Origin of the sequence: Rahnella inusitata (assembly GCF_965118895.1) — a bacterium.
Classification (GTDB): Bacteria; Pseudomonadota; Gammaproteobacteria; order Enterobacterales; family Enterobacteriaceae; genus Rahnella; species Rahnella inusitata_A.
Genome location: NZ_CBCPJJ010000020.1, coordinates 1 through 41,528 on the forward strand (window position 1 = coordinate 1; position 41,528 = coordinate 41,528).

General features: G+C 51.6%; 47 protein-coding genes, 4 tRNA genes, 2 pseudogenes and 1 other annotated feature. Of the genes and pseudogenes, 23 read left to right on the forward strand and 30 right to left on the reverse strand.

Annotated features, from left to right (window positions below):
* From recA to luxS, 12 genes and pseudogenes are all read left to right on the forward strand, one after another.
* Positions 1–400: pseudogene (recA, locus tag ACMHLI_RS16590) on the forward strand (recombinase RecA); the annotation flags it as partial.
* 240 nt (positions 401–640) lie between these two features.
* Positions 641–1,207 carry a recombination regulator RecX gene (gene recX / locus ACMHLI_RS16595; protein WP_413530456.1) on the forward strand — a complete coding sequence of 189 codons (567 nt, stop codon included), beginning with the start codon at positions 641–643 and terminating at the stop codon, positions 1,205–1,207.
* A 138-nt stretch (positions 1,208–1,345) separates the two neighbouring features.
* On the forward strand, positions 1,346–3,973 hold the full coding sequence (gene alaS / locus ACMHLI_RS16600) for an alanine--tRNA ligase (RefSeq protein ID WP_413530422.1): 2,628 nt from the start codon (positions 1,346–1,348) through the stop codon (positions 3,971–3,973).
* A 255-nt stretch (positions 3,974–4,228) separates the two neighbouring features.
* Entirely contained in the window at positions 4,229–4,414 is a 186-nt protein-coding gene (csrA, locus tag ACMHLI_RS16605) for a carbon storage regulator CsrA (RefSeq protein WP_013574027.1), read from the forward strand.
* Positions 4,415–4,739: 325 nt separating this feature from the next.
* Positions 4,740–4,832 (forward strand) — tRNA-Ser (locus ACMHLI_RS16610).
* 8 nt (positions 4,833–4,840) lie between these two features.
* Positions 4,841–4,917: transfer RNA gene (locus ACMHLI_RS16615), tRNA-Arg, on the forward strand.
* A 110-nt stretch (positions 4,918–5,027) separates the two neighbouring features.
* Positions 5,028–5,104: transfer RNA gene (locus ACMHLI_RS16620), tRNA-Arg, on the forward strand.
* 180 nt (positions 5,105–5,284) lie between these two features.
* A tRNA-Arg gene (locus ACMHLI_RS16625) sits at positions 5,285–5,361 on the forward strand.
* A 316-nt stretch (positions 5,362–5,677) separates the two neighbouring features.
* Positions 5,678–6,244 carry a fructose-1-phosphate/6-phosphogluconate phosphatase gene (gene yqaB / locus ACMHLI_RS16630; protein WP_413530423.1) on the forward strand — a complete coding sequence of 189 codons (567 nt, stop codon included), beginning with the start codon at positions 5,678–5,680 and terminating at the stop codon, positions 6,242–6,244.
* Positions 6,241–6,669 carry a YqaA family protein gene (locus ACMHLI_RS16635; protein WP_413530424.1) on the forward strand — a complete coding sequence of 143 codons (429 nt, stop codon included), beginning with the start codon at positions 6,241–6,243 and terminating at the stop codon, positions 6,667–6,669. The genes yqaB and ACMHLI_RS16635 overlap by 4 nt, the downstream gene beginning before the upstream one ends.
* A gap of 85 nt (positions 6,670–6,754) precedes the next feature.
* Positions 6,755–8,326 carry a glutamate--cysteine ligase gene (gene gshA / locus ACMHLI_RS16640; protein WP_413530425.1) on the forward strand — a complete coding sequence of 524 codons (1,572 nt, stop codon included), beginning with the start codon at positions 6,755–6,757 and terminating at the stop codon, positions 8,324–8,326.
* Between the two features lie 157 nt (positions 8,327–8,483).
* Positions 8,484–8,999: an S-ribosylhomocysteine lyase gene (gene luxS, locus ACMHLI_RS16645; RefSeq protein WP_413530426.1), complete on the forward strand. Its 516-nt coding sequence runs from the start codon at positions 8,484–8,486 to the stop codon at positions 8,997–8,999.
* 65 nt (positions 9,000–9,064) lie between these two features.
* Here the strand turns inward: luxS and ACMHLI_RS16650 are convergent, their stop codons facing one another.
* A complete protein-coding gene (locus ACMHLI_RS16650; protein WP_413530427.1) occupies positions 9,065–10,354 on the reverse strand; it encodes an HlyC/CorC family transporter in 1,290 nt (429 codons plus the stop codon).
* 13 nt (positions 10,355–10,367) lie between these two features.
* Positions 10,368–11,162, reverse strand: a complete 795-nt coding sequence (locus tag ACMHLI_RS16655; RefSeq protein WP_112169368.1) for an inner membrane protein YpjD — start codon at positions 11,160–11,162, stop codon at positions 10,368–10,370.
* Positions 11,163–11,326: 164 nt separating this feature from the next.
* On the opposite strand from ACMHLI_RS16655, the gene ffh reads away from it, so the two are divergent.
* The 5 genes from ffh (at position 11,327) to rplS (ending at position 14,929) form a co-directional block, all read left to right on the forward strand.
* Complete coding sequence (gene ffh, locus ACMHLI_RS16660; protein ID WP_413530428.1) at positions 11,327–12,688, forward strand: signal recognition particle protein; 1,362 nt, start codon at positions 11,327–11,329, stop codon at positions 12,686–12,688.
* Positions 12,689–12,877: 189 nt separating this feature from the next.
* Positions 12,878–13,126, forward strand: a complete 249-nt coding sequence (rpsP, locus tag ACMHLI_RS16665) for a 30S ribosomal protein S16 (protein ID WP_104924471.1) — start codon at positions 12,878–12,880, stop codon at positions 13,124–13,126.
* A gap of 18 nt (positions 13,127–13,144) precedes the next feature.
* Positions 13,145–13,693, forward strand: coding sequence for a ribosome maturation factor RimM (gene rimM, locus ACMHLI_RS16670; protein ID WP_413530429.1), 549 nt, complete (start codon positions 13,145–13,147; stop codon positions 13,691–13,693).
* A gap of 67 nt (positions 13,694–13,760) precedes the next feature.
* On the forward strand, positions 13,761–14,504 hold the full coding sequence (gene trmD / locus ACMHLI_RS16675) for a tRNA (guanosine(37)-N1)-methyltransferase TrmD (protein WP_056772780.1): 744 nt from the start codon (positions 13,761–13,763) through the stop codon (positions 14,502–14,504).
* Between the two features lie 77 nt (positions 14,505–14,581).
* Complete coding sequence (gene rplS / locus ACMHLI_RS16680) at positions 14,582–14,929, forward strand: 50S ribosomal protein L19 (RefSeq protein ID WP_056772777.1); 348 nt, start codon at positions 14,582–14,584, stop codon at positions 14,927–14,929.
* A 92-nt stretch (positions 14,930–15,021) separates the two neighbouring features.
* On the opposite strand, the gene ACMHLI_RS16685 is transcribed toward rplS, so the two are convergent.
* The 24 genes and pseudogenes from ACMHLI_RS16685 to ACMHLI_RS16800 all read right to left on the reverse strand — a co-directional run bounded on the left by ACMHLI_RS16685 (position 15,022) and on the right by ACMHLI_RS16800 (position 30,616).
* Positions 15,022–15,201, reverse strand: coding sequence for an ogr/Delta-like zinc finger family protein (locus tag ACMHLI_RS16685; RefSeq protein ID WP_112169374.1), 180 nt, complete (start codon positions 15,199–15,201; stop codon positions 15,022–15,024).
* Between the two features lie 66 nt (positions 15,202–15,267).
* On the reverse strand, positions 15,268–16,425 hold the full coding sequence (locus tag ACMHLI_RS16690) for a contractile injection system protein, VgrG/Pvc8 family (protein WP_413530430.1): 1,158 nt from the start codon (positions 16,423–16,425) through the stop codon (positions 15,268–15,270).
* Between the two features lie 2 nt (positions 16,426–16,427).
* Positions 16,428–16,898 (reverse strand): phage tail protein, encoded by a 471-nt coding sequence (locus tag ACMHLI_RS16695; RefSeq protein ID WP_413530431.1) that lies wholly within the window; start codon positions 16,896–16,898, stop codon positions 16,428–16,430.
* Positions 16,895–18,589, reverse strand: a complete 1,695-nt coding sequence (locus ACMHLI_RS16700) for a phage tail tape measure protein (protein WP_413530432.1) — start codon at positions 18,587–18,589, stop codon at positions 16,895–16,897. Before ACMHLI_RS16700 ends, ACMHLI_RS16695 begins: the two co-directional genes overlap by 4 nt.
* Positions 18,582–18,704 carry a GpE family phage tail protein gene (locus tag ACMHLI_RS16705; RefSeq protein ID WP_200930282.1) on the reverse strand — a complete coding sequence of 41 codons (123 nt, stop codon included), beginning with the start codon at positions 18,702–18,704 and terminating at the stop codon, positions 18,582–18,584. Before ACMHLI_RS16705 ends, ACMHLI_RS16700 begins: the two co-directional genes overlap by 8 nt.
* A 32-nt stretch (positions 18,705–18,736) precedes the next feature.
* The gene (locus ACMHLI_RS16710; protein WP_413530433.1) at positions 18,737–19,024 is read right to left on the reverse strand and encodes a phage tail assembly protein; all 288 of its coding nucleotides are present in this window, start codon (positions 19,022–19,024) and stop codon (positions 18,737–18,739) included.
* Between the two features lie 59 nt (positions 19,025–19,083).
* Positions 19,084–19,593: a phage major tail tube protein gene (locus tag ACMHLI_RS16715; protein WP_413530434.1), complete on the reverse strand. Its 510-nt coding sequence runs from the start codon at positions 19,591–19,593 to the stop codon at positions 19,084–19,086.
* 14 nt (positions 19,594–19,607) lie between these two features.
* Positions 19,608–20,777, reverse strand: a complete 1,170-nt coding sequence (locus ACMHLI_RS16720) for a phage tail sheath protein (protein ID WP_413530435.1) — start codon at positions 20,775–20,777, stop codon at positions 19,608–19,610.
* A 140-nt stretch (positions 20,778–20,917) separates the two neighbouring features.
* Positions 20,918–21,463, reverse strand: coding sequence for a tail fiber assembly protein (locus ACMHLI_RS16725; protein ID WP_413530436.1), 546 nt, complete (start codon positions 21,461–21,463; stop codon positions 20,918–20,920).
* Between the two features lie 1,037 nt (positions 21,464–22,500).
* Positions 22,501–23,169: pseudogene (locus ACMHLI_RS16730) on the reverse strand (phage tail protein); the annotation flags it as partial.
* An 11-nt stretch (positions 23,170–23,180) separates the two neighbouring features.
* Positions 23,181–23,708 carry a phage tail protein I gene (locus ACMHLI_RS16735; RefSeq protein WP_413530437.1) on the reverse strand — a complete coding sequence of 176 codons (528 nt, stop codon included), beginning with the start codon at positions 23,706–23,708 and terminating at the stop codon, positions 23,181–23,183.
* The gene (locus tag ACMHLI_RS16740; RefSeq protein WP_413530438.1) at positions 23,701–24,609 is read right to left on the reverse strand and encodes a baseplate assembly protein; all 909 of its coding nucleotides are present in this window, start codon (positions 24,607–24,609) and stop codon (positions 23,701–23,703) included. The genes ACMHLI_RS16735 and ACMHLI_RS16740 overlap by 8 nt, the downstream gene beginning before the upstream one ends.
* Before the next feature lie 4 nt (positions 24,610–24,613).
* Positions 24,614–24,964 carry a GPW/gp25 family protein gene (locus ACMHLI_RS16745; RefSeq protein ID WP_413530439.1) on the reverse strand — a complete coding sequence of 117 codons (351 nt, stop codon included), beginning with the start codon at positions 24,962–24,964 and terminating at the stop codon, positions 24,614–24,616.
* Positions 24,961–25,602 carry a phage baseplate assembly protein V gene (locus tag ACMHLI_RS16750; RefSeq protein ID WP_413530440.1) on the reverse strand — a complete coding sequence of 214 codons (642 nt, stop codon included), beginning with the start codon at positions 25,600–25,602 and terminating at the stop codon, positions 24,961–24,963. The genes ACMHLI_RS16745 and ACMHLI_RS16750 overlap by 4 nt, the downstream gene beginning before the upstream one ends.
* Positions 25,603–25,683: 81 nt before the next feature.
* Positions 25,684–26,151 carry a phage tail protein gene (locus ACMHLI_RS16755; protein WP_413530441.1) on the reverse strand — a complete coding sequence of 156 codons (468 nt, stop codon included), beginning with the start codon at positions 26,149–26,151 and terminating at the stop codon, positions 25,684–25,686.
* The gene (lysC, locus tag ACMHLI_RS16760; RefSeq protein WP_413530457.1) at positions 26,114–26,362 is read right to left on the reverse strand and encodes an Rz1-like lysis system protein LysC; all 249 of its coding nucleotides are present in this window, start codon (positions 26,360–26,362) and stop codon (positions 26,114–26,116) included. The genes ACMHLI_RS16755 and lysC overlap by 38 nt, the downstream gene beginning before the upstream one ends.
* The gene (locus ACMHLI_RS16765) at positions 26,247–26,672 is read right to left on the reverse strand and encodes a transcriptional regulator (protein WP_413530442.1); all 426 of its coding nucleotides are present in this window, start codon (positions 26,670–26,672) and stop codon (positions 26,247–26,249) included. Before ACMHLI_RS16765 ends, lysC begins: the two co-directional genes overlap by 116 nt.
* Entirely contained in the window at positions 26,673–27,182 is a 510-nt protein-coding gene (locus tag ACMHLI_RS16770; RefSeq protein ID WP_413530443.1) for a lysozyme, read from the reverse strand.
* Complete coding sequence (locus ACMHLI_RS16775) at positions 27,163–27,384, reverse strand: HP1 family phage holin (RefSeq protein WP_413530444.1); 222 nt, start codon at positions 27,382–27,384, stop codon at positions 27,163–27,165. Before ACMHLI_RS16775 ends, ACMHLI_RS16770 begins: the two co-directional genes overlap by 20 nt.
* Positions 27,375–27,578 (reverse strand): tail protein X, encoded by a 204-nt coding sequence (locus ACMHLI_RS16780; RefSeq protein WP_413530445.1) that lies wholly within the window; start codon positions 27,576–27,578, stop codon positions 27,375–27,377. Before ACMHLI_RS16780 ends, ACMHLI_RS16775 begins: the two co-directional genes overlap by 10 nt.
* A gap of 207 nt (positions 27,579–27,785) precedes the next feature.
* A complete protein-coding gene (locus ACMHLI_RS16785) occupies positions 27,786–27,980 on the reverse strand; it encodes a hypothetical protein (RefSeq protein WP_413530446.1) in 195 nt (64 codons plus the stop codon).
* A 112-nt stretch (positions 27,981–28,092) separates the two neighbouring features.
* Positions 28,093–29,922 (reverse strand): replication endonuclease, encoded by a 1,830-nt coding sequence (locus tag ACMHLI_RS16790; protein WP_413530447.1) that lies wholly within the window; start codon positions 29,920–29,922, stop codon positions 28,093–28,095.
* Between the two features lie 198 nt (positions 29,923–30,120).
* Positions 30,121–30,342 carry a TraR/DksA C4-type zinc finger protein gene (locus ACMHLI_RS16795; RefSeq protein ID WP_413530448.1) on the reverse strand — a complete coding sequence of 74 codons (222 nt, stop codon included), beginning with the start codon at positions 30,340–30,342 and terminating at the stop codon, positions 30,121–30,123.
* Positions 30,326–30,616 carry a hypothetical protein gene (locus tag ACMHLI_RS16800; RefSeq protein ID WP_413530449.1) on the reverse strand — a complete coding sequence of 97 codons (291 nt, stop codon included), beginning with the start codon at positions 30,614–30,616 and terminating at the stop codon, positions 30,326–30,328. The genes ACMHLI_RS16795 and ACMHLI_RS16800 overlap by 17 nt, the downstream gene beginning before the upstream one ends.
* A 169-nt stretch (positions 30,617–30,785) precedes the next feature.
* Here ACMHLI_RS16800 and ACMHLI_RS16805 point away from each other — a divergent pair, with 169 nt between their 5' ends.
* From ACMHLI_RS16805 to tyrA, 3 genes are all read left to right on the forward strand, one after another.
* On the forward strand, positions 30,786–31,376 hold the full coding sequence (locus tag ACMHLI_RS16805) for a phage repressor protein CI (RefSeq protein ID WP_413530450.1): 591 nt from the start codon (positions 30,786–30,788) through the stop codon (positions 31,374–31,376).
* Between the two features lie 310 nt (positions 31,377–31,686).
* Entirely contained in the window at positions 31,687–32,763 is a 1,077-nt protein-coding gene (locus ACMHLI_RS16810) for a 3-deoxy-7-phosphoheptulonate synthase (RefSeq protein ID WP_112169417.1), read from the forward strand.
* Between the two features lie 6 nt (positions 32,764–32,769).
* Positions 32,770–33,891 carry a bifunctional chorismate mutase/prephenate dehydrogenase gene (gene tyrA, locus ACMHLI_RS16815; protein ID WP_413530451.1) on the forward strand — a complete coding sequence of 374 codons (1,122 nt, stop codon included), beginning with the start codon at positions 32,770–32,772 and terminating at the stop codon, positions 33,889–33,891.
* Between the two features lie 63 nt (positions 33,892–33,954).
* On the opposite strand, the gene pheA is transcribed toward tyrA, so the two are convergent.
* The 4 genes from pheA to bamD form a co-directional block, all read right to left on the reverse strand.
* Complete coding sequence (gene pheA, locus ACMHLI_RS16820; protein WP_112169421.1) at positions 33,955–35,109, reverse strand: bifunctional chorismate mutase/prephenate dehydratase; 1,155 nt, start codon at positions 35,107–35,109, stop codon at positions 33,955–33,957.
* A 53-nt stretch (positions 35,110–35,162) separates the two neighbouring features.
* Positions 35,163–35,287, reverse strand: a sequence feature (Phe leader region).
* Entirely contained in the window at positions 35,239–35,286 is a 48-nt protein-coding gene (locus ACMHLI_RS16825; RefSeq protein WP_369794779.1) for a hypothetical protein, read from the reverse strand. It overlaps the preceding feature by 48 nt.
* A 134-nt stretch (positions 35,288–35,421) precedes the next feature.
* Entirely contained in the window at positions 35,422–35,766 is a 345-nt protein-coding gene (raiA, locus tag ACMHLI_RS16830) for a ribosome-associated translation inhibitor RaiA (protein ID WP_112169423.1), read from the reverse strand.
* A 334-nt stretch (positions 35,767–36,100) separates the two neighbouring features.
* A complete protein-coding gene (gene bamD, locus ACMHLI_RS16835; protein WP_413530452.1) occupies positions 36,101–36,835 on the reverse strand; it encodes an outer membrane protein assembly factor BamD in 735 nt (244 codons plus the stop codon).
* 130 nt (positions 36,836–36,965) lie between these two features.
* Between bamD and rluD the strand changes: the two genes are divergently transcribed.
* From rluD to clpB, 3 genes are all read left to right on the forward strand, one after another.
* Entirely contained in the window at positions 36,966–37,943 is a 978-nt protein-coding gene (gene rluD, locus ACMHLI_RS16840; RefSeq protein WP_413530453.1) for a 23S rRNA pseudouridine(1911/1915/1917) synthase RluD, read from the forward strand.
* The gene (yfiH, locus tag ACMHLI_RS16845) at positions 37,943–38,680 is read left to right on the forward strand and encodes a purine nucleoside phosphorylase YfiH (RefSeq protein ID WP_413530454.1); all 738 of its coding nucleotides are present in this window, start codon (positions 37,943–37,945) and stop codon (positions 38,678–38,680) included. Before rluD ends, yfiH begins: the two co-directional genes overlap by 1 nt.
* A gap of 130 nt (positions 38,681–38,810) precedes the next feature.
* Positions 38,811–41,384, forward strand: coding sequence for an ATP-dependent chaperone ClpB (gene clpB, locus ACMHLI_RS16850; RefSeq protein ID WP_413530455.1), 2,574 nt, complete (start codon positions 38,811–38,813; stop codon positions 41,382–41,384).
* Positions 41,385–41,528 lie beyond the last annotated feature (144 nt).

Consider the following 41,528-nt stretch of genomic DNA (forward strand, 5'->3'; position numbering starts at 1 on the left):
GCGTCTGGATATTCGCCGCATCGGCGCTATCAAAGAAGGCGACGTGGTGATCGGTAGTGAAACGCGCGTGAAAGTTGTGAAGAACAAAATCGCCGCACCTTTCAAACAGGCTGAATTCCAGATCTTATACGGTGAAGGCATCAACATTAACGGTGAGCTGATCGATTTGGGCGTTAAGCACAAACTGGTCGAGAAAGCCGGCGCATGGTACAGCTACAACGGTGAGAAGATTGGTCAGGGTAAATCTAACTCCTGCAATTATCTGAAAGAAAACCCGAAAATTGCTGCTGAGCTGGATAAGAAACTGCGTGATATGTTGTTGAGTGGTACTGGTGAACTGGCCGCTGCCACCACCGCAGAACTTGCAGACGACGATATGGAAACCAGCGAAGAGTTTTAATTTCGCCGGTATCTGAAAGCAGGGCTCTTGCTCTTCACTTTCAAAATAAAATGTTGTCGAAAAAATGCCAGCCTGGTTTCCAGGCTGGCATTTTTCGCATCAGGGGAGTCACTCATGTCCGATGAAAAAGCACCCAATGGAAATACCATTGATCTGCAAAAGCTGCTCGAACAGGTAGAACAGGAAAGCGCCGCATCCTCGCTATTTTCCCCTCAGGAGAAAGATGCGGACGCGGCGAAGATCAATTCGCTGATGAACCGTGCGATGCGTCTGCTTTCACAGCGCGACCACGGCGAGATGGAGCTGCGTAAGAAGTTGCGTACACCACCGGTGCCTTTCGTTAAACCGGCGAACAAGAAAAGTAGCTGGTCATCTCGCAAGCGACCGGCGCAGAATGAGTTCGCGGAGGAAGATATTCTCAGAGCTAAGCCCGAACCGCGTCCGGTGCCGGAAGAGATCCCTGAAGAACATGTGCAGGCAGTGATCGACTATTGCTATCAGCATCATTGGCTGGATGACGCCAAATTTGCTGACCGCTATATTTCCGGGCGCAGTAACAAAGGCTATGGCGCTCAGCGTATCCGTTCGGAATTAATGCAAAAAGGTGTCGATAAAGAAATCATTACGACGGCACTGGAAAACACCGAGGTAGACTGGTGTATTCTGGCGCGCGAACTGGCAGTCAGAAAATTTGGTGAGGATTTGCCTACTGACTGGAAAGAAAAATCAAAAGTTCTGCGTTATTTGCTCTATCGCGGCTTCTTTCAGGAAGAAATACAGTCTATTTATCGCGATTTTGACGATTGACCGCATACGGTATTTTACTTCCCCGCGCAGAAATTTTATCTTATCCGCACTTTTTCGTTCGTGAGCTGTACAGATCGCTGCTCTATGCAGCGTTATCCGGCTCAAGAGCCGTTCTTCCAGCATGATTCCGGGATATTTATGAGCAAGAGCACCGCTGAGATCCGTCAAGCGTTTCTCGATTTCTTCCAGAGCAAGGGACACAACGTTGTTTCAAGCAGTTCGCTTGTTCCGACAAACGATCCGACACTGTTGTTTACCAATGCCGGGATGAACCAATTCAAAGACGTTTTCCTCGGTCTGGATAAACGCGATTACAGCCGTGCCACTACGTCTCAGCGTTGCGTACGCGCGGGCGGTAAGCACAACGATCTCGAAAACGTCGGTTATACCGCACGTCACCACACCTTTTTCGAAATGCTGGGCAACTTCAGCTTCGGCGATTACTTCAAGCATGATGCAATCAACTACGCCTGGGAATTACTGACCGGCGAAAACTGGTTCAATCTGCCGAAAGAAAAGCTGTGGGTCACTGTCTATGAGACTGATGACGAAGCATTTGAAATCTGGGAAAAAGAAGTCGGTGTTCCAAAAGAACGCATTATTCGCATCGGCGATAATAAAGGCGGTGCGTTCGCTTCTGATAACTTCTGGCAGATGGGTGACACCGGTCCTTGCGGCCCTTGCACCGAAATCTTCTTTGATCATGGCGACCACATCTGGGGCGGCCCTCCGGGTTCTGCAGAAGAAGATGGCGACCGCTACATCGAAATCTGGAATATCGTGTTCATGCAGTTTAACCGTCAGTCTGACGGCACCATGCTGCCACTGCCGAAACCGTCCGTAGATACCGGAATGGGGCTTGAGCGTATCACCGCTGTTATGCAACATGTGAACTCAAACTACGACATCGACCTGTTCCAGAAACTGATCGCCGCTGTGGCTGAAGTCACTGGCGCGACCGATTTGACCAGCAAATCTCTGCGCGTTATTGCCGACCATATCCGTTCTTGCGCATTCCTGATCGCTGACGGCGTGATCCCTTCAAATGAAAACCGTGGCTATGTGCTGCGTCGTATCATTCGCCGCGCGATCCGTCACGGCAACATGCTGGGCGCGAAAGACACCTTCTTCTATAAACTGGTTGCTCCGTTGATTGAGGTGATGGGCCCGGCGGCAGAAGAACTGAAACAGCAGCAGGCGATGGTTGAGCAACTGCTGAAAACCGAAGAAGAGCAGTTTGCCCGTACTCTGGAGCGTGGTCTGGCCTTGCTTGACGACGAGTTGTCCTCACTGACCGGCGACACCCTGGATGGCGAAATTGCTTTCCGTCTGTATGACACCTTCGGTTTCCCGCTGGATTTAACCGCTGACGTGTGCCGTGAGCGCAATCTGAAAGTGGACGAAGTCGGTTTCGAAAAGGCGATGGAAGTTCAGCGTCGTCGTGCTCGTGAGTCCAGCGGCTTCAGCGCAGACTACAACAGCATGGTTCGTGTGGACGGCGTCACTCAGTTCTCTGGCTACGAACATATGCAGCGCCATTCCAAAGTGGTCGCGTTGTTCATCGACGGTCAGTCAGTCAATGAAATTCAGGCAGGCGATAACGCTATTGTAGTGCTGGATGATACGCCATTCTATGGCGAATCCGGTGGACAGGTGGGTGATAAAGGCATCCTGAAAACTGCATCTGGCGTCTTCAATGTCTCCGATACCCAGAAGTACGGTAAAGCTATCGGACATCAGGGCTCGCTGAACGTGGGTAAACTGAGCGTCGGTGATAGCGTTGAAGCACAAGTGGATGCAGCACGCCGGGACCGTATTCGTCTCAACCACTCTGCGACTCACTTACTCCACGCGGCATTACGTCAGGTGCTGGGCAAGCACGTCGCGCAGAAAGGTTCTTTGGTTAACGACAATTATCTGCGTTTCGACTTCTCACATTTTGAAGCGATGAAACCCGAAGAGATTCGTCAGGTCGAAGATCTGGTGAACGCACAAATTCGTCGTAACCTGCCTATTCAGACCACCATCATGGATCTGGATGAAGCGAAGGAAAAAGGTGCGATGGCGCTGTTCGGTGAAAAATACGAAGACAGCGTCCGTGTGCTGAGCATGGGTGATTTCTCTACCGAACTGTGTGGCGGTACGCACGCCAGCCGTACCGGCGATATCGGCCTGTTCCGTATTCAAAGCGAATCCGGCACCGCTGCGGGTATCCGTCGTATCGAAGGGATTACCGGTGAAAACGCCATCAATGCACTGCATCAGCAAAGCGATTTGCTGCAAGATGTCGCGCATCTGGTGAAAGGTGATGTGAACAGTATCACCGATAAAATCCGCTCCCTGATAGAACGTTCACGCGTGCTGGAAAAAGAACTTCAGCAAGTGAAAGGCCAGCAAGCTGCGCAGGAAAGTGCGTCCTTGTCGGGTCAGACCAAAGAAGTGAAAGGCGTTAAGTTGTTAGTTCGTCAGCTGGATAACGTAGAGCCTAAAATTCTGCGTACGATGGTTGATGATCTAAAAAACCAGTTAGGGTCAGTGATCATTGTACTGGCGACCATCGCTGACGATAAAGTCAGCCTGATTGCCGGTGTGACCAAAGATCTGACTGATCGTGTCAAAGCAGGGGATCTGATTGCTTCTGTTGCCCAGCAGGTGGGCGGCAAAGGCGGTGGTCGTCCTGACATGGCACAGGCAGGGGGAAGCGATGTTCAGGCTTTACCGGCGGCTCTGGCTACCGTAGAGGCCTGGGTTGAATCCAAGCTGTAAGAAGAAATAAATCGCAAACCTGGAAGGCGCCATAATGTATTGTGCAATATGGCGTTTTCAGTCTTAATGGTGGGGTAGGCTTCGCGACAGGGTCGCGACAACGATGATTTCAGCTAAACTAAAAGTACTCATGGCTGAAGTTGCAGGCCGCTTACATTTAATGTAGGGGTCATGGCTTACGTTTTACCCGCTTATGATCGATAATGGCCGGGAAACTGAGAGACCCGACTCTTTTAATTATTCAAGGAGCAAAGAATGCTGATTCTAACTCGCCGAGTTGGTGAAACCCTCATGATTGGCGATGAGGTTACTGTTACCGTTTTAGGTGTTAAAGGTAATCAGGTACGTATTGGTGTGAACGCGCCAAAAGAGGTTTCCGTCCACCGTGAAGAGATCTATCAGCGTATCCAGGCTGAAAAATCTCAACAGACGAGTTACTGATTTACGAGGCGTCTCGCTGAAGGCGAGGCGCTAAACCTCTTTTCTACATATTACCGATTTCCCTCCCAGTATTTCTCTGTGTTTTTTCTGCTTTCTTTTCTTTTGAGCCCGGCGCGGTCATCCCCTTTGCACAAAAAATAACGTGAGTTTTCTGCGTTTTTCCCGCTTTATTGCCTTCAAACTGTGCAGGTTGCGCGTGAAATGTCCAATCGAGTGATTGTTAGGAAAAAAGGGTTTGACTTATAAGGGCCAGAAAGTAATATGTGCGCCACGCAGTGCCGATGAGCTTGAACGAAGTTAATCAGCACACTCGCAAGAGGCGTATGGTGAGGTGGCCGAGAGGCTGAAGGCGCTCCCCTGCTAAGGGAGTATGCGGTCAAAAGCTGCATCCGGGGTTCGAATCCCCGCCTCACCGCCATTTAAAATGCACCCATAGCTCAGCTGGATAGAGTACTCGGCTACGAACCGAGCGGTCGGAAGTTCGAATCTTCCTGGGTGCACCATACTTTCCAAAGCGTATGTTGATTTGCAATCAAATGAGCGTAATGGGCAAAGGCTAACGCCGATGTAGTAAGGAAAAATGGTCAGGTAAATCTGCAGTAAGAATCAAAATGCACCCATAGCTCAGCTGGATAGAGTACTCGGCTACGAACCGAGCGGTCGGAAGTTCGAATCTTCCTGGGTGCACCATATTTTGTGTGTGTTGAAGCGATGATAGGATTTTATATTGCACTCAGCATGCAGATAGCACGAAGGAAGATAACGTTGCTTTAGCAACGGCCCGTAGGGCGAGGCATTGCCGAGTAATCTTCCTGGGTGCACCGTTCTTCCTCTTAGTATTTTCCGAAATAAAATCAGCACTACCCCAATGCACCCATAGCTCAGCTGGATAGAGTACTCGGCTACGAACCGAGCGGTCGGAAGTTCGAATCTTCCTGGGTGCACCATATTTTGTGTATGTTGAAGCGATGAAAAAATTTTATATTGCACTCAACATGCAGATAGCACGAAGGAAGATAACGTTGCTTTAGCAACGGCGCCGCAGGGCGAGGCATTAGCCGAGTAATCTTCCCGAGTGAACCCTATTAGAGAAACCCGCTTCGGCGGGTTTTTTGCTTTCTGCATTTCATCTTCGCGCTTCTCTCCTCATTTCTCTGATTTTCCGACGTGTTCGGATGTGCTCTGCGAACGGACAAAATGCGACTTTCACCAGACTTTGCGATAAAGTAGTTTTCCAGTTTTTTCGTGAGCATGGAGCATTCGATGTACGATCAATACGAAGGGCTAATATTTGATATGGATGGCACCATATTGGATACCGAGCCAACTCATCGTAAGGCATGGCATCAGGTATTAACCAAATACAGCATGCAGTTTGATGTCGAATCCATGGTTGCCCTGAACGGTTCTCCGACCTGGCGCATCGCCAAGTTTGTGATCGACAGTAATCATGTCGAGATGGATCCGCATCTTCTGGCCGCTGAGAAAACCGCTGCGGTGCAGGAAATGTTGCTGGACACGGTACGTCCGTTGCCGTTGATTGATGTCGTCAAGGCATATCACGGTCGCCGTCCGATGGCGGTAGGCACGGGCAGTGAACACTGGATGGCGGATGCTCTGTTGCGTCACTTAGGCTTACGTGATTGCTTTGATGCGATCGTAGGCGCTAATGATGTGCAGAACCATAAACCCGCACCAGATACCTTTTTGCGTTGCGCTGAGCTCATCGGCGTGCCTCCTGAAAAATGCGTCGTCTTTGAAGATGCAGATTTTGGTATTGAGGCGGCAAAACGCGCCAACATGGCTTTTGTGGACGTGCGTACGCTGTGAGTAGCGCCGTGGCGCTGGCTTCCTTATTTGGCAGCAGCTTTTTAAGTGCCACGTTGTTACCCGGCAACTCAGAAGTCTTATTAGTCGCTTTATTGTCAGCTGGCAGTGCAATGCCAGCGGCACTGGTTTTGTCCGCTTCTGTTGGCAATACCTTAGGTGGCATAACTAACGTCATCATCGGACGCTTTCTGCCGCAGCTAAAGCCTCAGCGTGGGTTACACGTTGCAGAAGGCTGGCTGAAGCGCTTCGGACCGGCCGCTTTATTGCTGAGCTGGCTACCGGTGATTGGCGATGTGTTATGCGTTTTAGCAGGTTGGCTGCGAATGCCGTGGGGTCCGGTGGTCTTTTTCATGTTTATTGGAAAAGCGGTGCGTTACGTTCTTATTACTGTGGTAACGCTACAGGGACTTTCATGGTTCGGTTAGATTGGCATCAGTCATCAATTATGGTCACATCTATGCAGACTCACTATGCTTGCAAATCAATGATTTCACAGAGCGGGAGGTCAATTTGATCCCGGATGTATCACAGGCGCTTTCCTGGCTGGAAGCGCATCCTCAGGCACTTAAAGGTATTCGTCGCGGTATTGAGCGTGAAACGCTGCGTGTTAATCCCGATGGTTCATTAGCGACAACCGGACATCCGGAATCCTTAGGTGCGGCGTTGACGCATCGCTGGATCACCACCGATTTTGCTGAAGCCTTATTAGAATTTATTACGCCCGTCGATGACAATATCGAGCATCTGATGGCGTTTCTGCGTGACATTCATCGTCACGTTGCGCGTGAGCTTGGTGATGAGCGCATGTGGCCATTCAGCATGCCGTGCTTTATCGAATCCGGACAGGACATCGAACTCGCGCAGTACGGTTCGTCTAACGTCGGGCGCATGAAAACGCTGTATCGCGAAGGCCTGAAGAACCGTTACGGCGCGCTGATGCAGGTCATTTCCGGCATCCATTACAACTTCTCACTGCCATTGTCATTCTGGCAAGAGCGTCTGGGCGTGACGGATGCGAAAAGCGGCAAAGAAGCGATTTCAGCGGGTTACTTTAAGCTGATCCGCAACTATTACCGCTTCGGCTGGGTGATCCCGTACCTGTTTGGCGCGTCGCCTGCGATCTGTTCATCTTTCCTCAAAGGTCGTAAGACAGACCTGCCTTTCGAATATACCGAAGGCGGGATGTGTTATCTCCCATATGCGACGTCACTGCGTCTGAGTGATTTGGGCTACACCAACAAATCGCAGAGCAATCTGGATATCACCTTTAACGATCTTGAAACTTATGTGAAAGGCGTTAAAAGGGCGATCCGCACGCCATCGGCAGAATATGCCCAAATGGGAGTGAAGAAAGACGGAAAATATCTGCAACTGAACACCAATGTGTTACAGATTGAGAACGAGCTTTATGCGCCAATCCGTCCTAAGCGCGTGACTAAATCAGGTGAAACACCTTCTGAGGCGTTGCTGCGTGGTGGGATCGAATACATTGAGGTGCGATCGCTGGACGTCAATCCATTCTCCCCTGTAGGGATTGATGCGACGCAGGCGCGTTTCCTCGATCTGTTTTTGGTATGGTGTGCCTTAGCTGACGCGCCTGAGATGAACAGCGATGAGCTGCGTTGTACCCGCCAGAACTGGAACCGCGTGATCCTCGAAGGGCGTAAGCCGGGTCAGACGATCGGCATCGGTTGTTATGACGAACGCAAACCGCTGGATCAGGTTGGCAAAGATTTGTTCGCTGATTTGAACCGCGTGGCACAGGTGATGGACAGTCAGAATGGCGATCATCTGTATCAGGACGTTTGTAAGGAACTGGTTGCGGCGTTTGATGATCCGGAGCTGACTTACTCCGCGCGTATTCTGAAAGCACTGAAACAGCAGGGCGTGGGTAATTTAGGACTGGAACTGGCCGAGAAATATCGTCAGATGCTGGTCAGCGAACCGCTGGAAGTATTGGATGAAAGCGCATTGCTGGCAGAGCAGGATGGTTCATGGCAGCGTCAGCGCGACATGGAAGCCAGTGACACGCTAAGCTTAGAAGACTATCTGGCTGCTCACGCAGGTGGTACCGAAGAGTAAAAAAGAAAAAGGCCACAATTAATGTGGCCAAATAAACATCTCTGTTTACAGGGATGATGATAACAAATGCGCGTCTTTCACTAATTAAGACCCGCATGCTGGGAAAAGGTTTCCTGAGTTCGTAAAAAAATTTAATTTATTTAGGAGAGGTGACGATATGCCACTGTTGGATAGCTTTACCGTAGACCATACCCGTATGGCAGCACCTGCTGTTCGCGTCGCAAAAACCATGAAAACCCCGCACGGGGACACCATCACTGTGTTCGATCTGCGCTTCTGCCGCCCGAATATTGAAGTGATGCCTGAGCGTGGTATTCATACGCTGGAGCACCTGTTCGCAGGCTTTATGCGTAATCACCTGAACGGAAACGGCGTTGAGATCATCGATATTTCTCCGATGGGTTGCCGTACCGGGTTCTATATGAGCCTGATCGGTGTGCCGGAAGAGCAGTTGGTCGCTGATTCCTGGAAAGCGGCGATGGCAGATGTTCTGAAGGTGAAAGAACAACGTCAGATCCCTGAGCTGAATGAGTATCAGTGCGGTACCTTCGAGATGCATTCTCTGAAAGAAGCGCAGGAAATCGCGCAGCACATTCTCGATCACGACGTTGTCGTGAACCGTAACGACGATCTGGCTCTGCCAAAAGAAAAACTGTCTGAATTGCACATCTAGTTCATTGGGCAGAAGCAAAAAAAGACGCGAATTTCGCGTCTTTTTTATGTCTGCAACTCTTGCTGCTAGCGCTGATTTACGGTGCTTTGTAAGGGTTGGAGAGGGCGTACCTGAACCTGTTTGATCATGTTCTCCTGCACATCCAGAATTTCGACTTCATAATTCTTAATCCGCAAGTTTGTGCCGATGACTGGGATCTCTTCCAGCACTTCCAGTAGCATGCCATTCATGGTTCGTGGCCCGTCAGCAGGCAGATTCCAGTTAAAGGCTTTGTTCAGTTCACGGACGTTCGCACTGCCTTCAATCACAACGGAACCATCGCTTTGAGGCGTCACCTCTTCGGCCAGTGTCGGTGACATCGACGTGGTAAAATCACCGACGATTTCCTCGAGGATATCCTCTACTGTCACCAACCCCTGTATATCGCCGTACTCATCGACCACAATTCCGGCTTTTTTCTTATTGCGCTGGAACTTGACCAACTGAATATTCAGCGGTGTGCCTTCCGGGATGTAGTAAATCTCATCGGCGGCGCGCAGCAGGTTTTCTTTGGTGAACTCTTTCTTCTCGGTCATCAGACGATACGCTTCGCGCAGGCGCAGCATGCCGATGGCGTCATCGAGTGAGTCACGGTAAAGCACAATACGACCATGCGGTGAATGCGTCAGCTGGCGGATGATGGATTTCCAGTCATCGTTGATATCGATACCGACGATTTCATTGCGCGGCACCATGATGTCATCGACCGTCACCTTCTCAAGGTCGAGCACGGAAAGCAGCATGTCCTGATTTCGACGGGAGATTTGCGAGCGCGATTCATTCACGATAGTCCGCAGCTCTTCTTTGCTCATCGCATCGCTGAGGCTGGTAGTGGTTTTGATACCGCACATGGTCATCAGCAGACGCGAGAGACTGTTAAGGATCCACACTAAAGGCATCATGATGGTTTGCAGCGGGCGCAACAAAATACTGCTTGGGAAAGCGATGCGTTCCGGGTTCAGTGCCGCGAAGGTTTTCGGCAACACTTCGGCAAACAGCAGTACCACGAAAGTCAGCACGCCGGTGGCAATCGCAACGCCAGCATCGCCGTAGAGGCGGATACCCACAATTGTTGCCAGAGCGGAAGCAAGGATGTTGACCAGATTGTTGCCGATGAGCACCAGACTAATCAATTGATCCGGGCGTTTTAACAGCTTTTCGACGCGACGTGCACCGCGGTTACCCTGCTTGGCCAGGTGACGTAACCGGTAACGGTTGAGTGTCATCATACCGGTTTCGGAGGCTGAAAAATAAGCCGAAACCACCACCATGATGATCAATATGATGATCAGGGTTGTTGTCGAGACGTGCTCCAACGGGAATTCCTTATTATTGATGAACCATGATTTGCTGGATCAGGCGACTGCCAAAATAGGCGAGAGTCAGAAGAATGGCGCCAGCCATGCTGAACCATACCACGCGGCGGCCACGCCAGCCTTCGTGATAATGTCCCCACAGCAGGACGATATAAACGAACCATGCCAGTATCGATAAGACGGCCTTGTCGATATTCTCCGGGCTGAACAGATTGTTCAGATACAGCAAACCGGTGCACAGCGTCAGCGTCAGTAAAATGACACCGATCTGGGTGATGTGAAAAAGTTTACGCTCGATGCTCATCAGTGGCGGCATATCGGCAGTAAAGGTGAGACGTTTGTTCTTGAGCTGGTAATCGAGCCACGCCAGCTGCAGTGCGTAGAGTGCGGCAATCATCAGCGTCGCATAAGAGAACAACGCCAGGCCGATGTGGACCAGCAGCCCTTTGCTTTCCTCCAGATGCGTAATGAACTCGCCCGGCAGAAATGTCACAAAGGCCAGGTTGATCAGAGAAAAACTGTAGACGATCGGCAGAACGAACCAGCCACGATTGCGCGAAGCGACAATCGTCATCACCGTGCCAATGATTAAACTCACCACCGAGCCTATATTGACCAGACTCAGGTTCTGGCCGGTGCTGACGTCAAAGATGCGCTGCTGCAACGCAACGGCGTGACACACCAGCGCCACCACCACGGAAATCAGTGCCAGACGCCGATATGCGCTGTTCTTCCGAATGATGCTCGGAATGATCAGTGCAAGGCTGAACAGATAGGCCAACATGGCGACGAGAGCAAAAACTGACATAGCGTTTCAGTAGCATCGAAAAGTGAATGAGAACCGCAGTATAACGTTACCCGCGTCACGCTCCAACCTATCTGAGACGCCAAAGCAGAGATCGTCAACGCTTCGTGTTATAATCCCGCAATTACGTCGCAAAAGCGGCCTGTCATTACGTTGAGCAAGAGACGATGTTTGAGAATTTAAGCGATCGATTGTCGCGCACACTGCGCAATATCAGCGGCCGCGGGCGGCTGACCGAAGAAAATATCAAAGAGACGTTGCGTGAAGTCCGCATGGCGTTACTGGAAGCGGACGTTGCGCTGCCGGTCGTTCGTGACTTCATCAACCGGGTGAAAGAGAGCGCCGTTGGCGTTGAGGTCAATAAGAGCCTTACACCGGGTCAGGAATTCGTCAAAATTGTCCAGAAAGAACTGGAAAACGCGATGGGCGAGGCGAACACCGAGCTCAATTTAGCGGCACAGCCACCGGCCGTCGTGCTGATGGCGGGTTTACAAGGTGCGGGTAAAACCACCAGCGTCGGTAAACTGGCGAAATTCCTGAAAGAAAAGAAAAAGAAAAAAGTGCTGGTGGTGTCTGCCGACGTCTATCGCCCTGCGGCGATCAAACAGCTGGAAACGCTGGCACAGCAAGTTGAAGTGGATTTTTTCCCGTCGGATGCACAGGAAAAGCCGGTTGATATCGTTCGCCGCGCCCTTCAGCAAGCCAAACTGAAATTTTATGACGTTCTGATCGTCGATACCGCCGGCCGTTTACACGTCGACGAAGCGATGATGGACGAGATCAAACAGGTTCACGCCGCGATTAATCCGGTTGAAACGCTGTTTGTTGTCGATGCCATGACCGGCCAGGATGCTGCAAACACGGCGAAAGCGTTTAACGAAGCGCTGCCGCTGACGGGTGTGATCCTGACGAAAGTTGATGGTGACGCGCGTGGTGGTGCTGCACTCTCAATTCGCCATATCACGGGCAAACCGATTAAATTCCTCGGGATGGGTGAAAAAAACGATGCGCTGGAGCCTTTCCATCCGGATCGTATCGCTTCACGTATTTTGGGCATGGGTGACGTTCTTTCACTTATCGAAGATATTGAGAGTAAAGTCGACCGCGCGCAGGCTGAGAAACTGGCCAGCAAGCTCAAAAAAGGCGACGGTTTCGACCTGACCGACTTCCTCGATCAGCTTAAGCAAATGCGCAACATGGGCGGTATGGCGAACATGATGAGTAAATTGCCGGGCGTCGGGCAATTGCCGGACAACGTGAAATCTCAGATGGACGATAAAGTGCTGGTGCGTATGGAAGCGATCATCAATTCGATGACGATGAAAGAGCGTGCTAAGCCAGAAATTATTAAAGGTTCCCGTAAGCGACGTATTGCGATGGGTTCGGGCATGCAGGTGCAGGACGTTAACCGCTTACTCAAGCAGTTTGACGACATGCAGCGCATGATGAAGAAAATGAAGAATGGCGGTATGGCGAAAATGATGCGTGGCATGAAAGGTATGATGCCACCGGGTTTCCCAGGCCGCTAATCGACAAGACTGGCTATTTATCAGCCACATAAACGGCCCCAAACGTACTCAGGCAAATAGCGAAGGAGGCAATCTACGCTTTCGATTGCTTTTTGCGCCAAAATGAGTAAAATTTTGGGGCTTTTTATATTGCAACCAGACCCCGTTCCCCGATGGGGTCTGGTTGTTTTATTAACTAAAGAGGATGTTATGGTAACAATTCGTTTAGCACGTGGCGGCGCAAAAAAGCGTCCGTTTTATCAAGTAGTAGTGACCGACAGCCGCAACGCTCGTGACGGTCGTTTCATCGAACGCGTAGGTTTCTTCAACCCATTGGCTTCTGGCCAGGCTGAAGCACTGCGTCTGGACCTGGATCGTATTACCCATTGGGTAGATCTGGGTGCAACCGTTTCTGATCGCGTTTCTTCGCTGATCAAAGACGCTAAGAAAGCAGCTTAATCTGTCGCGGTGGTGGCAATGAGCAAGCAATCCAATCCAGTGGTACCCGCTGAGCCGTTAGTACTCGGCAAAATGGGTTCAACATACGGCATTCGTGGTTGGCTCAGAGTGTTTTCATCCACCGAAGACGCTGAAAGCATCTTCGAATACCAGCCCTGGTTTATCCAGCGTGCCGGTAAGTGGCAGGTTATCGAGCTGGAAGGCTGGAAACGCCACACTCAGGACCTGATTATCAAAGTCAAAGGCGTTGATGATCGGGATGCAGCGAATCTGCTGACCAATTGCGAAATTGTCGTCGATTCAAAGCAGCTACCCACACTGGAAGACGGTGACTATTACTGGAAAGACCTTTTTGGTTGCCAGGTAGTGACAACTTCCGGTTACGAACTGGGCAAAATCATCGATATGATGGAAACCGGTTCTAACGACGTGATGGTAGTCAAAGCCAACCTGAAAGATGCCTTCGGACTCAAGGAGCGGTTGATTCCGTTCCTCGATGGGCAGGTTATCAAGAAAGTCGATCTCGCTACTCGCATCGTCGAAGTAGATTGGGATCCTGGTTTTTGACCTCCGTAACGTTTACTGATGTAAACAACGGCGGGTTGAGCGGCAAAGCATTTGTAAGGGGTAGGCTATGTGGATCGGTATAATTAGCCTGTTTCCTGAGATGTTCCGCGCAATCACCGATTACGGGGTAACTGGCCGGGCAGTTAAGAATGGCCTGTTGAGCGTAAATTGCTGGAGTCCTCGTGACTTCGCATACGATCGACATCGTACCGTGGATGAGCGCCCTTATGGCGGTGGTCCCGGCATGCTGATGATGGTGCAACCTTTACGGGAAGCGATTCATGCAGCAAAAGCAGCGGCAGGCGAGGGTGTGAAAGTGATTTATCTTTCACCTCAGGGTCGCAAACTGGATCAAACCGGTGTTTGCGAACTGGCGGCCCATCAGAAAATTATTCTGGTGTGTGGCCGTTATGAAGGGATTGATGAGCGCGTAATCAAAACCGAAATTGATGAAGAATGGTCAATTGGTGATTATGTTCTCAGCGGTGGTGAGTTGCCGGCAATGACTCTGATTGATTCAGTTTCCCGCTTTATACCGGGCGTTCTGGGTCGTCAGGCTTCAGCAGAAGAAGATTCTTTCGCTGACGGATTGCTCGACTGCCCCCACTATACCCGCCCTGAAGTGTTGGAAGGCATGGAGGTACCGTCAGTTTTACTGTCGGGAAACCACGCTGATATACGTCGCTGGCGCCTGAAACAGTCGCTGGGTCGAACCTGGCTTAGAAGACCTGAACTTCTGGAAAACCTAGCTCTGACTGACGAGCAAGAGGTGTTACTGAGAGAGTTCCAAAAGGAACATCGACTCAGTTAACAAAACTATGAGGGACCGCTTGAGCACTTTGCCAGGCCTTCCCGATATATCAGTTTACCTAGGGTAAGAGACATATTATGAGCAATATCATTAAACAGATCGAACAAGAGCAGATGAAGCAAGACGTACCTGCATTCCGTCCGGGTGATTCCGTGGAAGTTAAGGTATGGGTCGTTGAAGGTTCTAAAAAGCGTCTGCAGGCATTCGAGGGCGTGGTTATCGCTATTCGTAACCGCGGTCTGCACTCTGCATTCACTGTTCGCAAAATTTCTAACGGCGAAGGTGTTGAGCGTGTATTCCAGACTCACTCCCCAGTAATCGACAGCATTGCTGTTAAACGTCGTGGTGCCGTTCGTAAAGCTAAACTGTACTACCTGCGTGAGCGTACTGGTAAGTCTGCTCGTATCAAAGAGCGTCTTAACTAAGGTATCGCTAACGCGACATCGACTAGTTAATAGAGAACAAGGGGTTGGCCAATGGCTAACCCCTTTTTTATATCTGAATGACCACAATTTGACTACGCCGCTGATTTTTCGCTCCCGGGTTTTGAAATGACGCGGGCGACGGATTCGTGTGTGGCGAAGGTGCAGCTGCACTCGATGTTCTGGCACTGATGATACCGTTCCTTCGTAGACTCACTCAGATAACGGCTTGAACGTGTGTGGGCGACTTTTCCACAAAGCGGGCAATGCATCATAAAAACCTCCGGCATGACAGGTAAGCGATGAGGTCATTATGAAACCTTAAACTTGCAAAAGCAAGTTTAAGGTTGTGATATTGATGACTGGTACGTGATATCCGCCACATAAATCTTCAAATTCAACTTTGTTGTAAATCCCTTTTCATTGAGGCTATGTTCAACTGAGTCGATAATCCAGCTCTGGTCGTCGACTACATTTTTGAAGCCCTGAACATTCAGCGGTGTCTGAGCGCTGAGATCGGCACGGCCCATCGCCAGCCTGATGCTAAAGGATGCTGAATCCGCCTGGATCTGATTAAAGACAGAATCCGCCGCGCGCATTGCGGACTCTTCATCGGGATAAATTTTAGGGAGTTTGAGAACGTTTTCCCCGGATCCCGCGGTATAACTTTTTAGTGGTGGCGTTTTCTCAGACTCAGCGCCCGCCGTTTTGATGGCTAATGGATGTTGCTTTTGCGAGGCAGGGTTTGCTGACGGTATTCTTTTCAGGGCTACGCTGCTGGTGGCCGCCGTTTTCACATCATAAGACTGGGCAATCACGCCGCTGTAGGCCTTCTGATCAATCACTTTGAAAATATGCTCATCGCCGTCGCTGCGTACCAGCGTTTTCCACGGCAGCGTTTGCCCGGAGGCGCTCCTTGCTGAATAAGGTTTGAAAAAGATAATAGCGCCATTTTTCACCGTGGCTTGCGCGCCGTAGTTTTGAGCCAGCCGGGTGAGGAAATATCCGTCATTTTCATCGGTCTGATCGATGTGGGGGATCTTAATGCTATCGAGCTCCGGCGCAATAAACGGCAAAGAGAGATTATTGCGCGCTGAGAGGATCCTTACGATCGCTCCCAGCGTGTAGTCATCATAAGACTGACTGCGTTTCGTTTCGAACGTTCCCCGAAAATCGGCGCTGCGGGCGGTAACGATCACAATATCTGGTGACCCCTGGTGGGTTACGGTATCCACAATGAAGTACCCGCAGTCGTATAAAGCCTGTTTCGACCACCCGATATGCAAATGCAAAAGAGTGCCTCTGGCGGGCATTTGCAGTTGTCCGTCGGCATCGTCGAATTTGAGTGTCAGATCATCTGCGGCGAATCCGCTCTTGTCATTGACGGTGAGACTGATGATGCGGTCGGTGACACTTTGTTCCAGCACCTTATTCTTTATTTTCAGGGTAAAAGCCGGCGCGATCCGTGCGCCAGCGGGTAACTGAACATCGGTAAGCATCGTTATCCTCCCGTAATAAAATTGCCGATTGCCGAACTGGCCTTGTTATACAAACCTTCAGCCTGCGCCATCAGGTCGCCAAACATGGCGGCCTGAGATTCATCCACCCTTTTTAGAATGACGCTGAAAGTAATGCTCCGCGCCTGCCCGTTTGAATTGAATTCGCCGTTGTCATTGGTCAGGCTCTCAATGACAAACATGCCATAGATAGTGCCGTTCCCTTCAATCAGCGGCCATGCCCGGCCTGAATCCGCCATGCTTTGCAGGGTTTGCAGATAGCGCATGCCACCGGTCAGTTCTGGCAGGAGTTGCCCCTTCAGTTTCAACGTTTCCTTACCCAATCCCAGAAATTGCGAAACCGCCCGCTGTCCGAAACGGGCGTTTTCCGCCCAGGTGTAATTCACCTGATGACTGGTGGTCTGATAGGGGAGGGTGCTCAGTTTGAATACAAATAAACCCAGCGACATCATCATGAGTAGAAGCCTCCGTTACTGAACTGGCTGTGCAGCGCGTTCTCATAATTCCTGTCGCGCTCATTCATTGCCTGGGTAATAAAGCCCTGAATTTTTGGATAGTCTGTTTCAGGGGTGGCGGTAAAACTGAAATTCATGGTCGTTGCCCGGTTATCGGTCAGATTATTGGCAAAGTTGTTTTTGGCAGGCTGGTACAGGCTGAGCGTTCCACCTGTCGGCGAAAGATTCGGCGCAAGGGCCGCTGGCGCACTTAGGCTCTCAGCAGGTTCATCAGAGTCACTACTGAAAATATTCAGAACGGAATCGACGCCCTTACGCGCCCAGTTAAAGACTTCCCCGATTTGAGAGACGGCTTTCGAGAGTGTCACGAAGATTTCTCCGATGGCTTCCCCAACCAGTTTGCCAACGTTGCTAAATCCCGCCAGCTGATCCTGCGTAAATTTAATCGGCGTAAACAAATCAGTTATCCACCCGAGCGCAGCTTTGAAAGGTGCGAATGTCAGAGTGATCGGCCCTATGGCAGAACTGAAACCCGCGACTAACCCGCTGACAAAAGCACTGATTGGCTCCCAGAGTTTTACGATGGCGACGCCAATACCGGCAATCAGGGCGATGACCGGCAACAGCGGCAACCCGATGGCTGTAAAAGCGGCTGCAATCATGCCGCCGGTACTGGTCAAGAGAGGGCCGAGTACGCCGGTTCCGGCCATCAGCATATTGACGCCGCTCAGTACCGGCGCGATGGCGGCACTCAGCGAACTCAGCCCGCCGACAATACCGGTAACCCCTAAAGCAAGGCCGAGCAGGGAATTCACCAGCTGTGGATTATCGGTTATCCAGGTATTGAGCGTTGTCAGCCAGCCGGTGGCGGTTTGCGTTAGTTCGCGCAGCGCTGAGCTTTGTCCTTCAAACAGATTGATGCGCAAGGTTTCCCAGGTCGCAAACAGTTTGGTGATATCGCCGTCAAGGTTGTCACTTTTCACCGTTACGGCCATTTGTGCCTCCGGCGTATCGCCGTTGAGCTGAGCCGGTGTTTGCGCCAGAACCTGACTGGCATCTAGCCCGTCCCCGGCGAGTTTCTTCTGCGTGGCCACCACCTCTGAGGGGGCATGGCCAGACGCCGCCATCGACAGGCTTTGCTGACGTAACGCCGCGAGGCGCGGATCGTCATTTTTCAGGCCAAGCACCGACTGAACGTCCGAAAGCGCGGCCTGCAGTTCGGCGCCAGGTTTCAGAAACTCTTTTGCCAGTTCCAGCTGAGGATGAGCAAAGTTAATCGCTGCGATACCCGTGTTTTTGTTTGCCTCAGCGCTTTCCGGCCTGGGTATTGTTTGCCCGCTAATGTCACTGGTTTGTTGTTCGACAAGGAGGGTACGTAACTCAGTCTTCGCGCCCTGACCGTGAAGGTCATGGCTCTGTTGATCAATAAAATTCTGGCGGAGGAATACCCCCGGCACTTCAGGGAATAGCTTATATTGCTCACCGGAGACGTTTTCCATTACTCGTGTTTGTTTCTCCAGCGCCTGGAAGTCCAAGACGATATCGCTGATATCATCTGAAATGACGCTGTATAACGTCTTTTTCGGCAGCGTCGTAAAATTCCGCCAGACATTTTCCGTCGCGGCTTTCAGAGATTTTAGCTGCTTATTGATGTTCCCCAGCGTAGTGGGGAGTTGCCCGACATTACTCATCTGTTTTGACTCCGCTGCGTTGCAGTGCTTTATATCGCCAGCTCAACAGATCGGTGAGCGACATGCCGTCCATCTCGGACGGCGGCCAGTGGAAGATCACCGCGATGTCTGCCATCAGATCATCAACGGTGAGGCGGGGCGCGATGTTTACGCCGCCGGTTTCGGTGATAAAAAACCAATCACCTTGCCTGCCAGTGCAATCAGGTCAGGCAGCTCGAGGCGTGAGCACTCTTCTTTGGTGAGATTGGGATAAGTGATGCGGGGCAAAATGGTAATCAGCGCATCCACATCGGCGTTCGCCAGCGCCGCCAGCCCGATACCGCGCAGGCTACCCGCCGTCGGTTTGGTCACCTGAATTTCTGTGATTTCCATATCGCCGCGTTTCAGCGGAACATCAAGAATCACGGTGTTGTCGTTGCTTTCAATCTGGCTCATAGGGTTTCCTGTTTAAGCGAAAGTGAAGCCGGCAACTTTTGCCGGCTCAGGGAAGGGAATTACAGGCCGAGCGCGGTGCGGTGTTCAGCCAGGCGGTCAACGCCGTTGACGATTTCCACCATATTGACGGTGTCGATCTCAATCAGTTCTTTGCCGTCGATAGTCAGTTTGAAGTAGGTGCACTGGGTGGTGACTTTGGTTTCAGTGTCTTCACCTTGCTTGTACTCACCAAAATCAAACTCTTTGTGACGGCCACGCATCATCACTTCAACCGCGGATACATCGCCGGTATCGTCGCGTTGCAGGGAACCGGCAAAACGCAGCGGAATATCGGAGATGCTGCCCCACTGTTGCAAAACCAGTTCGTCCAGACCGCCGATTGACCATTCCAGCGTCAGCGCATCGTCGTCGAGACCGAAATCCACCGCGACCGAACCGCTCATGCCGCCGCCGCGATAGTTTTCCAGCTTGCGGGTCAGTTTCGGCAGGGTCAGGGAAGAGACCAGGCCAAGGTAGCTGTTACCGTCGTTAAACAGGTTCAGGTATTTCAATTTTTTAGGAAGTGCCATGAGTCATTCTCTCCTTAGCTGTTAATGGACGCGGCAAAGTTCACCAGATAAGAGTCGGTGATACGCTGGCGCAGGGTCAGATCTTCCAGAGGAGGAACCGGCGTGTAGTCGTAATCGATATACAGCTTACCGGCCTTCAGGGTTTCTGCGGTGTTGGCGGTTTCGTCGTACCAGCAATCGCCATCAATGATGTAACCTGCTGATTTCATTTCGCGCATTTTGGCTTTGATGCCGTCGATCATGTCGCGCACCAGCGTCGGGGTCATCGGCTTATCGACAGCCCACATGTGTGCTTCAGCCATGGTATCGGCCAGTACCTGGGCGGTGCGGGTGTAGTTTTCGAAGATAAACAACGAATCGTCGCTGCAGGTGCGGTTGCCCCAGAAGCGGAACCCGTCTTTGCGTACCAGCGTCGTCACGCCCGCTTCGTTCAGCAAATCGGCATCGGTGCTGCTCGCCTGTAAATCCCAGAATACGCTGGCTGAAAGGCCGGTCACGCCGTTGACGCCGACGTTTGACAGGGTTTTATGCCAACCGGTTTCCTGGTCGATTTTGGCGCGCAGACCCAGAGCGCGGGCGGTCGCATAAGCGATATCAGACTGGCTGGTCGCCGTATTCCAGTTTACAAAATCCGGCCAGATCAGCATCAGCTCGCGCTGGCTGAAGTTGTCACGGTATTTGATCGCGTCGGAAAGCGTTTTCGCGCCGTAAGCGCTGGTATATCCGAAAGCACGCAGCTGCTGACAGACGCCCGCCAGTGCGGTGGCAACCGCCTGATTATCCAGACCCGGAACCCCGAGAATGCGAGGCTTAACGCCTAATTCTGCCTGCGCAGAAAGCAGGGCTTTCATGCCGGTATAACGACCATTGGCATCCGAACCGCCAATAATATTGCTGGTGGTGGCGTCTTCATCCGCGCCGGTCGCAACACGCACGACCACGGTGACCGGTTTGCACTGATCCGCGATAGCCAGCAGCGCAGCACGCAGCGTACCGGTTTTACCCGCCTTGCCGCTGGCGGCCAGAACATCGGTGATCAGAACCGGTGTGTTAAGCGGAAACGTGGTGGCATCCGCATCTTCGGCGGTACAAACCATGCCGATAATTGCTGTTGAAACAGTTGAAATAACGCGGGTGCCGTCATTGATTTCGACGACGCGTACGCCGTGGTGATAATCAGCCATCAGGGTGACTCTCTCTGTTGTGGGGGTGAAGCAAGGATGCCGGTTCATAAAAGAAAGCGCATTCAATGGCAGGCGTGGGAGGAGTGGCACAACAGGTGCCTATTCTGAAGCAATAAAAAAGCTCCCAAAGGAGCTTTAGATTAAGCCGGAATATCAGGCCAGATAATATCAGGCGCTATTTTAGAATCTATCCGGCTAAGAGAAACCCTGTAAAGCATCCATTTATTTAATTCAGCAAGCTCATTGTCTGTCGCAATACCTAACTCTTTTGCATCTTGTAGGGGGCTAATTATTACTGAGGCTTCAGTAAGTAAAGTATTTTTCCTATAAGAGGCCTGTTCAGCAAGTTCATCAGCTGAGTAAACTCTGAGAGTTATTTTTTCACCGTCGAATATCCATTTCCCTCCAGTTGGTGTCTTTTCAAAATTTTCCGGAAGGAAATCTACTTCAACTAAATTAAAAAATTGTGGCCATAGTGTTGATGCATCATAACTGGCAGAGTTAACCACCCCCTTTTCATCAAATACTACTTTTAGCCTATCTGGAGATAATTTTTTTTGTAATTGATACCAGTCATTGCCTTTTGAATCGGAAAGGAATGTTATGCCATGTGAATCTGCAAGCAGAGTTTCTTTTTCATTCAGATTTTTACGCAATGCAAATGGACCATAAATTTTTGTTTTCATGCATAACCTACCGTATACCAGTTGCCATTAATAAATTTCTGTAAGGGTCGAAGGCGGATCCAATAATTTGAACTTCCTGCATCTTTGAAGGAAGTCATAACGCCGCCACTCATACGTTCAATGTTCCCTCGCTCCTGAAATTCTGAGGAGGTGCCAAGACGAATATCACTAACAAAGTTTGCAGTAGTCCATGTGTTCGTGGCAAGCGTCACAACGGCATTGCTTGTTGAGTGACGCATATAGGGCACAGTTGCATTACCTGAAGCAAAACCGGCTACGTTACATGTATCACGTTGGATTGAGTTAACAGCTTCAGGACTTGGTTTATTATTTGGGCTATATACTCTTTGCCCCGCCTCGGTTATTGTCCCCGAAGTGCTGAGATCTCCAGTTCCACTGAAGATAACTTGCCCTGTTTGAACGGTGTTCTCTATATTGATTGTTCTAAAAACAAACCCACCCGGACCATTCCCTTTGTTATTAATGAAATTAGATTCACCTTTGCCTCCGCTTTCATTCCAACCAATATATGTCCCTTGGGAACGGTCTAAATATGCAACTTTGTTTGCAAAGAAATATCCAGCAGAAAATTTTGAGCCATAAATATCAGCACCATTAATGTCTCCAGGGCAAGCTAACCCATTTGTATTAGGGTCAAATATCCATACAGCGGTTTTTCCATTATCTCCGATGACATGAATACATGCTCTGGCATAATCAGGGTTGCCGCTGGTGAGCGCTCCAAAACTTACGGCTGCCCCATAACCATGCGTTTGTGTATGAGTTAGTCCCTTAATAATAGGCAAGTAGTTGCTAACACCTGCCGGCGCTGCCAATCCAAAAGGAATTAAGAAAGGTGATTTGGGATTCGTATATTGAGCTGCTAAAGCGCCGAATCCCTCCCATACTCCCGGTTTAATGCTGTAACGTGCTGAGTTAGCCAGATAGCCTACATCGCCCCCGGCTGTTGGCACTGCACCGACATTTCCTGCTCCCAGATTAATATCTGCCGTTCCATCAAACGCGACACCGGCAATTTTCCTTGCCGTTGCCAGTTTTGTTGCCGCAACGGCTGTGCCACCTGATGGTAAACGCCCGTTTGCATTGTCATTCGCCGCTTTCACCGCTTTCGGTGTCGCCGCCAGCACTTCGCTGGCATTGTCCACTGCGCTACTCAGTTGCACAAAACCTTTAGCGGTCAGGGTGCCATCAGGATGGTTGCGCGATTTCTCGTGGGTGGCGAGCAGGTCATTTACATACTCTTCGGTTGCAACGATCAACGAGTCATCTATGGTCAAACTGACCGCATCGGTACTGGTGACGGTAATGACCATGCGCAGCGTTTGCGTGCGGCCGGAGCCTTCTTCCAGCGCAGGTTTATAGGTCTCGGCCATATTGCAGACTGCAATCAGGGTACCGTCATCGGCATAAAGCCCCATTTCCCGCATCCAGAAGCCCCCGGCGCTGGCGGGAATAATCGCTTCGGCGATGATCCAGTTGGCATGTTTGCTGTCCGTTTTCAGCGAGTTCAGCTTGATGCGGTAGGTCTCTTTGACCAGTTTGGTTTGCGTGGAAACCGGTTCGGTGGCTCTGCCGCCGCCGTCGCCCACAGCCATTTGGGTGATGTTGATGTCCTGACCGCTATCAATAGCAGCGGCAATGCGCGCCTGTCCGAGGTCAGTGACGACAGATTTAAATGTGCTCATAGTGTTCCTTATCAGCCTGGGTAAACAGTGAGAGTGTCAGCGTCATAAGCCGCGGCACCGAGAAAGATTTTTCCGGCAATATCCTGAGTAATTGTCAGTGCCGTCAGATGCCTGCTGGCCGGTTTAGCGTCAGTGATTAAACGCTCCATTTCGTTGTACATCGCTTCGTCAATCCCGGTTTCAAGCACGCCGATGTCTAGCCGGAACGTGCCGGGCGTATCGCCGGTTTCCCACCATTCATTGACGTTAATGACGTAACCGAGCGGCTCAACGACGCGGCGAATCGCACTGATGGTTCCTTTGTGTTGATGGATGAACCAGGCGGTTTCAATCACACTTCTTTTGGTGACTACCGGCCATTCGCTGTCCCAGCTATCGACGGAAAACGCCCAGGCCAGATAGGGCAGGAAAATGGCCGGGCAGGTTTTCGGGTTCCACAAAGTGCGAAGCGGAATTGGGACGCGCTCCAGTAATGCGCAGGCTTCGGCGGCGGCGACTTCCAGCGCCGACGAGCCAGAGGGCAGCAGCCGGTTACTCATCTGAACCTCCGACCGCTATGGCATAACGCGTGCAGAGGGAGGCCTGTGTTTTATCAAGCACCAGGTCCGCCAGCGGTTTCGCCAGTTCGACGCGCTGAACGCCTTCAACGTGTAATGCGGCATATATGGCGGAGAGACGGATATCGCGACCCAGACGATGCTGATCGGAGATGTACTTCTCAAGCTGCGCCTGCGCGGCCTGTTGGATTGGTTCGGACTCCGGGCCCGGATAGAGGAACAGCGACGCTGAAATTTCGTATTCAACAATGCTGGCGGACTGCACCGCCACGCGGTCAGCCACCGGGCGGACGTCTTCATCGTTCAGGGCTATCTGTACTTTTGATATCAGGTCAGCGCTGGCAATACCGCCGTTATCATGAGAAAGCAGTGTCACCAGTACATTCGCAGGGGAAGGGCTGATGACTGACACATCCGCCACCCGTCCGTCTGCCGAACGTGCATGATACTCATAGGCACCGGTCGGACCCGCGACGCTCAGGCCTTCGAAGGCCTGCGGAATGCGCATACGCAAATCGGTATCGGCTTCCATCACGGCGGCTGTCGGGGGAATGGTGGTGTTGTCAGCAGCCCGGAGTACCAGACGCCCGACGTTGAAGTTCGCGGCCAGCTGGTCCAGATCGTTCCCGGTCGCATAGGCCACCATGACTGCGCGGGCAGCTTCGTTGACCCGCTGACGCAGGATCAGCTCGCGGTACGCATTCTCCTGCAGCAGTTTGACCAGCGGTTCGGATTCCAGCGTCAGCGTACGGCTGATGGCCTCCTGCTGGTCGGCGGGATAGAGCGAAATTAGCGTACTTTTACGCTCCTCAAACAGGCTTTCATAGTCCAGTTCCTCGACCACATCGGGGGCCGGTAACTGGCTCAAATCGATCGTTGCCATAGTGTCAGCTCACAGGAATATTGAGAGAAAAATCCGTCGCCGTATCGCTACGGCTTCCGGTCAGTTCTACCACCATCTTGCCGGTGTAATCGGTGTCGAAAGTGATAGCATTCAGTGAAATACGCGGTTCCCACTGCAGCAGCGCGGTGTAGCAAATTGCCATCATCTGCAGATGCAGCGCACCGTTTTGTGGCTGGTCGAGAAGTTCCGAAAGCAACGAACCGTAGTTGCGGCGCATCACACGGGAACCCACCGGCGTGTTCAAAATATCGCTGACCGACTGCCTGATATGGTCCAGGTCTTCAATCGCCTTGCCGCTGTCTCTGGCCATGCCTGTGTATTTCGGATTACTCATTGCGGAACTCCGGTTTGGCCGTTGCCGGTCTGCACGCCGCTGTGGCGATGGGTGTGCATAACAATGCCGTTAGATGTCAGACTGCCGCCACTGTGGGTAAGATTTCCGGTCAGCGTGCCGCCCTGTTTCACTTCCAGCGTGCCGGTCGTCAGTTTGCTGGTGCAGACCACTTCCGGGGTATCGAGGGTGATGCGCGTGCTGGCGGTGCAACGGATTTCCGGTGCGGTGACGTCCACTTTTTCTGTGGCGTTGATCACGGCGGTTTTGATGCCAGTGACTTTCAGCGCACTGCCGGACGGCTCGTATTCAAATACCGCGCCGTCCGGGAAGGCCAGATGAATAGCGTCTGCCGACACTGACGGCGCAGGCATGGCATCGGAAAACACCGCCGGTAAGACGAACGCGGTATTCAGCTCACCGCCGAGCGACAGCAGCAGAACCTGTTCGCCGGGCGAAGGTGCCCACCAGCTGCGCGTGCGGCCTGCACGGTGCGTCATCCACGGCAGCCATGCCGTGATGTTACTGCCGGTAGCAACGCGACAGCGGGCGTTCGGCAGATCCAGTTCGGATACCGTTCCGATGCGTACCAGATTGCCAATCAGCCGCATGATTTCGTTGAGTTGCAGATTTGTATTCATGGGATAAAGGATGCCGTTTCAGAGGGTTGAGCGACAATCGATGACCGCCCGCTAACGGATGGCACAACGAATGTCAGCGGGTTACACGGTCCAGCTGCTGATCAGTTCTCCATTGAGGTAAACCTGACGCGGCAGTGCGACGTTCTCCGGCAGCGGCGGCTCGGGTAAATGTGTAATCGTGCGCACGTCATCCTGATCGGCGACCTGTACCCGTTCGGTCAGTTGCAGCATCAGGGTCAGGCTGTGGCCCTGCTGAGTGAAGGTAAAATCGCTCAGCCGGTGGCTGGCGTTACCGAGGATCTCGGGCTGATTGACCCGCAGCCAGTCGAGGATCGTCACCACCACCTGATCGACCAGTTGTTCACTGAGCGGTGCGTCGTCGTCCGTGATGGTCAGGGTCAGCGGGTAGCGATATTCAAAGGACAAAGAAGCCGCCGCGGTGGCTACCACGTAGCCCTGACCCGTGATGAGTGCCAGTTTTTCAGGGGCGAATTGAAACAGTGGGATCTGCTCAATCAGCCGTTGTTGCAGTTGATTTGGTTTTTGCATGCTGTGCCTCCTGACACGTTTTGATGGCTTCCACCTGCAGGCCGCAGTTGAGCAGCGCAGATTCGAGTTGGAGAATATCGGCGCTCAGATCCCCGTTAGTCGCTGGTTGCGCGGGCGGTACCGGGCACGGACTGACTGCCGGACAGCCAACGTAAATAATCGCCGGCGGTGTTGAAGGCGGGGCGGTGGTGCAACCGGCTGACGTCAGCAGGCAGAACAGTGTCAGCCCACTGACGGGATTGCGGATCGTCATGAAGTTCTCCTTGTCGTTGATGTTCGCGGGTTTGCATCGCCCGTTGAGCGGTGCTCAGATTTTCGCGTAACGCCAGTTCCGCCCGTTCCCGCTGGCGCATCTGCTGATTAAGTGAAGCGATCAGCGTTTCACGCTGTTGCAGCTGCACGTTCAGTGCATCCCGCTGCTGGCCGGAGAGGGTTAAATCGTGTTGCAGCGAGCGATTGGAAAGCAGCAGAACGCCGGTCAGCAGCGTCAATACCGCGAGAAGTGCCAGAATCCAGCGCATCTACACCCCCTTCAGACACAGATTCAGTTCGGCGTTACGCCTGCGCTCAAGCCCGTTGCTGCGTTCGCCATTGACGAAAACCCAGCGCGGTAACTGCCCGCAGGCTTCCCGCCATTGCTGTTTATTGATGAAGTACGCCAGCGTGGATTTGCAGGCGACGGTCGTGCCGACGTTGAAGCTGAAAGAAACCACCGCGTCATAGACCGGCTGCGGCATGGCCACGGGCATACATTTTTTGATACCCCGTTCAGTTTTCTGGATATCATCCAGCAGATTTTTCGCCGCCTGCTGCTCGGTTATTGCGCCCGCTGGTTTGACACCCGCTGTATGGCCGATACCGCTGGTCCACACGCCCGCACTGCACTGATAGGGTTGCAACTGACAGCCTTCGAAATCGGTAATAAGGCGAAGTCCGTCCTCTGAAACCTGCAATGACAAATATCCCGGCAGCGCGGTCATCAGCCCTAACACTACGGCGGCGCTGCATCGCTTAAGAGTTGAGGTCTTCATAGATGTCTTTGCTCAGGCCTTTGCGCGCCAGCAGCTGGTAGCTTTTACGCCGGTAGTACCAGTTAATTAAAAAAGTACCGATGCCGACGGCCGAGCCGATCAGAAAGGCAATGTCCTGCGATGTCATACTCGCCAGCCAGGTGAGCGAAGTGGCGATGAAGTATGCGCAGGCGGAGCTGATGCGTTCTGTATTCAGTCCCATAATTTGAGGATTTCCTGAACTGGTTGTTCGGCAATATCGGGCATTTCAATCGCTGTCCCGTGTGGAAGCAGCGGTCCTAAATCTGCAACGCCTTTATTGGCCGCAAAGACTTTTTCGACCACGACTGCGGTTCGGCCGTAATAGCGCCAGCACAGGGAATCGAGGGTGTCGCCTTGTTGTGCATAAAATTTCATTGGGGATCTCCGCAAATGAATGAAATCGTCAGGAGGTGATTTCAGTCTGCGCAAGAGGGAGAAAAGCGGCAATCAGGGAGGGTTGTGAAACTATTGGCACAACAGGAAAGGGGAAAACAGGGAAAATGGCGGGGCGCTTAGTCCGGCCTGAGCTGGGAAAGGTAAGCGCCGGGTATGTTGACTAACACCGCCGGTCATATCTGGCGATCAGTGGGCGTCGTCAGTGCTGCCGTTGAAATAGAGCGCATCGTGATGCTCCCCGGTCAGCGCCTGGCTTGCCAGCTCTGAAATCAGGGACATTACGACCAGAAATTCTTGTGGATTACATTGTGCCGTCTGCGAAATGTCCGCGATCAGCTGTATCCTGGACAACGTTAGCTCTTGTTTAGTCAGGTTTTCCATTTTCTCCCCTCGCCAGATACTGTGTTTATATACAGTATTCTTTAAATGATCTAATACGTCAACACTTCGGGCGTTTTAAAATTTATAATGCATTGAATTATTGGGGTAATTTTTATTGGTCCGGTTTTTGAATGATTTCCATGTCCTGATGACGGATTGCAGATCCACAGTTATTGCCAGAACTCCAAGCTGGGTAAAAGGCAGGGATTTTCAGCGATTTTTCCTGAGGCGGGAGCCGGTGACGGACGATGCGCCAGCTTTCGGTATGCGTCAGAAATATCCGCGATGCACCGAGATGCGGAGCATATATCCCGACGACTTTTTGCCGGGGTTCATCGTAGGCGTTGAGCTCTTTACTCAACTCCCGTGCGACCCGAACCGTTTGCTCTTTGCGCCCGATATGAATCCCACCCTGCGCCTGAATATATCCGGCGTAATCGCCGTTATCAGCCGCGAAGCGTACGGCTTCGACCCGTGCACCAAACTGACCAGCGAGGCAAACATTGCGGATTCGACGGCATTCGCGGTAAGCGCCGACGGAGGGAATACCGATGGCGTGAAACTGTGGGATCCGCCATGTGGATGCCCAGGCCGTGACCGCGGTGGCGACATCAGTCAGCGGACGACCGGAATCAAAATCGGTTTCTCCTTCCAGCGCATAACCATCGATATTTTTCGCCACATATTTGGCGATGTATCCGGCTGCACCTCCGCGGTTGAGTGGCTTGTAATTGAAGCGTGACTCCGCGGCGCCGGGTTCATCCGCATCTTCTTCCAGCGCGTATTTGCGCATAATGTCGATGACTTTCTGTTGTTGCTCCGGCGGCGTAAACAGCATCATGTGCCAGTGCGGCGTGCCGTCGTGATGCGGCTCAACCACCCGTACACCGTATACTTTGAGGTGACGATCTTTTAACGTGGTGCGGATTTTCGCCCAGACGGCGACCAGATAGCGTTGGGCATCTTTTGGGGTAAACGCGTGAGTATTCCATTTCTGATTAAACAGCGGGGCTGAATGCGCGCCGGTCGTTTTCAGCGGATGATATTTTGACGGCGTGGTCAGGGTGATGAACAGCCCGCGATCCTGTTGCAGGTCAGCCACATCCTCAACCCCGGCAATGAGCGTCATTAACTCCATACGGCGAAGTTTAGGATTCGACACGCTGGCCAAAACGGTGCTCAGCAGGCTCAGCCTTTCACCGGAACCGACGTTCTCTATATCGCATTGCTTGAGATAATTTAGTGCGGATAAACGGCGGGAGACCACGTCACGGATGGCGTTTTTACTGGCATAGGGTGACGTTGCCCGGCTTACGTAACCGCAGGCGATCATCAGTGCCTCCCGCCAAAGACGCTGCTGCGAACGTAGTTGCTTTTCCCACCACTCCTCCCTGACCAGCCGGGAAATACTGGCAACGGCGGCGTGTGCGGTCATCCGTCCTTTTTGAAATGCGCGCCAGTAAAGCGGGGTTACGCGACAGGCACGGGCCATCGCCGCCAGATGGTTGTAGATCTCGCTCTGGATGTGATCACTGAGCAGGATGTCCGGGTTTGCTGGCGAGTTTTTCAGCCATTCATTGCAGTGATGTTCATACGCTTCCTGAAAATTCGTCGCCAGCTGGTTCGCCAGACGTTTGAGCTTTTGGTCATCCAGATCGGGCAGGTGGTTAAACGTTTCCTCCTCGCCAAGTAGCTTTTGCGAAGTTTGCCTGCAATAGTGATGGCGCGAATTTACCCGCTGAATGCGCGGCCATAGGCGTTGCATGAACACCGTCATTAGGAAATGAAAGGCGGCACGCACGCCTTTGGTTTCCAGTAAAAACTGATAACGCTGCTGGAGCGGCGCGCGAAGGCAACGCGGAAGCCGATGGATTAAGGAAAGCGCAGTCTGCTGGCGCTGGCAGAAATCGCGGGTCAGTGGTTTTTCGAGGGAGTTTTCCATTGCAATTAGCGGAGCATTCCACCACCAGGCGCCTGTAAAAGGTTTGCCCGCAGCCCGTTGAAAAGCTGGCGGTGGGGAAGGGGCGATCCTTCCTCGGATATTATCTGGCATAAGTGTGATCCCACAATTTAGCTAATAGAATTCCATTCCCAAAATTAATGAATTCAGGAGGTGTCGCGAATAAAATAAGTGGATGAATTAAATGGATCGATAGTTTCTGCGTTTTATTTCATTTATTTCCTGACATTCAATACAACGCTGAACGCCGGGTATAATTTTTCGTCTGGGCTCAGGGATCGCCATTTCACAGTCTTCACAAAAGTGTGCTGAAGCGCTGCGCGGAGCGGTGATCGCCTGAGCTATCTGCTCTTGCAGCATCCTCAACTGGTGTTCTTGTGATTCATCAATCCAGTCTGCCATTGGTAAATTCTCCTCGTAGTGATGATGAAAAATGGCGTAGCGATAATAACGCCTGAATAATTTTTAACTGTTCATCAGACGTCAGTTCAGAATAAGTCAGATAAATATGATGGCGTTTCAAACCGGCGTGAAAACATAATGTGGTTTTCCATTTATCCGGAGCATGATCATAAATGTCCTCAACCTTATTTCTCTTTTCAGAGAAGTAGATTTCTTTTAAATGTGCGATATGGCGTAAACCCGCCTGACGCTGCTGCTCTGATCCTAAAAACATTGCCTCTCCTCATTTCCTGACTTCAGGTTATTCGTGAGATTTCTTACTGATCCTCCCCCTGCGCCGTAAATTTGGTATCATGACGGGGTTCGGTACATTACATAAACAATCTAAACTTGCATTTGCGAGTTGTCAAGTTGGTATTTACAAGCTCAGGGGTTTTCGCCAGATGCAATTAGATGAACTCGAAGGTGGGAAAGCCGTTCTGTCGCGTATGCTTCAGGCGTACGGCTTTAGCATGCAGAAAGAGCTGGGTGATCTGTATGGTTTATCTTCTGGAACGATAAGTACCTGGGTGAGAAGGAATTATTTCCCCGGTGATGTGGTCGTGGCCTGTGCGCTGGATACCGGTGTTTCACTGCGCTGGCTGGCAACCGGCAAAGGGACAATGCAGGATACGGTCTCTGCCGTTGCTCCGGTAGCTGAAGGAGTTCATCAGCTTAAAAAGTTGAGATTACGCGGCGGAGCGCTGGAAGAAGAAGGCTTCTGGGCGGTGGATCCTTCTCTGCTGGACGGATCGCTGGCTGAACCGGCCTACGTGGTGAAAGGTAATCATTCGTGGATTATCGATTTGGGCAGCACCCATCCGGGTAATGGCCGCTGGTTGCTGGACATTGACGGTGATGTCGACGTTTATGATGTGGCCCGCATTCCCGGTAATCGTCTGAAAGTGACGCGTCAGGACAGCTATTTCGAATGCAGTGTCGATGACGTTTCTGCGCTCGGCCAGGTCTTTATGACATTGGATCGCAACCTGTAATTTTTTTCCCTCAGCATCGTTACGTCGCTGAGGGATGTCTCCTATTCGCTTTTAATTCTCTTTTCATTTCTTTCTCTCTCTACTCTTATTTTTATCTCTCCCTCGAAGAAATCTTCCCTGTAACTCTGGCGGTACACCGTGTTCATCTCCATAGAACTTAATGTAAACTTAAATTTCCACTTAACCTTAAGTTACCGTGATTTGGTAATGTTAAGTTTACAACTAAGGCTTGATAACTTTACGGGCTGTGGTAATGTTGTCCGCAGATGCCCACGTGGCTGCCCATTTTCCTGAATAGCGAATCACGATCATGCAAAAAGACGCCCTCAATAATGTACATATCAGTGCCGAACAAATTCTTATCACGCCGGAAGAATTGAAAAACCGTTTTCCGCTGAGCGTGAGTGATGAAACCAGCATTGCCGAAGCACGTAAAACCATCGCCGATATCGTGCATGGCCGTGATCCGCGTCTGCTGGTGGTGTGCGGTCCTTGTTCAATCCACGATCTGGATGCTGCGCTGGAATATGCGCGTCATCTGAAAACGCTGGCTGCTGAGCTGAGCGATCGTCTATACATCGTGATGCGCGTTTACTTCGAAAAACCGCGTACCACCGTGGGCTGGAAAGGGCTGATTAACGATCCACACATGGACGGCACATTTGATGTGGAAGCCGGTTTGCACATTGCGCGTAACCTGTTGCTGCAACTGGTCGGCATGGGTCTGCCGCTGGCTACGGAAGCGCTGGATCCGAACAGTCCGCAATACTTAGGCGATCTGTTCAGCTGGTCAGCCATTGGTGCGCGTACCACCGAGTCGCAGACTCACCGCGAAATGGCGTCTGGATTATCCATGCCGGTTGGTTTCAAAAACGGCACTGACGGCAGTCTGGGCACGGCGATCAACGCCATGCGTGCTGCGGAAATGGCGCACCGTTTCGTGGGGATCAATCAGGCTGGCCAGGTGTGTCTGTTGCAGACCCAGGGTAACCCGGATGGTCATGTGATTCTTCGCGGCGGCAAAACGCCAAACTACAGCGCACAAGACGTTCAGCTGTGCGAAAAACAGATGAGCGATGCGGGACTCCATCCTTCCTTGATGATAGATTGCAGTCACGGCAACTCAAACAAAGACTACCGTCGCCAGACCATTGTGGCTCAGTCAGTGATTGATCAGATTAAGGCCGGGAACCGCTCAATCACCGGCCTGATGCTGGAAAGTCATCTGAACGAAGGCAGCCAGTCCTCTGAGCAACCGCGTTCAGAAATGAAATACGGTGTGTCGGTAACCGACGCCTGCATTAACTGGGAAACCACAGAAACCTTGCTGCGTACTATGCATCAGGAGCTGGGCGACGCGCTGGCGGCACGAATCGCAGGAGAGTAAGTTTTTATGGTGGCAGAACTTAACGCGTTGCGCGATCAGATCGACGACGTAGATAAAGCGTTGTTAGATCTCTTATCACGGCGTCTGGCGCTGGTGGCAGAAGTCGGGGAAGTCAAAAGCCGTTATGGTTTGCCGATTTATGTGCCTGAACGTGAAGCCGCGATGCTGGCTTCACGTCGTCAGGAAGCGCAGAACCTTGGTGTTCCGCCGGATTTGATCGAAGACGTATTGCGCCGCGTGATGCGTGAGTCCTATTCAAGCGAAAACGACAAAGGCTTTAAAACGCTTCATCCTGCGCTGCGTCCGGTGGTGATTATTGGTGGTCGCGGTCAGATGGGACGTTTGTTTACCCGTTTGCTGGAACTGTCTGGCTATCAGGTTAACGTCCTCGAACAGGAAGACTGGCCGCAGGCTGAAACCTTACTGGCCAACGCCGGTATGGTGATTGTCAGCGTGCCTATCCACCTGACCGAGGAAGTCATTGCGCGCCTGCCGAAATTACCGGATGACTGTATTCTGGTTGATCTGGCGTCAGTGAAAAATCGTCCGCTTCAGGCGATGCTGGCGGTGCATGAAGGGCCGGTTCTTGGCCTGCATCCGATGTTTGGCCCGGATGTCAGCAGCCTGGCAAAGCAGGTCGTGGTGTATTGCGACGGTCGTGAACCGCAGGCGTACCAGTGGTTGCTCGAACAGTTACAAGTCTGGGGCGCGCGCTTACACAAAATCAGCGCCGTCGAGCACGATCAAAATATGGCATTCATTCAGGCACTGCGTCACTTTGCGACCTTTGCTTACGGTCTGCATCTGTGCGAAGAGAATGTGCAGATCGAGCAGTTGCTGGCGCTGTCATCGCCGATTTATCGTCTTGAACTGGCGATGGTCGGGCGGTTATTCGCTCAGGATCCGCAGCTTTATGCAGACATTATTATGTCTTCAGAAAGTAATCTGGCGTTGATCAAACGCTATTATCAGCGTTTTGGTGATGCGCTGGCACTGTTGGAGAAGGGTGACAAACAGGCATTTATCGATAAATTCAGAAAGGTTGAGAGCTGGTTTGGCGATTATGCGCCTCGATTCCTGAAGGAAAGTGGTGCGTTACTCAGACAGGCGAACGACAATCGTAAGTGAGTTGTGCTGAAGGGTTCTACGAGAAGGGCGTTGCATCGTGCAGCGCCCTTTTTATTTGGAAAACTACAAATCGACGGAAACGACGTTTTCGCTTGGATAACAGCCCAGAACTTTCAGAGAGCGGGTGATCGGCGCCAGATCCTTCAGCGCTTTTTTCATCTCTTCCGAACGCAGATTGGCCTGCACATCGATATAAAACATTTCTTCCCACGGATTGCCGTTGATCGGACGGGATTCCAGCTTAGTCATGATGATGCCCTGTTCGCGCAACACCAGCAGCGCATTCACCAGCGCACCGGCCTGTTGCCCGGTCGCCATGATCAATGTGGTTTTAGCCGGTACCTGATCGGTGACTTCAATCGCTTTACGCGCCAGCACGATGAAGCGGGTGATATTTTCCTGCTGATTAGCCAGATTATGTTCCAGCACCTGCAAGTGATAAAGCGCACCGCCAGCCTCGCTGCCAAGGGCGGCAACGTGCGGGGAGTTGGCGGCTGCCACTTTTTCCATCGCGGCGGCAGTGCTTTCGCAGTATTCAATTTTCCAGTGCGGGAAACGATTAATGAACTGACTGCATTGCTGGAATGGTTGCGGATGGCTGTACACTGTCTGGATCTGCGAGAGGTCAGTATCAGTTCCCACCAGCACGCAGTGATTGATCGGATTCGTCAGCTCGCCGACGATAGAAAGGCTGGTGTGTTGCAGCAAATCGTACACGTCATTGATCGAACCTGAACTGGTATTTTCAATCGGCAGAACGGCGTAATCGGCTTGTCCGGTTTCCACCTGAGAGAAAATATCCTGAAATTTCTGGCAACCGCATTCGATGAATTGTTCGAAATGGCGGGCGGCAAACTGTCGGGCGGCAAGGTGGGAGTAAGAGCCTTTAGGACCGAGAAAAGCAATGCGGGCAGAGTCAGAATTGGTTTTGTTGAGATGTTGCTGAAGCAGTGCCTGCTGGGTTAAGACGGAGTCTTCGATGATCAGCTGATAAACGCGGGTGATGTAATGTCCGTCCAGCCCCTGCTTTTTCCCTTCCACTATCAGCGAGTTAATCAGTTCTTTTTCACGTTCTTTATCGCGGATGGGCCGGTGAGTGTGCATTTTGGATTGCGCAACTTCTGTTGCCAGTGTGCGACGTTCTGCCAGTAACGCCAGCAGTTTCAGATCCAGCGCGCTGATGCGTTCGCGCAGTGCCAGCAATGAGTTCTCGGTCATGTTTGTACCCTTTTGATGTTCTTTCTTTCAGTAAATTCGTGTGAAACGCAGGCATAAAAAAAGCCCCCTTTTCAGGAGGCTTTGTTGTTCGTCTTCGCATTCATTCTTTCGCGACGAAACGCCTCCCAATCAGGGGAAGGTAAAAAAGAATGCGAAGAAAAACAGACGGGTATTCATGTAGTCGTAATGTCCTTAAACGTGAGCGGAGTCTTAAAGTAACCGCAGGCTTTTCCCTGTGTCAATAAGATTTCCTTTGGGCACAAAAAACGCGCTCACTGGAGCGCGTTAATAACGGTCATTTCGACAACCTGGTTATTCCTCTTCTTCCTCCACCGGTTCCAGGTTCAGTTCTTTAACGCCGGACTCTGCACGGCGAGCTTCACCTTTGTGTTGCGCTTTATTGAGCTGACGTTCAAGTTTCGCGGTCATCTCGTTAATAGCAGCATACATATCATCATGGGTGGCACTGGCAATCAGCTGCCCGTTTGGCGTGCTGATCGTCGCATCGGCGACAAATCCCTGTGGTTCTTTCGACAGAACAATGTGCGGGTTAATTAACTGAGTTTGCCATTTTTCCAGTTTTTTCAGACGGCCTTCGATGTGGTCACGAATAGCGGCAGTGATGTCCATTTGCTTGCTGGTAATGTTGACTGTCATATAATTTACCTCTCTTCTTTCCGTCTCCGATGAATCCAACATACCAGCCTTTTTTATGAATTGCGTCCCCTGTATCGCGGTTTTTTGTCACTTTTTGTCAACTCAGACGATTCTGTGACTCAGAATAATTTATGGCGGTAAATGCCTTGAGACTTACAGCGGGATGAAGCATGATTGATAAGATCGGTGCCGTACTTCCTCTTTGGTATCAATCACTTTTTGCTCGTTTTTTAATCCCTTCTGTTTCTCTTGCTTAACTCATCTCATCAATGCCAAAAAAAGAACAAAAAAAACGGCAGCCTGAGCTACCGTTTTTGTGTTCGGACATTTGAAATTATGCAGCGTTATTGGCGGCAATAATTTTCGCAACTTTATCAGCCTGGTTATTCAGCTGCAGTTCGCGATAGGCACTTTCCATCAACGGCAGCGCTTCGTGCGTTGCATGCGCATCCGGATAATCTTTCAGCATTTGCTCTACACGGTTAACGACAGCGACGTAAGCACCACGTTTAGTGTAGTATTGCACCACTGACAGCTCGTATTTCGCCAGACGCTCTTTCAGGAATACCAAACGCTTAGTCGCATCAGTCGCGTACTGGCTGTTTGGATATGCGTGGATCAGCTGGCTGAAATCACGGAAGGCCGCACGTGCATGCTGCGGATCGCGGTCAGAACGATCAACACCGAAGAATCCTTGCAATGCACTGTCATCCAACGCCATATCCGTTAAACCACGCATATACATGACGTAGTCGATATTTGGATGGGTAGGATTTAGACGCATAAAGCGATCAATTGAGGCCTGAGCCATTGGCAAGTCAGCAGACTTGTAATAGGCATAAATCAGATCTAACTGAACTTGCTGCGAGTAAGGCCCAAATGGATAGCGGTTATCCAACGCTTCTAATTGCGCAATCGCGCCTTTAAAGTTACCGTCCTGCAGCTTTTGCTGGGCAGTGGCATAAAGGACGTTAGGCGGGTTATCGGGAACCGTTTCTTTGGAACTGGAGCAACCGACCAGCGCCAGGCTCAACGTGGCTGCTGCCACCAGATATTTCACACGCGTCATGACGTTTTGATTATCCTCAGGTGTTATTCTGGGAGACTGTCCGTTAAGCTCCCGACAAAGACCAGCTACAATAGCACATTATTTTAAACGGCATCGCCGTGAAAACCCAACGTTAACCAAGAAGCTGCATATGGCACAACAAGTACAACTCACCGCAACGGTGGCCGAATCTCAACTCGGTCAACGGTTAGATCAGGCTTTGGCCGAATTGTTCCCTGATTATTCCAGATCTCGCATAAAAGATTGGATCCTGGACGACCGGGTCACGGTCAACGGCAAAAAAGTGACCAAACCTAAAGAAAAAGTGTTGGGTGGCGAGGCTATCGCAATCGATGCGCAAATTGAAGAAGAAGCGCGCTGGCTGCCACAAGATATCCCTTTAGATATCGTCTATGAAGATAGCGATATTTTAGTCATCAATAAACCCCGCGATCTGGTTGTTCACCCAGGCGCAGGAAATCCTGACGGTACGGTACTGAATGCGTTACTGCATTATTACCCTGAAATCATGGACGTTCCGCGCTGCGGCATCGTTCACCGTCTCGATAAAGATACCACCGGTCTGATGGTTGTCGCTAAATCGGTTCCTGCGCAAACGCATCTGGTAATGGCTCTTCAGGCTCGCGAAATTACCCGCGAATACGAAGCTGTGGCCATTGGTACAATGACGGCAGGCGGCACGGTGAATGAGCCGATTGCGCGTCATTCCACCAAACGTACGCACATGGCCGTTCATCCGATGGGTAAACCAGCGACGACGCATTACCGCATCATGGAGCATTTCCGTGCCCATACGCGTCTGCGTCTGCGTCTCGAATCGGGTCGTACCCACCAGATTCGTGTGCACATGGCTCACGTTAACCATCCGTTGTTAGGCGACCAGCTTTATGGCGGCCGTCCGCGTTTGCCGAAAGGGGCTTCCGAAGCGTTCATCAATACGCTGCGCGGATTCGATCGTCAGGCGCTACACGCGACCATGCTTCGTCTTTATCATCCAGTCACCGGTATTCAGATGGAATGGCATGCCCCGCTTCCTCAGGATATGGTTGACCTGATAACTGCGCTGAAAGCAGATACCGAAGAGTTCAAGGACCAGATGAACTGGTAATGAGCGCGCTTATCAGGCCTCAGTGGCCACAACCGGCTTCGGTTCGGTCATGCGCAACAACCCGTAAAGGAGGCATCAGTTTGCCTCCTTTCGGTTTCCTTAATGTTGGCAACCATGTCGGGGATAATCCGCAACACGTAGCAGCCAACCGCCAGCGACTGATTGCGCTGGGTGGTTTGCCCGCAGCGCCGCATTGGCTCCAACAGGTTCACGGCACCGATGTTGCCCGACTCACTTCACTGACTCCCGTTACACCCACCCTGATTGCTGATGCTGCCTATACCTGTGAGCCTGGGGTAGTTTGTGCTGCGATGACGGCAGACTGCCTGCCGGTGCTGTTTTGTAGTCGTGCAGGGGATGAAGTGGCGGCCGCGCATGCGGGCTGGCGTGGATTGTGTGCGGGTGTACTGGAAAATACCCTGGCGTGCTTCAGGGCAAATCCGGGTGATGTCATTGCATGGCTCGGTCCGGCAATTGGTCCGTCCCATTTTGAAGTGGGCGCCGAGGTTCGTGAAGCCTTTATTGCCGTGGATCCTGAATCCTCTTGCGCTTTTGTTCCGGCCGGAACGAAATTCATGGCCGATATCTTTCAGCTTGCCCGTTTGCGCTTGCAATCTTCGGGTGTAAGCGCCATCTACGGCGGTGAATATTGCACCGTATCTGACAACAGCAAATTTTACTCTTACCGACGCGACGGAATCACCGGACGGCTGGCAAGTTTAATTTGGCTGAGATAACCTGTCTAATCAAGACGATCCATCGCGCATCACTGTTGCCCTTCTAATATACTGACAAGATAACCTTGAAAACGTGAGGGTTGACCTCATCTAATCTCCAGTAGCAATTTTGTTCAGTATTGGAGGTGTTATGCGTCCGGATCGTCTTACCAGTAAATTCCAGCTTGCCCTCGCGGATGCTCAGTCTCTCGCGCTTGGGCGCGACAATCAATTTATCGAACCTGTCCACCTGATGAGCGCATTACTCACTCAGGAAGGCGGAACCGTGCGCCCTTTATTAACAGCAGCCGGGGTTGATACCCAGAAACTGCGCACGGATGTTGATCAGGCTTTGGGGCGTTTGCCGCAAGTTGAAGGAACCGGCGGAGATGTTCAACCATCCCATGAGCTGGTTCGTGTTTTAAATCTTTGTGACAAACTGGCACAGCAACGTGCCGATACCTTTATTTCGTCAGAACTCTTCGTTCTGGCAGTGATGAAAGACCGCGGCTCATTAACAGATGTGTTAAAAGCCAGCGGCGCAACGGCCGAGAAGATTACTGCGGCTATCGATCAAATGCGTGGAGGTGAGAAAGTGGATGACCAGAATGCCGAAGACCAACGTCAGGCATTGAAAAAATTCACTATCGATCTGACCGAACGCGCCGAGCAGGGCAAACTGGATCCGGTCATCGGTCGTGATGAAGAAATTCGACGGACAATTCAGGTGCTGCAACGCCGTACCAAAAATAACCCGGTACTGATTGGTGAACCGGGTGTCGGTAAAACGGCAATCGCAGAGGGTTTGGCGCAGCGCATTATCAATGGTGAAGTGCCTGAAGGGCTAAAAAACAAACGCGTATTGTCATTAGACATGGGCGCGCTGGTGGCCGGGGCGAAATATCGTGGCGAATTCGAAGAACGCTTGAAAGGCCTGTTAAACGATCTGGCGAAACAGGAAGGTAACGTCATTCTGTTCATCGACGAATTGCACACGATGGTGGGCGCAGGTAAAGCCGACGGTGCGATGGATGCCGGGAACATGCTGAAGCCAGCGCTGGCACGTGGTGAACTTCACTGCGTTGGTGCGACGACCTTAAACGAATATCGTCAGTATATAGAGAAGGACGCCGCGTTAGAGCGTCGTTTTCAGAAAGTGTTTGTCGCCGAGCCTTCTGTTGAAGACACCATTGCCATTTTGCGTGGGCTGAAAGAGCGTTACGAACTGCATCATCATGTACAGATTACTGATCCGGCAATCGTAGCGGCCGCGACCTTATCGCACCGTTATATTTCCGATCGTCAGTTACCGGATAAAGCAATCGACCTTATCGATGAAGCGGCGTCCAGTATCCGTATGCAGATGGACTCGAAACCGGAATCTCTCGATCGCCTTGAGCGCCGTATCATTCAGCTCAAGCTGGAACAACAGGCGCTGAAGAAAGAGTCTGATGATGCCAGCGTGAAACGTCTCGAGATGCTGGAAACAGAGCTCGACCAGAAAGAGCGTGAATACTCTGAACTGGAAGAAGAGTGGAAAGCCGAGAAAGCGTCACTGACCGGTACGCAGAATATTAAAGCGGAACTGGAGCAGGCGAAAATCACGCTTGAGCAGGCGCGTCGCGTTGGCGACCTGGGGCGTATGTCAGAATTGCAGTATGGGAAAATTCCTGAGCTGGAAAAACAACTGGCCGCAGCGACGCAGGCTGAAGGCAAAACCATGAAACTGCTGCGTAACCGCGTAACAGATGTGGAAATTGCCGATGTGCTGGCGCGTTGGACGGGCATACCAGTGGCCCGCATGCTGGAAAGCGAGCGAGAGAAACTGCTGCGTATGGAAGAGGAACTGCATAGCCGGGTTATCGGTCAGAACGAAGCGGTGGAAGCGGTATCAAATGCGATCCGCCGCAGCCGTGCAGGGTTGTCGGATCCGAATCGCCCGATTGGCTCGTTCCTTTTCCTCGGCCCGACCGGTGTGGGTAAAACCGAGTTGTGCAAAGCGCTGGCGACATTCCTGTTCAACAGCGATGACGCGATGGTGCGTATCGATATGTCAGAGTTTATGGAGAAACATTCAGTTTCTCGTCTGGTCGGTGCGCCTCCGGGTTATGTGGGTTATGAAGAAGGCGGGTATCTGACTGAAGCTGTGCGTCGCCGTCCTTATTCCGTCATCTTATTAGATGAAGTGGAAAAGGCGCATCCGGATGTCTTCAACATCTTATTGCAGGTATTGGATGACGGACGCTTAACCGACGGACAGGGCAGAACAGTCGACTTCCGTAATACAGTGGTGATCATGACCTCTAACCTGGGCTCTGACATTATTCAGCAACACTTTGGTGAAGCGACCTATGCGCAGATGAAAGAGTCAGTAATGGAAGTAGTGACACACAGCTTCCGACCGGAATTCATCAACCGTATAGATGAGGTTGTGGTATTCCATCCGCTGGCTCATGCGCATATCAAGCATATCGCGCAGATCCAGTTACAGCGTTTATACAAACGTTTGGAAGAGCACGGCTATACAGCAACGCTGACCGATGCGGCGCTGGAGCTGCTTGGCAATACAGGATTCGATCCTGTTTATGGTGCGCGTCCGTTGAAACGTGCCATCCAGCAGCAAATTGAGAACCCGCTGGCCCAGCAAATTTTGTCGGGTAAGCTGATTCCAGGTAAGCCAATTACGGTTGATGTGGAAGATGATCACATTGTCGCAAGACAATAACGGTAAGGCGTAAAGTACAAAACGGGCTCCAAAGCAGTTTGGAGCCCGTTTTTTATGCGCTTTTTGAACGCAAATAAAGCGTTTGATGTATTTATGAACGGTCGGTAAATAATTTGCAATAAACCCTTGCGGCCTGCTCAGAAC

Bases quoted from the DNA above. Each gene is read 5' to 3' on its own strand.
- alaS (WP_413530422.1), top strand. From the start codon at position 1,346: ATGAGCAAGAGCACCGCTGAGATCCGTCAAGCGTTTCTCGATTTCTTC.
- csrA (WP_013574027.1), top strand. From the start codon at position 4,229: ATGCTGATTCTAACTCGCCGAGTTGGTGAAACCCTCATGATTGGCGAT.
- yqaB (WP_413530423.1), top strand. From the start codon at position 5,678: ATGTACGATCAATACGAAGGGCTAATATTTGATATGGATGGCACCATA.
- luxS (WP_413530426.1), top strand. From the start codon at position 8,484: ATGCCACTGTTGGATAGCTTTACCGTAGACCATACCCGTATGGCAGCA.
- ACMHLI_RS16655 (WP_112169368.1), bottom strand. From the start codon at position 11,162: ATGTCAGTTTTTGCTCTCGTCGCCATGTTGGCCTATCTGTTCAGCCTT.
- ffh (WP_413530428.1), top strand. From the start codon at position 11,327: ATGTTTGAGAATTTAAGCGATCGATTGTCGCGCACACTGCGCAATATC.
- rpsP (WP_104924471.1), top strand. From the start codon at position 12,878: ATGGTAACAATTCGTTTAGCACGTGGCGGCGCAAAAAAGCGTCCGTTT.
- rimM (WP_413530429.1), top strand. From the start codon at position 13,145: ATGAGCAAGCAATCCAATCCAGTGGTACCCGCTGAGCCGTTAGTACTC.
- trmD (WP_056772780.1), top strand. From the start codon at position 13,761: ATGTGGATCGGTATAATTAGCCTGTTTCCTGAGATGTTCCGCGCAATC.
- rplS (WP_056772777.1), top strand. From the start codon at position 14,582: ATGAGCAATATCATTAAACAGATCGAACAAGAGCAGATGAAGCAAGAC.
- ACMHLI_RS16685 (WP_112169374.1), bottom strand. From the start codon at position 15,201: ATGATGCATTGCCCGCTTTGTGGAAAAGTCGCCCACACACGTTCAAGC.
- ACMHLI_RS16690 (WP_413530430.1), bottom strand. From the start codon at position 16,425: ATGCTTACCGATGTTCAGTTACCCGCTGGCGCACGGATCGCGCCGGCT.
- ACMHLI_RS16695 (WP_413530431.1), bottom strand. From the start codon at position 16,898: ATGATGATGTCGCTGGGTTTATTTGTATTCAAACTGAGCACCCTCCCC.
- ACMHLI_RS16700 (WP_413530432.1), bottom strand. From the start codon at position 18,589: ATGAGTAATGTCGGGCAACTCCCCACTACGCTGGGGAACATCAATAAG.
- ACMHLI_RS16705 (WP_200930282.1), bottom strand. From the start codon at position 18,704: ATGGCAGACATCGCGGTGATCTTCCACTGGCCGCCGTCCGAGATGGAC.
- ACMHLI_RS16710 (WP_413530433.1), bottom strand. From the start codon at position 19,024: ATGAGCCAGATTGAAAGCAACGACAACACCGTGATTCTTGATGTTCCG.
- ACMHLI_RS16715 (WP_413530434.1), bottom strand. From the start codon at position 19,593: ATGGCACTTCCTAAAAAATTGAAATACCTGAACCTGTTTAACGACGGT.
- ACMHLI_RS16720 (WP_413530435.1), bottom strand. From the start codon at position 20,777: ATGGCTGATTATCACCACGGCGTACGCGTCGTCGAAATCAATGACGGC.
- ACMHLI_RS16725 (WP_413530436.1), bottom strand. From the start codon at position 21,463: ATGAAAACAAAAATTTATGGTCCATTTGCATTGCGTAAAAATCTGAAT.
- ACMHLI_RS16735 (WP_413530437.1), bottom strand. From the start codon at position 23,708: ATGAGTAACCGGCTGCTGCCCTCTGGCTCGTCGGCGCTGGAAGTCGCC.
- ACMHLI_RS16740 (WP_413530438.1), bottom strand. From the start codon at position 24,609: ATGGCAACGATCGATTTGAGCCAGTTACCGGCCCCCGATGTGGTCGAG.
- ACMHLI_RS16745 (WP_413530439.1), bottom strand. From the start codon at position 24,964: ATGAGTAATCCGAAATACACAGGCATGGCCAGAGACAGCGGCAAGGCG.
- ACMHLI_RS16750 (WP_413530440.1), bottom strand. From the start codon at position 25,602: ATGAATACAAATCTGCAACTCAACGAAATCATGCGGCTGATTGGCAAT.
- ACMHLI_RS16755 (WP_413530441.1), bottom strand. From the start codon at position 26,151: ATGCAAAAACCAAATCAACTGCAACAACGGCTGATTGAGCAGATCCCA.
- ACMHLI_RS16765 (WP_413530442.1), bottom strand. From the start codon at position 26,672: ATGCGCTGGATTCTGGCACTTCTCGCGGTATTGACGCTGCTGACCGGC.
- ACMHLI_RS16770 (WP_413530443.1), bottom strand. From the start codon at position 27,182: ATGAAGACCTCAACTCTTAAGCGATGCAGCGCCGCCGTAGTGTTAGGG.
- ACMHLI_RS16775 (WP_413530444.1), bottom strand. From the start codon at position 27,384: ATGGGACTGAATACAGAACGCATCAGCTCCGCCTGCGCATACTTCATC.
- ACMHLI_RS16780 (WP_413530445.1), bottom strand. From the start codon at position 27,578: ATGAAATTTTATGCACAACAAGGCGACACCCTCGATTCCCTGTGCTGG.
- ACMHLI_RS16785 (WP_413530446.1), bottom strand. From the start codon at position 27,980: ATGGAAAACCTGACTAAACAAGAGCTAACGTTGTCCAGGATACAGCTG.
- ACMHLI_RS16790 (WP_413530447.1), bottom strand. From the start codon at position 29,922: ATGGAAAACTCCCTCGAAAAACCACTGACCCGCGATTTCTGCCAGCGC.
- ACMHLI_RS16795 (WP_413530448.1), bottom strand. From the start codon at position 30,342: ATGGCAGACTGGATTGATGAATCACAAGAACACCAGTTGAGGATGCTG.
- ACMHLI_RS16800 (WP_413530449.1), bottom strand. From the start codon at position 30,616: ATGTTTTTAGGATCAGAGCAGCAGCGTCAGGCGGGTTTACGCCATATC.
- ACMHLI_RS16805 (WP_413530450.1), top strand. From the start codon at position 30,786: ATGCAATTAGATGAACTCGAAGGTGGGAAAGCCGTTCTGTCGCGTATG.
- ACMHLI_RS16810 (WP_112169417.1), top strand. From the start codon at position 31,687: ATGCAAAAAGACGCCCTCAATAATGTACATATCAGTGCCGAACAAATT.
- tyrA (WP_413530451.1), top strand. From the start codon at position 32,770: ATGGTGGCAGAACTTAACGCGTTGCGCGATCAGATCGACGACGTAGAT.
- pheA (WP_112169421.1), bottom strand. From the start codon at position 35,109: ATGACCGAGAACTCATTGCTGGCACTGCGCGAACGCATCAGCGCGCTG.
- raiA (WP_112169423.1), bottom strand. From the start codon at position 35,766: ATGACAGTCAACATTACCAGCAAGCAAATGGACATCACTGCCGCTATT.
- bamD (WP_413530452.1), bottom strand. From the start codon at position 36,835: ATGACGCGTGTGAAATATCTGGTGGCAGCAGCCACGTTGAGCCTGGCG.
- rluD (WP_413530453.1), top strand. From the start codon at position 36,966: ATGGCACAACAAGTACAACTCACCGCAACGGTGGCCGAATCTCAACTC.
- yfiH (WP_413530454.1), top strand. From the start codon at position 37,943: ATGAGCGCGCTTATCAGGCCTCAGTGGCCACAACCGGCTTCGGTTCGG.
- clpB (WP_413530455.1), top strand. From the start codon at position 38,811: ATGCGTCCGGATCGTCTTACCAGTAAATTCCAGCTTGCCCTCGCGGAT.